The organism is Bacteroides sp. FSHCM14E1, assembly GCF_019633785.1.
In the GTDB taxonomy this organism is placed as follows: domain Bacteria; phylum Bacteroidota; class Bacteroidia; order Bacteroidales; family Bacteroidaceae; genus Bacteroides; species Bacteroides hominis.
In genome coordinates, this window is record NZ_JADKYL010000010.1 from 115,344 (window position 1) to 173,014 (window position 57,671).

Annotated in this window: 42 protein-coding genes (2 of these 42 cut by a window edge); 26 read left to right on the forward strand and 16 right to left on the reverse strand. The window is 45.3% G+C overall.

Going from position 1 to position 57,671, the window contains the following annotated elements; genetic code table 11:
- Together ISX59_RS15470 and ISX59_RS15475 are read right to left on the reverse strand one after the other, a co-directional pair.
- Nucleotides 1-2,044: the 5' portion of a TonB-dependent receptor gene (locus tag ISX59_RS15470; protein ID WP_005780154.1), read on the reverse strand. The gene continues 1,334 nt to the left of window position 1, outside the view; only the first 2,044 of its 3,378 coding nucleotides appear in the window; it begins with the start codon at nucleotides 2,042-2,044; its stop codon lies beyond the left edge, outside the window.
- A gap of 37 nt (nucleotides 2,045-2,081) precedes the next feature.
- Nucleotides 2,082-2,672: a FecR family protein gene (locus ISX59_RS15475; protein WP_005807339.1), complete on the reverse strand. Its 591-nt coding sequence runs from the start codon at nucleotides 2,670-2,672 to the stop codon at nucleotides 2,082-2,084.
- Nucleotides 2,673-3,022: 350 nt separating this feature from the next.
- Between ISX59_RS15475 and ISX59_RS15480 the strand changes: the two genes are divergently transcribed.
- On the forward strand, nucleotides 3,023-3,262 hold the full coding sequence (locus tag ISX59_RS15480; protein ID WP_022012434.1) for a hypothetical protein: 240 nt from the start codon (nucleotides 3,023-3,025) through the stop codon (nucleotides 3,260-3,262).
- Nucleotides 3,263-3,452: 190 nt separating this feature from the next.
- Nucleotides 3,453-4,001, forward strand: a complete 549-nt coding sequence (locus ISX59_RS15485) for an RNA polymerase sigma-70 factor (RefSeq protein WP_005780158.1) — start codon at nucleotides 3,453-3,455, stop codon at nucleotides 3,999-4,001.
- Nucleotides 4,002-4,018: 17 nt separating this feature from the next.
- Here ISX59_RS15485 and ISX59_RS15490 read toward each other — a convergent pair whose 3' ends face one another.
- The 3 genes from ISX59_RS15490 to ISX59_RS15500 all read right to left on the reverse strand — a co-directional run bounded on the left by ISX59_RS15490 (nucleotide 4,019) and on the right by ISX59_RS15500 (nucleotide 9,781).
- The gene (locus tag ISX59_RS15490; RefSeq protein WP_005780160.1) at nucleotides 4,019-5,395 is read right to left on the reverse strand and encodes an efflux transporter outer membrane subunit; all 1,377 of its coding nucleotides are present in this window, start codon (nucleotides 5,393-5,395) and stop codon (nucleotides 4,019-4,021) included.
- A gap of 3 nt (nucleotides 5,396-5,398) precedes the next feature.
- The gene (locus ISX59_RS15495) at nucleotides 5,399-8,545 is read right to left on the reverse strand and encodes an efflux RND transporter permease subunit (protein WP_005780162.1); all 3,147 of its coding nucleotides are present in this window, start codon (nucleotides 8,543-8,545) and stop codon (nucleotides 5,399-5,401) included.
- Nucleotides 8,546-8,617: 72 nt separating this feature from the next.
- Entirely contained in the window at nucleotides 8,618-9,781 is a 1,164-nt protein-coding gene (locus ISX59_RS15500) for an efflux RND transporter periplasmic adaptor subunit (protein WP_022012436.1), read from the reverse strand.
- 322 nt (nucleotides 9,782-10,103) lie between these two features.
- Between ISX59_RS15500 and ISX59_RS15505 the strand changes: the two genes are divergently transcribed.
- The 14 genes from ISX59_RS15505 (at nucleotide 10,104) to ISX59_RS15570 (ending at nucleotide 25,659) form a co-directional block, all read left to right on the forward strand.
- Entirely contained in the window at nucleotides 10,104-12,314 is a 2,211-nt protein-coding gene (locus tag ISX59_RS15505; RefSeq protein ID WP_005807345.1) for a patatin-like phospholipase family protein, read from the forward strand.
- Nucleotides 12,315-12,567: 253 nt separating this feature from the next.
- A complete protein-coding gene (locus ISX59_RS15510; protein WP_005780168.1) occupies nucleotides 12,568-12,837 on the forward strand; it encodes a hypothetical protein in 270 nt (89 codons plus the stop codon).
- A 2-nt stretch (nucleotides 12,838-12,839) separates the two neighbouring features.
- Nucleotides 12,840-13,397, forward strand: coding sequence for a 1-acyl-sn-glycerol-3-phosphate acyltransferase (locus ISX59_RS15515; RefSeq protein WP_005780170.1), 558 nt, complete (start codon nucleotides 12,840-12,842; stop codon nucleotides 13,395-13,397).
- 3 nt (nucleotides 13,398-13,400) lie between these two features.
- Nucleotides 13,401-14,171, forward strand: a complete 771-nt coding sequence (locus ISX59_RS15520; RefSeq protein ID WP_005780174.1) for an amidohydrolase — start codon at nucleotides 13,401-13,403, stop codon at nucleotides 14,169-14,171.
- Between the two features lie 137 nt (nucleotides 14,172-14,308).
- The gene (gene nagA, locus ISX59_RS15525; protein ID WP_005780176.1) at nucleotides 14,309-15,475 is read left to right on the forward strand and encodes an N-acetylglucosamine-6-phosphate deacetylase; all 1,167 of its coding nucleotides are present in this window, start codon (nucleotides 14,309-14,311) and stop codon (nucleotides 15,473-15,475) included.
- A 252-nt stretch (nucleotides 15,476-15,727) separates the two neighbouring features.
- Nucleotides 15,728-17,719 (forward strand): glucosamine-6-phosphate deaminase, encoded by a 1,992-nt coding sequence (locus ISX59_RS15530; RefSeq protein WP_005780179.1) that lies wholly within the window; start codon nucleotides 15,728-15,730, stop codon nucleotides 17,717-17,719.
- A 90-nt stretch (nucleotides 17,720-17,809) separates the two neighbouring features.
- Complete coding sequence (locus tag ISX59_RS15535) at nucleotides 17,810-18,532, forward strand: tyrosine-protein phosphatase (RefSeq protein WP_005823386.1); 723 nt, start codon at nucleotides 17,810-17,812, stop codon at nucleotides 18,530-18,532.
- Between the two features lie 101 nt (nucleotides 18,533-18,633).
- On the forward strand, nucleotides 18,634-21,543 hold the full coding sequence (locus ISX59_RS15540) for a xanthan lyase (protein ID WP_220576045.1): 2,910 nt from the start codon (nucleotides 18,634-18,636) through the stop codon (nucleotides 21,541-21,543).
- Nucleotides 21,544-21,857: 314 nt separating this feature from the next.
- Nucleotides 21,858-22,259 (forward strand): hypothetical protein, encoded by a 402-nt coding sequence (locus tag ISX59_RS15545; RefSeq protein WP_005807355.1) that lies wholly within the window; start codon nucleotides 21,858-21,860, stop codon nucleotides 22,257-22,259.
- Between the two features lie 166 nt (nucleotides 22,260-22,425).
- Nucleotides 22,426-22,746 (forward strand): hypothetical protein, encoded by a 321-nt coding sequence (locus tag ISX59_RS15550; protein ID WP_005780191.1) that lies wholly within the window; start codon nucleotides 22,426-22,428, stop codon nucleotides 22,744-22,746.
- On the forward strand, nucleotides 22,743-22,958 hold the full coding sequence (locus tag ISX59_RS15555; RefSeq protein ID WP_005807358.1) for a sulfurtransferase TusA family protein: 216 nt from the start codon (nucleotides 22,743-22,745) through the stop codon (nucleotides 22,956-22,958). Before ISX59_RS15550 ends, ISX59_RS15555 begins: the two co-directional genes overlap by 4 nt.
- A complete protein-coding gene (locus tag ISX59_RS15560) occupies nucleotides 22,955-23,299 on the forward strand; it encodes a hypothetical protein (RefSeq protein WP_005823389.1) in 345 nt (114 codons plus the stop codon). The genes ISX59_RS15555 and ISX59_RS15560 overlap by 4 nt, the downstream gene beginning before the upstream one ends.
- 4 nt (nucleotides 23,300-23,303) lie before the next feature.
- Entirely contained in the window at nucleotides 23,304-23,780 is a 477-nt protein-coding gene (locus ISX59_RS15565; RefSeq protein ID WP_005780197.1) for a DUF456 domain-containing protein, read from the forward strand.
- Nucleotides 23,781-23,805: 25 nt separating this feature from the next.
- On the forward strand, nucleotides 23,806-25,659 hold the full coding sequence (locus ISX59_RS15570; protein ID WP_220576046.1) for a YgiQ family radical SAM protein: 1,854 nt from the start codon (nucleotides 23,806-23,808) through the stop codon (nucleotides 25,657-25,659).
- 105 nt (nucleotides 25,660-25,764) lie between these two features.
- Here the strand turns inward: ISX59_RS15570 and mfd are convergent, their stop codons facing one another.
- Nucleotides 25,765-29,142 (reverse strand): transcription-repair coupling factor, encoded by a 3,378-nt coding sequence (gene mfd / locus ISX59_RS15575; RefSeq protein ID WP_032535783.1) that lies wholly within the window; start codon nucleotides 29,140-29,142, stop codon nucleotides 25,765-25,767.
- 192 nt (nucleotides 29,143-29,334) lie between these two features.
- Here mfd and ISX59_RS15580 point away from each other — a divergent pair, with 192 nt between their 5' ends.
- From ISX59_RS15580 to ISX59_RS15595, 4 genes are all read left to right on the forward strand, one after another.
- Nucleotides 29,335-30,081: a polyprenol monophosphomannose synthase gene (locus ISX59_RS15580; RefSeq protein WP_005780203.1), complete on the forward strand. Its 747-nt coding sequence runs from the start codon at nucleotides 29,335-29,337 to the stop codon at nucleotides 30,079-30,081.
- A gap of 8 nt (nucleotides 30,082-30,089) precedes the next feature.
- On the forward strand, nucleotides 30,090-31,469 hold the full coding sequence (locus ISX59_RS15585; protein WP_022012441.1) for a dihydroorotase: 1,380 nt from the start codon (nucleotides 30,090-30,092) through the stop codon (nucleotides 31,467-31,469).
- Between the two features lie 260 nt (nucleotides 31,470-31,729).
- Entirely contained in the window at nucleotides 31,730-32,686 is a 957-nt protein-coding gene (locus tag ISX59_RS15590) for a vitamin B12 dependent-methionine synthase activation domain-containing protein (protein ID WP_005807368.1), read from the forward strand.
- Between the two features lie 55 nt (nucleotides 32,687-32,741).
- Nucleotides 32,742-33,662 (forward strand): porin family protein, encoded by a 921-nt coding sequence (locus ISX59_RS15595; RefSeq protein ID WP_005807371.1) that lies wholly within the window; start codon nucleotides 32,742-32,744, stop codon nucleotides 33,660-33,662.
- Between the two features lie 89 nt (nucleotides 33,663-33,751).
- On the opposite strand, the gene ISX59_RS15600 is transcribed toward ISX59_RS15595, so the two are convergent.
- From ISX59_RS15600 to ISX59_RS15615, 4 genes are all read right to left on the reverse strand, one after another.
- The gene (locus ISX59_RS15600; RefSeq protein ID WP_022012443.1) at nucleotides 33,752-34,642 is read right to left on the reverse strand and encodes a porin family protein; all 891 of its coding nucleotides are present in this window, start codon (nucleotides 34,640-34,642) and stop codon (nucleotides 33,752-33,754) included.
- Nucleotides 34,643-34,690: 48 nt separating this feature from the next.
- Entirely contained in the window at nucleotides 34,691-35,557 is an 867-nt protein-coding gene (locus ISX59_RS15605) for a porin family protein (RefSeq protein ID WP_220576047.1), read from the reverse strand.
- 26 nt (nucleotides 35,558-35,583) lie between these two features.
- Nucleotides 35,584-36,720, reverse strand: a complete 1,137-nt coding sequence (locus ISX59_RS15610; RefSeq protein WP_220576048.1) for a fibronectin type III domain-containing protein — start codon at nucleotides 36,718-36,720, stop codon at nucleotides 35,584-35,586.
- Nucleotides 36,721-37,011: 291 nt separating this feature from the next.
- Nucleotides 37,012-37,278 carry a hypothetical protein gene (locus tag ISX59_RS15615; protein ID WP_044301876.1) on the reverse strand — a complete coding sequence of 89 codons (267 nt, stop codon included), beginning with the start codon at nucleotides 37,276-37,278 and terminating at the stop codon, nucleotides 37,012-37,014.
- A 185-nt stretch (nucleotides 37,279-37,463) separates the two neighbouring features.
- Here ISX59_RS15615 and ISX59_RS15620 point away from each other — a divergent pair, with 185 nt between their 5' ends.
- From ISX59_RS15620 to ISX59_RS15640, 5 genes are all read left to right on the forward strand, one after another.
- Complete coding sequence (locus ISX59_RS15620) at nucleotides 37,464-37,979, forward strand: RNA polymerase sigma factor (RefSeq protein ID WP_005780219.1); 516 nt, start codon at nucleotides 37,464-37,466, stop codon at nucleotides 37,977-37,979.
- A gap of 3 nt (nucleotides 37,980-37,982) precedes the next feature.
- Nucleotides 37,983-38,567 (forward strand): hypothetical protein, encoded by a 585-nt coding sequence (locus tag ISX59_RS15625; RefSeq protein ID WP_044301878.1) that lies wholly within the window; start codon nucleotides 37,983-37,985, stop codon nucleotides 38,565-38,567.
- Nucleotides 38,568-38,676: 109 nt separating this feature from the next.
- Nucleotides 38,677-39,843 carry a metallophosphoesterase gene (locus ISX59_RS15630; RefSeq protein ID WP_005823407.1) on the forward strand — a complete coding sequence of 389 codons (1,167 nt, stop codon included), beginning with the start codon at nucleotides 38,677-38,679 and terminating at the stop codon, nucleotides 39,841-39,843.
- Nucleotides 39,840-41,564 carry an ABC transporter ATP-binding protein gene (locus ISX59_RS15635; protein WP_220576049.1) on the forward strand — a complete coding sequence of 575 codons (1,725 nt, stop codon included), beginning with the start codon at nucleotides 39,840-39,842 and terminating at the stop codon, nucleotides 41,562-41,564. Before ISX59_RS15630 ends, ISX59_RS15635 begins: the two co-directional genes overlap by 4 nt.
- Before the next feature lie 2 nt (nucleotides 41,565-41,566).
- A complete protein-coding gene (locus ISX59_RS15640; RefSeq protein ID WP_220576050.1) occupies nucleotides 41,567-43,333 on the forward strand; it encodes an ABC transporter ATP-binding protein in 1,767 nt (588 codons plus the stop codon).
- 614 nt (nucleotides 43,334-43,947) lie between these two features.
- Here ISX59_RS15640 and ISX59_RS15645 read toward each other — a convergent pair.
- Nucleotides 43,948-46,911: an AAA family ATPase gene (locus tag ISX59_RS15645; RefSeq protein ID WP_220576051.1), complete on the reverse strand. Its 2,964-nt coding sequence runs from the start codon at nucleotides 46,909-46,911 to the stop codon at nucleotides 43,948-43,950.
- Nucleotides 46,912-47,058: 147 nt separating this feature from the next.
- The gene (locus ISX59_RS15650) at nucleotides 47,059-48,291 is read right to left on the reverse strand and encodes an exonuclease SbcCD subunit D C-terminal domain-containing protein (protein ID WP_188520575.1); all 1,233 of its coding nucleotides are present in this window, start codon (nucleotides 48,289-48,291) and stop codon (nucleotides 47,059-47,061) included.
- A gap of 88 nt (nucleotides 48,292-48,379) precedes the next feature.
- Between ISX59_RS15650 and ISX59_RS15655 the strand changes: the two genes are divergently transcribed.
- Nucleotides 48,380-49,138 carry a 1-acyl-sn-glycerol-3-phosphate acyltransferase gene (locus ISX59_RS15655; protein WP_005780232.1) on the forward strand — a complete coding sequence of 253 codons (759 nt, stop codon included), beginning with the start codon at nucleotides 48,380-48,382 and terminating at the stop codon, nucleotides 49,136-49,138.
- A gap of 233 nt (nucleotides 49,139-49,371) precedes the next feature.
- On the opposite strand, the gene ISX59_RS15660 is transcribed toward ISX59_RS15655, so the two are convergent.
- The 4 genes in view from ISX59_RS15660 to ISX59_RS15675 are tightly spaced (at most 26 nt apart) and all read right to left on the reverse strand, a layout consistent with a single transcriptional unit that may run on beyond the window.
- Nucleotides 49,372-52,575 (reverse strand): efflux RND transporter permease subunit, encoded by a 3,204-nt coding sequence (locus tag ISX59_RS15660; protein ID WP_032530347.1) that lies wholly within the window; start codon nucleotides 52,573-52,575, stop codon nucleotides 49,372-49,374.
- Nucleotides 52,576-52,595: 20 nt separating this feature from the next.
- Nucleotides 52,596-54,089, reverse strand: coding sequence for a TolC family protein (locus ISX59_RS15665; RefSeq protein WP_005780236.1), 1,494 nt, complete (start codon nucleotides 54,087-54,089; stop codon nucleotides 52,596-52,598).
- Nucleotides 54,090-54,091: 2 nt separating this feature from the next.
- Nucleotides 54,092-57,169, reverse strand: a complete 3,078-nt coding sequence (locus ISX59_RS15670; protein WP_005780238.1) for an efflux RND transporter permease subunit — start codon at nucleotides 57,167-57,169, stop codon at nucleotides 54,092-54,094.
- A gap of 26 nt (nucleotides 57,170-57,195) precedes the next feature.
- Nucleotides 57,196-57,671 carry the end of an efflux RND transporter periplasmic adaptor subunit gene (locus ISX59_RS15675; RefSeq protein WP_005780239.1) on the reverse strand. The gene runs 595 nt beyond the window's last position, so 476 of the gene's 1,071 nt are visible here — the last part of the coding sequence; its start codon lies beyond the right edge, outside the window; its stop codon occupies nucleotides 57,196-57,198.

Consider the following 57,671-nt stretch of genomic DNA (forward strand, 5'->3'; position numbering starts at 1 on the left):
CGGCAACGCCCATCTTACGTTTGGGAAGTGAGCCAATAAGACTGCTGTTTACATTTGTATTATAATCATCCTGGTTATAAAGCAGCATACCGCTTACATTGTGTGAACCGAAGGAACGTTCGTAATTAAGATATCCCTGAATGTAAAACCTGCGGTCGCCGTTAGTACCAAAGAAAGCATCCATCGTATGATTGCTCGGTTCACCGATAGGTGTATTGGTAAAATCATAGGAACCGTCTTCATTTTGTTTATAGTCGGAAAGCTGGTAACTATTGTATCCCTGCAGACGGAACTTCTGATTGTAGCTCCAATTTTTAAATGAGACCAAAGCCCTGAAGCTCAAACCTTTCGTAATAAAATCCAGTTTCTGGTCCCAATTCACATTGGCCACTACCGTGCTCTCGAATGTATCTTTATATCCTGCACTTGAAAGGGCTACCGGGTTGAGCGGTTGATAGTTACCTGCAAGAATACCTCCCCAATGGTACCATGTATCCGATCCTTGCGGAAACATAACCGGGAAATCAACAGGATTGGTTCCCATAATAGCACTGAATATATCTCCTACTCCATTTCCGTCCTTTGTAGTCAAAGGGCCATGCATGTCATTCAACTGCACATTCAGATGCAGCGAAATAGTAGAAGACTTTGACAGATGAAAATCCACGTTGTTCTGAAACGCATATTTCATATAGTCTATATTGTTTTTATAAGAGAAGAAATCACTGGAACGATCCTTCAACATACCGGTTTCATGGTTCATATTGACATTCATAAAATAAGTGATTTTAGAAGTACCCCCACGTACATTAAAATTCGCCTTTTGATTGAATGTTGCATCTTTGAAGACTTCTTTATACCAGTCTACATTAGGATAGATATAGGGATTCAGATTATTGATCGTACCGTTAATTCTTTCATCAGAATAAAGTACGGCTCCTGTTCCCTGATTGGTAACCGCTTCGTTGTACAAACGCATATATGTAGGTCCGTCAACGATCTCCGGTTTCTTGATCGGAGTATTCACATATCCTTCTATACGCACGCCGATGATCGGCCTTTCAAGATCACTACCCGATTTGGTTTTAATAATAAGTACACCGTTGGCTCCACGAGTACCATACATCGCCGATGCCGTAGCATCCTTCAATACAGAGAAACTTTCTATTACTTCAGGATCCAACGAATTCAGGTCTGCTTTAGACACTTCAACTCCGTCTAAAATAATCAAAGGAGAAGTCGCCCCATTCATCGTCGCAACACCACGAATAAAAAAATCGGCAGAATTCTGACCGGGCTCACCACTACGCTGGTAAGCAATCACACCTGACAGGCGTCCGGCAAATGAAGAAGAAAGATTGGCGGAAGGCACCAAAAGGTCTGAAGGACGTACGGACTGAATAGACCCGGTGATAGTCTCCTTCTTTTGTCCTGTACCAAACGCTGTCACCACCACTTCATCCAACTGCTGGGCATCTTCGGATAGGGTGACCGAAATAACCTTTTGGCTACCTACTTTCACTTTCTTGGTAACATATCCTATATATGAAATTTGTATTTCATTTTTAGGAGTTGCCGCAAGTTCAAACTTACCATCCACATCGGTAATAACGCCTGTAGTAGTACCCAGTAGCTGTACAGTTGCTCCAATGATAGGTTCACCGGTTTTAGAATCTGTTACCACACCGATAATTTTGGCTTTTTTTTGTTGTGTGCTTTCCGTTTTCTCTACTTTAAGAATAACCTCATTACCTTTAATGACATAACTGATATTGCTCCCTTTAAATACTTCGTTCAGGACGTCGTTGATGGAACCTTTACAATCGATACTCTTGAGATTTGTGTTTTTCAAATCATTAGCGTTGTAGAAGAAAGTATATGTACTACTTTTCTCTATAAGCCGGATGGCTTGAGGAATGGTGAGAGACTGACCTTTAACCACAATCTGTCCTTGCGCAGCAAGTGCAGACAACGGATAAAGCAGCAGAGCCATGACGATGTATTTAAGACACCGCTTCTGACAAGAAAATAAAAACTTGTTCATGCTTCAATTTTTAGATTTAACATTGGGTTAATAAATATTAGTTGTAAATAAGAATTCCTTCATTCATTTCTTTGCTTCTAAGATTCAGGCTAAAACAGATTTTATCAATAACGTCTTCCAAAGATTCATCATAGCGGATACTTCCGGTGAAAGCACAATTTTTATTCACTTTGTCGCTAATGGTGATATGAGAGCCATACATTTGATTCATAATACGGGTTAAGTGTTCCAAATTAAATTGGGTAAAGTTATAGCGCCCGTTTTGCCATTCTATGTTTTCTATCCGCCTCAGCTGAGTTCTTGCACTAACAGGATTATACACTAATTCCTGGAGTGGTTTCATTGCTATTTTATCATGGGTGGATTCTATATTAAATTCAATACTCCCATTAAATAGTGTAATTTCATTCGCATTAGGGTTATTCTGTTTTATCAGAAAGCAGGTTCCTTTCACTTCGATAAATGCTTTATCAATGTATACTCTGAATTTACTACCCGAATTCTTGCGAACTTCAAAAAGTGAATTGCCTTTCAGCCATACATCCCTGCATTCTTTAAAGTTTTCGGCAAAACGTATGGAGCTCCCCGGCTGCATCCATACTTTCGAACTATCCGGCAATAGATACATTCTGCTTTCTTGTGCCGTAAATTCAATATATTTCTCTATTTGAGTTCTACCCGTATTAGAGTACATCCAAAGTCCACCCACGATCAGAACAAGAGCTACAGAAGCAGCGATATACCATAGTTCTAAAGGAACTAACGTTATTACACATAAAAAAACAAGCAATTATTATTACCGGACAAAAACCACATATATCACTATAAAACAATAAATTAACATCCATAAAAAACCAAGATATGTATGCTATCGATATCATCAGAGACGATTTTCAATTAAAAAGTTATAATTCACATGTGGTGGTAAGCAGGTCTGTTGTGTATTTAGTTTTAGATAACACAAAATAGATTTAAGAAATGGATAAAAACAACAAGGAAATCGATCTGATCAAAAAACTATTATCAGATCGATTAGACAAAAAAGGACGTAAAAAGCTCTATCATTCGAATTTGATAAAGAAACAAATGAGAAAACAATGGAATGAAAACAAAAATAATCCGGTAGATACAGAGATTGGAAATCAGATATGGAATAAGATCGAGAACAGATGCAAAAAAGTTCACAAAAGAATAGTTCCTTTAGAACTTATCCAATAAATATATGTTGCTATTATTTTATTTATATAATAAGTGGATACATTATTCTATTAAGTCCATATAATAAGACAATACAGCTATCATAACATAATATCAATTAAACAAAATATGTTATTTTTTAATATTCTTGTAGAAACTGCATCTATTTAGAACAAAAAGATTACTTTTGCACCTCTAATTACTAAAACAGATGCAAGAGAAAGAAACAGTCAGGAAATTAAAGCATGGCGATCAGGAAGCATTTGCTTTTTTATACAATCATTACTGGAAACAGGTCTATAATTTCACAAAGCTTTATTTCACCGCTTCAATGGACATTGAGGAGATTGTGCAGGAAGTATTTGTGAAAGTATGGGAATCTCACCATTTTTTAGATGAAAACAAAAGTTTTGAGGGCTATCTCTTTATCATAACCCGGAATGTTATATTCAATCATTCACGTAGATACTATAAAGAAACAGCCCTCAAAATAACTGCGATACAAGCAGTCGAGGAATCTTATGATATGGAAGGAGAACTGGATGCCGCTGACTTAAAGAAATACATCGATGAACTTGTCATGCAACTTCCTCCCCGCCAACAAGAAGTATTCCGTATGAGCAGGGAGCTGCACATGAGCAACAAAGAAATAGCAGAACATTTTTCTATTACCGAAAAAGCAATAGAGCGGCATATCAACCTGGCTCTGAGATTTCTAAAAAAGAATCTTAATCTTTTCATGCTGTTCATGGGAGCGTGACTAAAATCGGGATTCCATTATTTTATCTGCCATCCACCTCCCAGTGCCTTATACACCTGTACCACAGCAATCAGTTCATCCCGCATCGCATTGCTAAGTCCGATCTGGGCATCGAAATATCCACGCTGGGCATCGAGTACATCGAGATAATTCGTCACTCCATTGATATATTGCAATTGCGCCAGATCTACGTAACTCTTAGCCGAACGTTCCAATTTGGCACGAAGATCATATACTTCCTTGATTTTATTAAAGTTCACAATCGCGTTCCGAGTCTCTTTGAAAGCGGTCAGGACAGACTTTTCGTAGCTGTGCACTTCAGCCTCGTAAGCAGCTTTCTTAGCTTTGAGGGCAGCACGATTTTTACCCCAGCCAAAAATTGGTGTAAGCAAAGCACCCTCCATTATACTATAAGGCGACTTCAACAGCTCGGAAAGTGCAGTGCTCTCCGATCCTACCCTGCCGGTAAGTGAAATGCGTGGAAACATATTTGTATAGGCCACCCCTACCCGGGCATTGGCGGCAATCAATTTCTGTTCAGCCTGACGAATGTCAGGACGGCGTTCAAGCAGTCCTGAAGGCAAACCGACAGGTAATTCCTGCGGAAAATTGAACTCCTGCAACAAGCGGCTACGTGTAATCTTATTGGGATACTCACCGGCAAGGAAAGCTATATCATTCTCTTTCAACGAGATTTTACGCTCCAGATCGGGTACCAACGTAGCAGTACGTGCCAACTCTACCTGCGACTGGCGATAAGAAGTCTCGGAAGTCAATCCCCCTTCAAAGCGGATACGGGCAAGGCGCATCCCCTCTTCACGTGCCTTCAACGTTTGACGGACAATGTCCAGTTCGGTATCAAGAGCCACCAGTTCATAGTATGCCTGAGCCACTTCAGCTACAATAGTCATCCGAAGAGCGCGTTGTGCCTCAACGGACTGAAGATACTCGGCAATGCTGGCGGAACGTGCCCAACGAAGATTTCCCCAAAGGTCGAGCTCCCAGGAGAAAAGAAGTTGCGCCTCGAAAGTATCGCTACGTTTGAAAGCATCTCCACCATGGTTTTCGTTTTCCCGTTCAGCAGTCACCGTACCTTTAATATCCGGCAACAGATTTGCTGTCGAAATGCGTTTTTGAGCTGCCATTTCCTTGACACGGGCAGCGGCTATCAACATATCTTTGTTATGCTCCAGTGCCCGGTCTATCAGGCTCCGGAGGGTACTGTCAGTATAAATCTGCCACCATTCCCTATCTCCGAAGCTCAGGGTATCCTGATGCTGTGCCAGACTATCGGGCAAGTTAAGGTCGGGACGGACATAACTTTTTCCTATCTTGCAAGAACCCAGGGTAAATGCAGTTAGTAAGAGAGTAATATATAAATAGCTTCTTTTCATAATTCAATCAATTTTCTTTTTAGACTTGAACGGTAACTTCACGTTCACATTCGGCACATTTCTCAGTTTTGCTTTTGTTTTATAGACCAGTACGAAGAAGAACGGAACAAGGATAATGCCCACTACAATGGCAAAAATCATTCCGAAGAATACTCCCGTACCGATGGCCGCACGGCTTGCCGAACCGGGACCGGTTGCCAACACCATCGGAAGCATACCCAGTACAAACGCGAGCGAAGTCATCAAGATGGGGCGGAAACGCAATTGTGCCGCATGGATGGCTGATTGCACCAGATCACCTCCCCGGTCCACCTGTACTTTCGCAAACTCTACAATCAAGATGGCATTCTTGGCCGCCAATCCGACAAGCATCACCAATCCGATCTGGAAATAGACATCATTTTCCAGTCCGCAAATCCATACCCCCAGATAAGCCCCCAAAGCGGCTACCGGCAGCGAAAGCAATACGGCAATGGGCACTGTCCAGCTTTCATACTGTGCAGCCAGGAAGAGAAATACAAAAAGGAACACTAATGCCAGTACCAATCCGGTCTGCCCACCTGCCTTTTTCTCTTGATAAGAGAGACCACTCCATTCCAGGCCGATATTATCAGGCAGATGGTCACGTGCAATCTGCTCCATAATCTCCATAGCCTGACCGGAACTATAGCCCTGCGCCGCCTCACCACGAAAAACAGCAGTGGTAAACATATTAAAACGTTTAATGCTACCCGGGCCGGTGGTATACGATGCATTACCCAGAGAAGTCAGCGGGATCATCGCTCCATTAGAGGCCTTCACAAAAAACAGGTTGATATTGTCTTTATGTTCCCTATAGGGTGCTTCAGCCTGAATGTATACCTTATAAATACGGTTGAACATATTGAAGTCGTTCACATAGACCGATCCCGTATAGGCTTTCATGGTTGAGAAAACATCCGCCAGAGGCACACCAAGCATCTTTACTTTATCACGGTCTACATCGAAGTAGAGTTGTGGGATATCCGACTGAAGTGAAGAGGAAAGTCCTGTCAGTTCCTTGCGTTGGGAAGCGTAATACATCAAAGTATCCGCCGCCTGCACCAAATTATCGAAAGTAGCTTCACCACGCGCTTCGAGTTGCATTTCGAACCCACCCGAGGTTCCCAAACCGGGAATGACAGGAGGAGTGGAGAGATAAACCTTACATTCCGGATACTCACTCAGATCGCGACGAACGTTTGTCATAATCTCGTCTATCGAAGTATTCTTGCGGTCTTCCCACGGCTTCAAAATTACGGTTAACTCACTCCGTGCCTGGTTGCTGCCCACACGGGGACTGCTTCCGGTCACATTCTGTACATACGCTATATACGGATTCTTTTCCAGATAAGTGATGGCACGATCCGTTACCTCCCGGGTACGCTCCAGCGTAGCACCTTCGGGCAACTCCAATTCTATCTTGAAATAGCCTTGGTCTTCCACCGGAAGGAAACTTGTCGGAATCAGACGGTGAATCAACAGAATACCGATCAGCACCACCCCGAAACCGGCCAATACACGACGCGGATTACCAATTACCCGGCGGATAGCGACTACGTACTTATGATTGCCCACGTTCAACCAGTGGTTGATTTTGCGGAAAACAATGTTCTTCTTTTTACCGTTATCCGGTTTCAGAATCAACGAACACATGACCGGACTCAGCGTCAACGCCACTACAGTAGAAATCAGTACGGATACAGCAATAGTAATAGTGAACTGACGGTAAAGCTGCCCCGTAATACCGCTGAGGAAGCTCACCGGAACAAACACCGCACAAAGCACCAGAGAAGTGGCAATCAACGCACCCGCCAATCCGTTCATGGCTTTCTTCGTAGCTTCGTACGGTGAAAGTTTCTCTTCCTCCATAATACGCTCCACGTTTTCCACCACGACAATGGCATCATCCACTACAATACCGATAGCAAGAATCAGCCCCAACAATGTCAATATATTCAGCGAAAAGCCAAAGATCAACATGAAACCGAACGTACCGATCAATGAAATAGGAACGGCAACTATCGGGATCAACGTAGCCCGCCAGCTCTGCAAAGAGAGATAAACGACGAGCACCACAAGAACCAGCGCCTCAAACAGGGTTTTGTATACTTCATGAATGGACTCGGAAATATAAGTCGTCATATCGAATGGCACCTCATAGCTCAACCCCTCCGGGAAGTTCTTGCTGATTTCATCCATCGCTTCCTTGACACTTTTTGCAACTTCCATCGCGTTAGCGCCCGGAAGCATATAAATGCCCAGAACGGCAGCATTCTTGCCATTGATCCCACTCTCCGTACTGTATGAAGAAGCTTCGAGAGAAACCCGTGCCACGTCACGCAAACGGATGATAGAACCATTCGTATTGGCACGGATCACAATGTTCTCAAATTGCTCTACAGTAGAAAGACGTCCTTGTGTAGTGATAGGAATCGTTACATCGAGTCCCTTCACCGGCTGCTGACCAAGTACACCTGCAGCCGACTCACGGTTCTGATCTTTCAGCGCATTCTGTAAATCCTGTACAGTCAGTCCGAAGTTTGCCAGTTTATCCGGTTCCGCCCATATCTGCATGGCATAGTAACGGCTACCGATATTCGAAACACGTCCCACTCCCGGAATACGACGGATTACATCGAGTACATTGATCGTGGCAAAGTTACTCAAATAAATTTCGTCGAACTTCGGATCAGACGACATCAGCGTAAGGGTCATCAACTGGCTGGGTGCCTGCTTCTCTACGGAGATACCGTTCTGAATAACTTCAGCCGGCAAACGGCTTTCCGCCAGTTTCACACGGTTCTGGATTTCTACGGCCGCCAAATCCGGATCGGCAGAAACATCAAAAGTAACCGTTGCCGAAAATCCTCCGGAATTGGAACTGTTCGACTCCATATAAAGCATACCCGGTGTTCCGTTAATCTCCTGCTCGATAGGAGTTGCCACTGCCTGTGAAACCGTCAATGCGCTGGCTCCCGGATAAGAAGCACTGATCTTCACTACCGGAGGAGTGATCTGAGGATACTGGTCGACAGGCAACATGGTCAGACCAATGATGCCGATAATGACAATCAGTATCGAGATAACGATCGAGAAAACAGGTCTATCTATAAAAAAACTAACTTTCATATTCTATAAGGCCTCATCCCACCCCTCTCCCAACGAGAGAGGGAGGAAGAGTTTCTTTTAAATTATACGTTCTTATTTATCCACACTTGCCCTCACCTTCATTCCCGGCGTCAGTTTGTGATATCCTTCTATTACCACTTCTTCGCCTGCGGCCAATCCTCTCTCCACTACAAGTTTATTGCCAAATTCAGGTCCCAGCTCTATAAATCGTTTCTCTACCGTCGAATCTCTGCGCATGGTATAGATATAGGCTCCACCCTTCTCAATAGTTACCGCCTTGTGCGGCACCACAATCGCTCCTTCGCGTACATCCAGCAACAGCTTTACCTTTGTGAACTGTCCCGGAAGCAACACCTGCTTCGGATTCGGCATCTCTGCCCGGACTGAAAAAGTACCTGTCTGGGGATCTACCTGAGGTTCGGCAAAATCCACATATCCCTTGTAAGGATACACCGTATTGTCCGCCAATGTAATAGTGATGTTCGGCTGCCAGGAACGAGAAGAGTCCTGTTGCCCGATATTAATATTGCGTTCTTTGCTCTTCAAATAATCCAGAGCAGTCATACTGAAATCTACCAGTACAGTGTCACTTTTCACAACTGTAGCCAACAGCGATTTACCACCCGGTCCCACCAGAGTTCCCAAGTCCACGTTACGCTCACTGATATGACCCGACAGCGGAGAACGAACCAATGTATAACCCAGTTCCAACTCGGCCTGTGCCAGATCTGCCTCGCTCATAGCGACGGTCGCCACCGCACTTTCATAAGCTGCCTCCGCATTATCCAGATCCAACTGACTGGCCGCATTTTGCGCATACAACGGCTTGATACGTTCCAAATCCCGTTTTGCCTTCAATGCTTGTGCTTCATCTTTTTTCAATTGTGCCCGTGCCTTATCTGCTTTGGCACGATACTGATCCTGATTGATCACAAACAGCACCTGATTTTTATTCACATACGTTCCTTCGGCAAAAAGCATACTTTCCAGATATCCTTCCACCCGCGCCCGAACTTCGACAAACTGTTGTGCACGTATACGCCCCACATACTCTCCGAAAATCTCTACATTGTCCCTTTCTGCCGGTTCTACAATCACAGTAGGTATCTCCGGCTTTGCTTTATGTGGCCGCGTCAGAACCCAGTAAATGCCTACCACCAAAGCCAAACAGACGATGCCCACTATTGTTCTTTTTCTCCTTAGTTTCAGCTCTTTTCTCGTTAAAAATAGTCTCATGCTTGTTTGTATTATTAAAATTAACTTATCCTTTCTTAGCTACTTTACAAATCAGATACCAAACTATGTCCCGAATATATCTTTTTAACTAAAAAGCTCTCTCCAATGCCCTGAAGAAGCTGTTTTAGTGATCTTCCGAACATAACTGCCGTTTATCCAAAGTGTGGAATTGTGTCCCTGATTGGGGAATTATTCCACAAAAGGGTCACAAAGATAATTCTTTTCTGCATAAGTTCCATAACTTGCACTTTTAGTGTCATTCACTACTTACTTACCAAATAATAATATAAATTTGTAGTGCATTCATAAAAATAACACTATAATGAAAAAACATTTGTCACTGATATTAGTTCTGTTACCGGCTTTTTTTCTGGCATTGCCCGCTATGGCACAGCAACGTAAAAAAGTCGGAGTGGTACTCAGCGGAGGAGGTGCGAAAGGGGTAGCACATATCCAGGCTCTGAAAGTCATTGAAGAAGCCGGCATCCCAATCGATTATATAGTAGGCACCAGTATGGGATCCATAATCGGTGGATTATACTCCATCGGATATACTCCGCATCAACTGGACAGTATGGTACGCAAACAAGACTGGATGTTTTTACTCAGTGATCGTGTAAAGCGTAGTGCCATGTCACTCAACGAACGCGAAAAATCAGAAAAATATGTCTTTTCATTCCCCTTTACCAAAAGCCCCAAAGACGCCGTTTCCGGTGGAATCATAAAGGGACAGAATCTGGCCAACCTATTTACGGAACTGACAGTAGGCTATCATGACTCCGTTGATTTCAACAAACTGCCTATCCCCTTTGCGTGCGTATCACAAAACATCGTAAATGGCGAACAGATTGTATTCCACAATGGAGTGCTTGCCACAGCAATGCGAGCCAGCATGGCGATTCCCGGAGTGTTCACACCTGTGCGCAAGGATAGCATGATTCTGATTGACGGCGGCATGATTAATAATTATCCCGTAGATGTAGCCAAATCGATGGGCGCCGATGTTATCATCGGTGTAGATGTGCAAAACAACTTGAAAGGGATCGACAAACTTAACAGTGCTCCGGACATACTCTCCCAAATCATTGACCTGACGACCAAAAACAATCATCAAAAAAATATCAGCCTGACCGATACCTATATAAAGGTGAACGTTGAGGGATATTCTTCGGCCAGTTTTACCCCTTCGGCCATTGATTCTCTGATGCACCGAGGAGAAGAGGCAGCTCGTAAGCAATGGAACTCCCTGCTCGCTCTTAAAAAGAAAATCGGTATTGCAGACACTTTCAAACCCGAGTCACATGGTCCTTATACCTTATTTTCAAGCACCCGGACTTTGCCAGTGAAGGAAATTACTTTCTCTGATGTAGAAGAAAACGACAAGAAGTGGTTAATGAAAAAATGCAAATTGCAAGAAAACAGTGAAATCAGCATGCGACAGATTGAACAAGCACTATTCATTCTGCGCGGGAACCAATCTTACTCAAACGCCAGTTACACGTTAACCAATACCCCTGAAGGCTATAATTTAACCTTCCTGTTAGAGAAAAAGTATGAGAAAACCATCAATGTAGGTCTCCGCTTCGACTCGGAAGAGATAGCTTCGCTATTGATAAATGCCACAGCACAATTAAAGACCCACATTCCTTCCAAAGTTTCTGTCACCGGACGACTGGGCAAACGATACATGGCCCGGGTAGATTATACCCTGGAACCCATGCAACAAAGAAACATCAATTTCTCGTACATGTTCCAGTACAATGACATCAACATTTATGATCATGGCGACCGTGCCTACAACACAACTTATAAATATCATCTGGGTGAATTCGGATTTTCGGATGTGTGGTATAAAAATCTCCGGTTTGGATTCGGCGCACGAATCGAGTATTTCAAATACAAAGATTTCCTTTTCAAGAAACCGGAATTTACAATGGATGTCAACTCCGAATACTTCATCAGTTATTTTGCGCAGTTACGTTACAACACCTTCGACAAAGGATACTTCCCATCCAAAGGCAGCAACTTCTCCGGTGCTTATTCATTGTATACGGACAACTTCGCCCGATATAACGGACATGCCCCCTTCTCCGCACTCAGTGCCTCCTGGGAAAGTGTGTTCTCTGTCAGCAACCGTCTGGCCCTGATCCCGGCTATTTACGGCAGAGTACTGATCGGGCAGGAAATTCCTTATGCCTACGAGAATGCGTTGGGAAGTGACGTGTTCGGACGTTATTTGCCCCAGCAACTCCCGTTCGCCGGAATTTACAATATAGAATTAACGCACAATTCCGTTGCCGTGGCTTCTCTAAAGCTGCGCCAACGCATGGGTAGCAAACATTATATAACGTTAGCCGGAAACTTTGCCTTGAGTGACGATAATTTTTTCAAGATCCTGAAGGGCAACCGGATTTACGGTTGTAGCATCGGATATGGGCTGGACAGCATGTTCGGTCCATTAGAAGCATCATTGGGGTATTCCAACCAATCCAAGGACGTAGGATTTTACGTAAACCTGGGATTTTCTTTCTGACAATACCAACCTCTTTCTTCCGGCAGGGGGTGTAGCCCCACGAGGTAAAGGGTGTAGCCCTCCCGCCAATAGGGTGTAGCCCCGGCATACGGATGGCTACACCCTCTGCTAAAATGCGCCTGTAACCACCAAACAACAAGACAGACATAGCACGGAATTATTTAATTATTTCAAATTTATTACTCAGAACCGAAGAAAGTCGTTATCTTTACCGAAAATATTTTCTATATACTCACATAAAACATTTAGAATTATGGCAAAGAGAAGAGAACTTAAAAAGAACGTAAACTATATCGCAGGTGAATTATTTTCAGAGTGTTTGATCAACAGCATGTTCGTACCGGGTACAGATAAAGCAAAAGCTGACGAACTGATGGCGGAAATCCTGAAAATGCAGGATGAATTTATCAGCCGTATCAGCCACACCGAACCTGGAAATGTGAAAGGATTCTACAAAAAATTCCGTGTAGACTTCAATGCAAAAGTAAACGAAATCATTGATGCCATCGCGAAACTGAACTAAGAATGAAAAAAGCAATATATAGCTTTATTTACTATCGCCTGCTGGGATGGAAGATGAACGTGACAGTACCCAAATATGATAAATGTGTAGTTTGCGCAGCTCCCCATACCACTAATTTAGATTTGTTTATTGGTAAACTATTTTACGGTGCCATGGGAGGAAAGACCAGTTTCATGATGAAAAAAGAATGGTTCTTTTTTCCTTTAGGGCTGCTTTTCAGAGCTGTAGGAGGTATTCCTGTAGATCGTAGTCGCAAGACCTCATTGGTAGAGCAAATGGTTCATCACTTCAATACCAGCAAAAAGTTTCACCTCGCTATTACTCCCGAAGGAACGCGTAAACGCAACCCCAACTGGAAAAAAGGTTTCTATTACATTGCGCTCAAAGCACAGGTACCCATTGTCCTGGTCGGCATCGACTATACAACCAAGACCATTACGTCGACTAAAGCAGTCATGCCAAGTGGAGATATTGACAAGGACATGCGTGAAATAAAACTTTATTTCAAAGATTTCAAAGGGAAACACCCTGAAAACTTCTCCATTGGAGACGTTGAATGATTTATGAAAATCTCGATTGTACAAACAGATATTATCTGGGAAAATAAACAGGAAAATCTCCGTTTGCTCCGCGAAAAGCTACTTCCTCTTCGCGGAACAACGGAGATTGTTGTTTTACCGGAGATGTTCACAACGGGATTCAGCATGAACAGCCGGACATTGGCCGAACCGATTTCCGGTTTCACCATCCGGACCCTCAAAGGGTATGCCGCAGAGTTTCAGTTCGCATTGGTCGGAAGTTTCATCTGCGAAGAAGCAGGTGCTTATTATAACCGGGCCTTTCTGATTACTCCGGACGGTCAGGAATTTTACTATGACAAACGCCATCTCTTCCGCATGGGATGCGAAACTGAACACTTTTCGGCAGGCAACCGGAGGGTGATCGTCCCCTATCGGGGCTGGAATATCTGCCTTCAGGTCTGTTATGATCTTCGCTTTCCTGTCTGGAGCCGGAATATAAACAACGAATACGACCTTCTTATTTACATAGCCAGTTGGCCTACTCCACGCATCCATGCATGGAATACACTACTTTGCGCACGCGCTATCGAGAACCAATGTTACGTATGCGGTGTGAACCGTACAGGACGAGACGGCAACGGACTTCACTATCCGGGATATTCAGCCTTGTATAGTCCTAAAGGCGAGATACTGACAGGGACTCCCGACTCAGAAGAAAAGATACAAACCATCGAACTTGATATAGAAACCCTCACTGCCTTTCGCCATAAATTCCCCAGCTGGAAAGACGCAGACTCTTTTCTCCTTTATTAAATCTACAGGACATAATTTCCACATTTAATAAAAATATCTCTTGAATTATAGTATATAAATGCAAAAAAGTATCTAATTTTGCCAGACAATCAATTTATTGTACCAAAAAACAAACCCTAATTTAACTCATAACACGAATGTTAACCCAATTAATTAACGCACGTATACTCACCCCCCAAGGATGGATGAAAGACGGTTCCGTGCTTATCAGAGACAATAAGATTTTAGAAGTCACAAACTGCGATCTGGCCGTTATCGGAGCTGAACTTATTGACGTCAAAGGTATGTATGTAGTTCCCGGTGGGGTAGAAATCCACGTGCATGGTGGTGGAGGCCGCGACTTTATGGAATGCACGGAAGATGCCTTCCGGGCAGCGGTCCATACTCACATGAAACATGGCACTACAAGTATCTTTCCTACACTTTCATCATCTACAGTCCCCATGATCCAGCAAGCTGCTGAAACCTGCACCAAACTGATGGAAGAGAAAAACAGCCCTATTCTGGGACTGCACCTTGAAGGTCATTACCTGAACATGAAAATGGCAGGAGGACAAATTCCCGAGAACATCAAGAACCCTGATCCGAATGAATATATTCCGATCGTAGAACAGTATCATTGCATCAAGCGCTGGGACGCCGCTCCGGAACTTCCGGGAGCCATGCAGTTCGGAAAATATATTGCTGCCAAAGGCATTCTCCCTTCCGTGGCACATACACAAGCCGAATTTGAAGACATCCGTACGGCATATGAAGCCGGATATACCCATGCCACCCACTTCTACAATGCAATGCCCGGTTTCCACAAGCGCAGAGAATACAAGTATGAAGGTACAGTCGAAAGTATTTATCTGTTGGATGATATGACCGTAGAAGTAGTAGCCGATGGAATCCATGTACCTCCTACTATCCTGAGACTTGTATATAAAATAAAAGGTGTAGAAAGAACCTGCCTGATTACAGATGCCCTTGCTTGCGCCGACAGTGACAGCAAAGAAGCTTTCGACCCGCGTGTTATTATCGAAGACGGAGTATGTAAGTTGGCCGACCATTCTGCTTTGGCAGGAAGTATTGCCACAATGGACCGCCTGATTCGTACCGTCGTACAGAAAGCAGAAATTCCATTGGAAGACGCAGTCCGTATGGCTTCCGAAACCCCGGCACGTATCATGGGTGTATACGACCGTAAGGGTTCCTTGCAAAAAGGCAAAGATGCCGATATCCTGGTACTCGATGAGGACCTCAACGTAAGAGCCGTATGGGCCATGGGTAAGCTGGTGCCTGAAACCAATACGCTGTTTTAATCGAATAGACGTTTTTTGAACATAAACGGTGAACAATGAACAGACCATTATAACGCAGCCTGTTCATTGTCCACCGTTTATCGTTTAACCTTCATCGTTTTATCACTCCCCTCCTCCCCATTTATAGGTAAAAAAAGATTTTAATTTAAATTCCCTGTCAACCTTATCGCATAGTTGATTGTTTTTATATATATTTGTTCAGAGTTTCCGATAACGACAAAGACTCAGTCAAACTTAATTAATAACAAACTTATGAAGACAAATCTTAGTTCTCAGATTACACTCAACAGGGTCTCCCCCAGGTATTATAGACCGGAGAATGCATTCGAGAGATCGGTATTAACCCGATTAGAGAAAATTCCTACAGATATTTATGAGTCTGTGGAAGAAGGTGCAAATCATATCGCTTGCGAAATAGCACAGGTCATTCGCGATAAACAAAAAGCAGGACGTTTCTGCGTACTGGCATTGCCGGGTGGAAATTCACCACGCAGCGTATACACCGAATTGATTCGCATGCACAAAGAAGAGGGACTCAGTTTCCGTAATGTAATCGTATTCAATATGTACGAATACTATCCATTGTCCCAAGACGCTATCAACAGCAATTTCAACGCATTGAAAGAGATGTTCCTCGATCACGTTGATATTGACAAGCAGAATATCTTCACTCCGGATGGTACGATCGCTAAAGATACCATCTTTGAATACTGCCGCCTGTACGAACAGCGCATCGAGAGTTTCGGCGGTATCGATATCGCCTTACTGGGCATCGGCCGCGTAGGTAATATCGCTTTCAACGAACCGGGTTCACGCCTGAATTCTACCACCCGATTGATTTTGCTGGACAGCGGATCACGCAATGAAGCATCCAAAATATTCGGAACCATTGATAATACGCCAATCAGTTCCATTACAATGGGTGTGGCCACTATTCTGGCAGCAAAGAAAATCTATCTGCTGGCATGGGGTGAAGAAAAGGCGCACATGGTGAAAGAGTGTGTGGAAGGTAATGTAACAGATACCATTCCGGCATCTTATTTACAGACTCACAACAATGCACATGTAGCCATCGACTTGTCGGCAGCTTCCAACCTGACACGTATTCAGCGTCCATGGCTGGTCACCTCTTGCGAATGGAACGATAAACTGATCCGCAGTGCTATTGTATGGTTGTGCCAGTTGACCGGAAAACCAATCCTGAAACTGACCAACAAAGACTATAACGAAAACGGACTGAGCGAACTGCTTGCCCTATTCGGATCTGCTTATAACGTAAATATCAAGATATTCAACGATCTGCAGCACACCATCACCGGATGGCCGGGTGGCAAACCGAAGGCAGACGACACCTATCGTCCCGAACGTGCCAAACCGTATCCGAAACGGGTTGTCGTATTTTCTCCACACCCCGATGATGACGTGATCTCCATGGGAGGTACGATTCGCCGTCTGGTAGAACAGAAACATGAAGTCCATGTAGCATATCAGACTTCCGGAAACATTGCCGTAGGTGATGAGGAAGTAGTTCGTTTCATGCATTTCATCAACGGATTCAACCAAATCTTTATAAACAGTGAAGATCAGGTGATCAGTGAAAAATATGCCGAAATCCGTAAATTCCTGAAGGATAAGAAAGACGGTGATATGGATACACGCGATATCCTGACCATCAAAGGCTTGATTCGTCGTGGCGAAGCACGTACAGCTTGTACCTATAATAATATCCCACTGGAACGTTGTCACTTCCTGGATCTGCCTTTCTATGAAACCGGTAAAATCCAGAAAAATCCGATCAGCGAGGCTGACGTAGAAATCGTCCGCAATCTGCTCCGTGAAGTGAAACCTCACCAGATTTTTGTAGCCGGTGACCTCGCTGACCCGCACGGCACACACCGTGTGTGTACAGATGCCGTATTTGCTGCTGTAGACCTTGAAAAAGAAGAAGGAGCCGAATGGTTGAAAGATTGCCGTATCTGGATGTATCGTGGTGCATGGGCCGAATGGGAAATTGAAAACATCGAAATGGCTGTGCCTATCAGTCCGGAAGAATTGCGTGCAAAACGTAACTCCATCCTGAAGCACCAGTCCCAGATGGAAAGTGCTCCGTTCCTGGGTAATGACGAACGCCTGTTCTGGCAACGTAGCGAAGACCGTAACCGGGGTACCGCAGCTCTTTACGACAGCTTGGGATTGGCCTCTTACGAAGCAATGGAAGCATTTGTGGAATACATTCCACTATAATCAGAGCTTATTAGTGAAATAAAAATAAAGAAGAGTGAGGAGTTTGAAACTCTTCACTCTTCTTTTCTTTAATAAAAAGACAAATCATACATGAAACAAGAAGAATATCTCCGTCTTCTCCCTGTCGAGGGAGCATATAATATGCGCGACTTGGGAGGTTATCCCGCAGCAGGCCATAAACACGTAAAGTGGAAAACATTTATCCGTTCGGGCGATCTCAATAAACTGACAGAATCCGACCTGGCCTATCTTGCCTCTTTATCCATCCGTACGGATATTGACTTCAGAAGTATACAGGAAAAGAAAGTGGCAGCAGACAGAATACCGGCAACGGTAACGCAATACATTCCTCTGTCCATCGAAGCCGGTGACATGACCGACATGGCTCACTTCAACCTGAACAACATTCCGAAAATACTTGAACAGGCATACGTCTATATCATCCAAAATGCCCAGGATACTTACCGGGAGTTTTTCCGGATTGTTTCGGAAGAACGGAACACTCCTCTTTTATTTCACTGTTCGGCCGGAAAAGACCGTACCGGTATTGCCGCCGCATTATTATTGGGAGCATTGGGTGTAGACAGAAAAGTGATTATGGAAGATTATATGCTGTCTGCCGAATACCTAAAAGGCAAATACGATGCGATCGTACAGGCCCATCCCGAATTCGCGCCTCTTACCACCGTGCGTAAGGAATATCTGGAAGCAGCCTTCCAGACTATCGATTCCGATTACCAAGGCCTGGAGAACTTCCTGAGAAACCAATTAGGAGCAGATATCGACAGACTAAGGGCATTGTATACCGAATAAACGGTTCATTACCAGTCTGAATTGCTAATGACTTATCGGGATCACCGGTTTTTCATTTATTTCTTCTATTTTTGTACCCGGACTATTACTCAACCGAATATATGAAAAAACTATGTATACTCCTCCTGTTGCTTCTTACGGGCACAGGTATCTTATTTGCGCAAGAAATTGAAAAGAGCGTAAAAGAACGGCTTAGCAATTACTTTGAGACTTACATCCCGGCATCTGCCAATACCGGAAGTAGTAAGTTAAAAAGCGTAGATATTGACTTTGAAGGTAAAAAACTATCCATCTATGCTTCCGAAAGTTTTGCTTATCAGCCCTTTCTACCGGAAACAGTAGATGAAATCTACCATCAGATAGCAGAGTTACTTCCGGGTCCCGTACGCTTTTTCCGAACCACGGTTTATGTCAACGACCAACCCATCGAAGAGTTAGTCCCCAACTTCTTTCGTGGGAAAAAGAAAGATAAGTCGCGACTCTCGAATGCGGAATACAAAGGAGCACCTTGGGTAAAAAATGTTTCCCGCCCCTATGAAGTAACCAAAGGACTGCAAAACCGTCACATCTCCCTCTGGCAAAGCCATGGCAAATATTTCAAAAACGATAAAGGCGAATGGAGTTGGCAACGTCCACGACTGTTCTGTACCACAGAAGACTTATTCACGCAATCTTTCATCCTGCCTTATGTCATTCCCATGCTTGAAAACGCCGGAGGTAATGTTTATACTCCGCGTGAACGGGATACTCAGAAAAATGAAGTGATTGTAGACAATGACACCCGAAACGGTTCCATCTATCTGGAAATGAAAAGCCGCAAGGCCCGTTGGAATCAAACAAACGGTTATGGATTCGCACAAAGAAAATCTGTCTACAAAGATGGAGAAAATCCCTTCCTGACAGGTACCGCACGCTTCACCCGTACAGAAAAGAAAAAGAATAAGGCATTCGCCGAATGGATCCCTACCATTCCCGAAGCGGGAAATTATGCGGTATATGTATCTTACCAAACACTCCCCAATAGCGTTAGTGACGCCAAGTATCTGGTATTTCACAAAGGTGGTGTAACGGAATTCAAAGTCAACCAGAAGATAGGCAGTGGCACATGGGTATACCTTGGTACATTTGAGTTTGACAAAGGCAGCAATGATTACGGCATGGTGGTACTGAGCAATGAAAGCAATGAAAGCGGAGTTGTCTGTGCCGACGCCGTACGTTTCGGCGGAGGAATGGGAAACATTGTCCGGGGTACTACAGTGAGCGGATTACCCCGCTATCTGGAGGGTGCGCGTTATTCCGCCCAATGGGCAGGAATGCCTTATGACGTTTACGGAGGAAAACAGGGAGAAAACGATTATGCAGACGACATCAATGCACGCTCCAACACCATCAATTATCTGTCGGGGGGCTCCGTATTCAATCCCGTACAGAAAGGATTGGGTGTACCGTTAGAAATGAATGTGGCACTGCACAGTGATGCCGGATACAGTAAAACGGGCGATATAGTAGGGTCACTCGGCATCTATACAACCAACTTCAATAACGGACTGCTCAACTCGGGAAATAACCGATATGCTTCGCGGGATCTGGCCGACCTCATGCTTACCCAAATACAAAAGGATATTCGTGCCAACTTTAATATACAATGGACCCGACGCAGCATGTGGGACCGCAATTACAGCGAGACCCGCCTGCCTGCCACCCCATCCACCATCATCGAGTTACTGTCGCACCAGAACTTTGCCGACATGAAACTCGGACACGATCCGAATTTCAAGTTTACCGTAGGACGCGCCATTTATAAAGCCGTACTGCAATTTGTCAGCAGCCAGCACAACAAAGAGTATGTGGTACAACCACTTCCCGTAAGCAACTTTGCCATCGGATTCGGTAAAAAGAAAAATACTCTGGAACTTTCATGGCAGGGAGAGAATGATCCATCGGAACCCACTGCCCGTCCTCGTGAGTATATAGTATACACCCGCATCGGATATGGTGGTTTCGACAACGGGGTACGTGTGGACAAGCCTTCGTACTCTCTAAAAATAGAACCGGGCCTGGTTTATTCATTTAAGGTTACGGCTGTCAACCGGGGAGGAGAAAGTTTCCCGTCTGAAATTCTGGCGGCCTACAAAGCCAAGCGAGAACACGGAAAAGTGCTTATCATTAACGGTTTCAATCGGTTAAGCGGACCGGCAGTTATTGACACACCGGATGAAGCAGGCTTTGATCTGGAACAAGATCCCGGTGTCGCCTACCAATATAATATTTCGTTTTGCGGAGCACAAACAGACTTTGATCGCTCTCAAGCCGGAAAAGAAGGAAAAGGGAGCCTGGGTTATAGCGGCGGCGAACTGGAAGGAATGAAAATTGCCGGGAATACCTTCGACTATCCATTTATACATGGCAAAGCGATTCAGGCTGCCGGAAACTACAGTTTCGTTTCATGCAGTGACGAAGCCGTTGAAAACGGACGTGTCCAACTGGAACACTATCCGATCGTAGATTTCATTCTGGGCCTGGAGAAAGATGATATCCAAAGTGATCCGGCCCGCAAAACGTATTATAAAACATTCTCTTCACCTATGCAGCGCTTACTGACAGCTTATTGCCAGTCAGGAGGAAACCTGCTTGTCAGCGGATCCTATATAGGCAGCGACATGAGTAATTCGCAAGGTAACCGAGAATTCACAGAGACTGTACTGAAATACGGCTATCAGAGTTCATTAAGTGATACCCGTTCCGGACAGATCACGGGCCTGGGACGTACCATACAGATTCCCCGCTTGCTTAACGAAAAGTCTTATGCGGTAACTGCTCCCGACTGCATTGTGCCGGTAGGTTCTGCTTTCCCGGTATTCGCATATCAACCCGGGCAACGCAGTGCCGGAATTGCCTATAAAGGAGATTATCGGGTATTCGCAATGGGATTCCCATTCGAAAGCATTGAAAGCGAAACGGACCGTGCCACAGTAATGGCAGCAATACTAAAATTCTTCGGAGAAAAATAAACTTTCAATAAACATGGTTATGTCCCGGCATTGGGTATTAGTCTTTTGTCTGCAAAGAACTTGTTCTTTGCAGACAAAACTGTCATAATGTCTGTTATTTACGTGAATTTATTTTAAGACTTACTGCCATCTGACATAATGGCTGCTATCGTTTTTGTTCCTGTCATCATTCGGTTGTCCCATTACCATTACTGTTTTTGCCATCTTATCTTTTTCTAATTTCATAATAGAGTCTTCTAATCTGATTATTTATGGTTGGATAATCATTTGTGGCATTTTAGATGAACCAATTTTTTATAATTATGAAAACAAAAATGTTTTTTTTAGTAGTAGTCATGCTACTTTGTAGAGGCGTAGCTTATGCATACAGCCCTTCCGTGAACGTTCCGATTTTAAAGGTGGAAGGAATCGAACAAGATATTCCACCTCCTCATGTTCCGCCTCCCCCACTGCCAAGCCAGGTCTTTCTTCATGTGGGCGAAATAGCTGAAATTCCATATCCCATGTTTGGAGCAATGGTATGGGAATGCGACAACCCGCCGGAAGGCATAGAACAGGAAGCGTCATACGTACTTGGCTCCATGATTATTCTGCGCATCAGAGGAGTTTTGGCAGGAAGATATCAGGTTAATATGAAATGGTACAATCCGCTCAATCCGGGGCAGCCCCCATTAGGACGGCAAACCATTCAGATTATTGTTCAGCCATGGCCTTGACAATTGACGGATAAACAGTCATAAGGTTCCCTCCGTGAGCATGTCTGCTCACGGAGGGAATTCTATGAAAATATGAATTCATCAAAAAAAATCCCTGCTGCATACTCCATTCTTCATTTTAAATTCTATCTTTGCTCCTAATAATAACTATTAAAATAAAAACACTATGTACACAATACAAGCAAATCCGAGCGGTACACGCAGCATGGAAATATCTGAAGAGAATTTGGTAACCATCGAAAAATACTCTCTATTCCAGCATCTGATAGACAGCAATGGCATTGTAGATGAAGCCGTTCTGGAGAAGCTGAAACTGAATATACGTTCGCTGATAGCAAGTCAGGAAGAAGACAGTAAGGACCTGCTCGACCTCTGCATAGACGTGATTTATCACAATAATATGAAAGCATTCGGGTTGCAGCAACTCATCAAACTTTATCTCACCTGGCTATCGAAGCAGGAAGCAGAAGAAGAGGAGGAAGTATGATTACCATTGATACCTGCGGAATGACAAACTATAGCCCATTGATTCCGGCCATAAAAGCGATGTGTAATGCCAGTTCCGGTGACAAGATGGAGATTGTAACGGATCAGGTAGCCGCATTTCAGGATCTTAAGGAATATTTATCAGAACAAGGTATCGGATTCCGCGAAATATATGATGGAGAGCGGATGACTTTACAGTTTACTATCTTATGAGCGAAGTACAAAATCAAATAAAGAAATGGCCGGTAACGGCAATCAAAAAAATAAAAAATACATTCGGTAGCGCAGAAAAGTTCTACGCTACCGTTTATCTTATTGCCCGCAACGAGCATCATTGTCAAATGATGGGAGTAGCCGGAGCCGAACAGCGCTTAAAAACGATTCATGCCTATCAGGGTATGATCCGTTTTATGCTTGATGAAGAAGGACTTAACGGTAAGGAAGTTCTTGAAACCATAGCCAGCGACTATCTGGAGGATTTCGTGAACTATCGTGAGCAAGACTTCGGAATGACCAACGAGGAATTCATTGCTATTATTAAAAGAATCGGCTGAGCGCATGAATTTATTCCTGATTATTTTGGGCAGTATCTGCCTGCTTGTCGGATTGGCCGGATGTATTGTCCCCATGTTGCCGGGACCTCCTGTTGCCTATCTGGCATTGGTATGTCTACACTTCACCGATAAAGTTTCCTTCACTATTCCGCAACTGTTCCTTTGGCTGTTCATTGTGGTACTGATACAAATACTCGACTATTTCATTCCAATGTTTGGAGTGAAAAGGCTCGGAGGTACTTCATGGGGTAAATGGGGATGTATCATCGGTACCTTTGCCGGTATTTTCCTGTTTCCTCCCTGGGGGGTATTCATCGGTCCGTTTGCAGGTGCAGTAGCAGGCGAATTGCTGGGCGGTAAAGAGACCAAATACGCCCTGAAAGCCGGATTCGGAGCATTTGCAGGTTTTCTGTTGGGTACTGTGCTGAAGGTGGCCGTATGTGGTTGGTTCATCTTCTGCTTTATCCGTGCCCTCGTATAGCAAAATTATCCGTATCTTTGCTCCCATGAAAGAATATCGACTTACTGATTGGTTACCCACCACTAAGAAAGAAGTAGAGCTTCGCGGCTGGGACGAACTGGATGTCATCCTTTTTAGCGGTGATGCTTATGTAGACCATCCTTCCTTCGGAGCGGCCGTCATTGGTCGTATCCTTGAAGCCGAAGGTTTACGGGTGGCCATCGTACCTCAGCCCAATTGGCGTGACGACTTGCGCGACTTCCGCAAACTGGGACGTCCCCGCCTTTTTTTCGGCATCAGTGCAGGTTGCATGGACTCCATGGTGAACAAATATACAGCTAATAAACGTTTGCGCAGCGATGACGCCTACACACCGGACGGACGTCCGGATATGCGACCGGAATACCCCTCAATCGTGTACAGTCAGATCCTGAAAAAACTCTATCCCGATGTACCGGTCATTTTAGGAGGTATTGAAGCAAGTATGCGCCGCCTCAGCCATTATGACTATTGGCAAGATCAGCTTAAAAAAAGCATCCTTTGTGAAAGCGGTGCCGACATGCTGATTTATGGTATGGGTGAAAAGCCCATTTGCGAACTGGTCCGCAGATTAACAACACACAATGAATACCGGGACAGTACGACTTCACCGTTTAACATCTGCCGTTCTTCACTGACTACTATTCCGCAGATTGCTTATCTGACCGATGAATATGAGCCTGATGAGCAAGATATTGCCCTCCATTCCCACGAAGAATGCCTCGCTGACAAAAAGAAGCAGTCCGCCAACTTCAGGCACATTGAAGAAGAAAGCAATAAATATGCAGCAGCCCGGATTGTTCAAGCCGTAGACAACAAAGTAGTAGTGGTAAACCCACCCTATCCACCGATGACACAGGAAGAATTGGACCATTCATTCGATCTTCCTTATACACGCTTGCCCCATCCCAAATACAAGGGAAAACGTATTCCGGCTTACGACATGATTAAATTCTCCATCAATATCCATCGGGGATGTTTTGGAGGATGTGCCTTTTGTACGATCTCCGCCCACCAGGGAAAATTTATTGTGAGCCGAAGCAAAGAGAGCATTCTGAAAGAGGTAAAAGAGGTGGTACAACTACCCGACTTCAAAGGAAATCTTAGCGATTTAGGAGGACCTTCTGCCAACATGTATAAAATGGGTGGAAAAGACCTGGCACTTTGCAAACATTGCAAACGTCCTTCGTGTATCCATCCCAAAGTATGCCCGAACCTCAATACAGATCATCGGCCATTGCTGGATATCTACCATGCAGTAGATTCTTTACCGGAAATCAAACGGAGCTTTATCGGCAGCGGAGTACGCTATGATTTACTGCTTCATCAAAGCAAAGACCCTTCCGTCAATAAAAGTACGGCGGAATACACCCGCGAACTAATAGCACGCCACGTCAGTGGCCGCCTGAAAGTAGCACCGGAACACACCAGTGACCGGGTACTGAGTATCATGCGTAAACCTGCCTTCAGCCAATTCGGGGAGTTTAAAAAGATATTTGACAGAATCAACCGGGAACTTGGCTTACGCCAACAATTAATCCCCTATTTCATCTCCAGCCATCCCGGATGTAGAGAAGAGGATATGGCAGAGCTGGCAGTAATTACCAAGCGGCAGGATTTTCATTTGGAACAGGTGCAGGACTTCACTCCCACCCCTATGACCGTAGCTACCGAAGCCTGGTACACCGGCTTCCACCCATACACACTCGAACCGGTATTCAGTGCCAAAACCCAACGGGAAAAATTGGCCCAAAGACAATTCTTTTTTTGGTATAAACCGGAAGAACGACGGAACATCATCAATGAACTGCGCCGCATCGGACGGGCAGACCTGATAGACAAGTTGTACGGAAAAAGATAATTCATGCTTTATTCACTCCGGAGAACACAGAGGACACAAAAGTTTCGCTGTTTGAAGATAAAATTTATCCTCTGTATATACTCTGTGTCCTCCGAGGTGAACTGTCTATTCTTTTTCTCTCACCGGCAATGCCACTATCTCCTGAAGCACACTGACGGCGGTTTCCACATTCGGAATGTCTTTCACCAACATAGACCGACGTCCGTTCTGCTCCCTCAAATCGCATCGGCGGGTATATTTCATCATATAATCGATCATCTTGCCAAAAGCGGCACTCTGATAATACGGGCTATCCGGATTGCTGACAAAGAACAGAGTCATACGCCCCCCTTTCAGGAATACTTTTTCCACTCCCAAACGTGCAGCCAGACGCCTTAGCGGTACAATACGTAACAATTCCTCCGTTTCGGGAGGAACAGGGCCAAAACGATCCTCCAACCGTAAACGGAAAGCATTTACATCTTTATCAAGAGTCAATCCGTCCAATTCACGATACAGTAACATACGTTCGCTGCTGCCTGTCACATAATTGGCCGGTAACAACAATTCCAGATCGCTTTCCACCTGACACTCTTCTACAAACTCTTCACCACTTATGATGCCTTCCCCCTTTAATTCGTCGGCATAGAGCTCTGCAAATTCATCTGTTTTCAGTTCATGTACAGCCTCGGATAATATTTTCTGGTAAGTTTCATAGCCCAGATCAGCAATAAAACCACTTTGTTCGGCTCCCAACATATTTCCTGCACCACGAATATCCAGATCCTGCATGGCAATATGAATGCCACTCCCCAAATCACTGAAATTCTCAATAGCTTGCAGACGACGTTTAGCTTCAGGCGTCAACGACGATAACGGGGGAGCCAGTAAATAACAAAAAGCTTTTTTATTGCTACGTCCTACACGTCCGCGCATCTGATGCAAGTCACTCAGACCAAAGTTCTGAGCCTGATTGATAATAATAGTATTGGCATTCGGTATGTCGATTCCACTCTCAATAATGGTGGTGGCAATCAACACATCATAATCATAATTGACAAAACCGAAGATAATCTGCTCCAATTCCACCGGCTCCATCTGCCCATGCCCGATAGCAATCCGGCAATCCGGAATACGACGGAGAATCATCGCTTTGAGTTCCGGGAGATTGGCTATACGATTATTGACCAGAAAAACCTGCCCATTGCGGCTCATTTCAAAATTAATGGCATCGGCAATCACCTCTTCACTGAACGTATGCACTTCCGTCTGTATCGGATAGCGGTTGGGAGGCGGAGTAGAAATCACACTTAAATCACGTGCTCCCATCAATGAAAACTGCAACGTACGCGGAATCGGAGTTGCCGTCATCGTCAATGTATCCACATTCACTTTCATCTGGCGCAGTTTCTCCTTGACCGACACACCGAATTTCTGCTCTTCATCAATGATCAACAGGCCAAGGTCCTTGAACTTGACATCTTTACCCAGAATACGGTGAGTACCGATCAGAATATTTACATCTCCGGTTTCCAATCCTTTGATAACTGCCTTTGCCTGTGCTGCCGTACGGGCACGACTGAGATATTCTACCCGACAGGGAAGCCCTTTCAGACGGTCACGGAAAGTCTGGAAGTGTTGGTATGCCAATACCGTAGTAGGCACCAGGACGGCTACCTGCTTATTGTCCGCTACAGCTTTAAACGCGGCACGTATGGCCACTTCTGTCTTGCCAAACCCCACATCTCCGCACACCAACCGGTCCATCGGCATATCCCGTTCCATGTCCTGTTTCACATCTGCCGTAGCTTTACTCTGATCGGGGGTATCTTCATAAATGAACGAAGCTTCCAGCTCCCGTTGCAAAAAGCTGTCGGGACTGTATGCAAACCCCTTCTCCTCACGACGTTGTGAGTAAAGTTTAATCAGATCACGGGCTATATCTTTAATCTTTGTCTTGGTACGCTCCTTCAACTTCTCCCAGGCACCGGTGCCCAACTTGTTCAACCGGGGAGCTTCTCCTTCTTTCCCTTTATATTTTGAGACTTTATGCAACGAGTGGATGGAGACAAATACCACATCTTCATTCTGGTAAACCAGTTTCATCACTTCCTGCGTCGTATCTCCGTTAGGAATACGCACCAGACCGGAAAAACGTCCTACTCCATGATCGGTATGTACCACATAATCGCCGGGAGTAAACTGATTCAGTTCTTTCAGTGAAAGGGCAACTTTTCCCGAACGGGCTTTATCACTCTTCAAGTTATATTTATGGAAACGGTCGAATAATTGATGATCTGTAAACAGGCAAAGTTTCAGAGTGTCATCCGCAAACCCCTCATGCAGTGTCCGTTCCACAGCTGTAAACTGAATCCGGTCTCCACGGTCCTCAAAAATAGCCCTGATACGGTCTGTCTGTTTCGTACTGTCACTACAGATATAAAGTGTGTATCCCCGGCTCAGATAATCTTTGAAAGACTCTGCCACCAAATCGAAATTCTTATGGAAAATGGGCTGTGCCGTAGTATGGAAAGTCAACGTGGCATCCGGTGTACCGGTTGGCTTGTTGCCAAACTCCATCCGCCGGAAATCTAAGGCACGGACAGTAAATTCACTACCATCAATCAGTTTGCCTTCCAGAGTGATGCCTCCGTTCTCTTCCGCCTCTTGTGCAGCAAGAGCCTGTGGTGTAAGCGATTCATCGTGAACAGCCTGAATGCGTTCCCGCAACCAGAGAAAATCACGCATTGCCAGAGTCGTGTCTTTCGGAATAAAGTCAAGGAAAGAAGTAGTAACTTTTCCGGTTACGGCAAGGTCGGGTACAATGACAATGCTTTCCTTTTTCTCTTTCGATAGCTGTGACTCTACCTCAAAAGTACGGATACTCTCCACATCATCACCAAAAAAATCGATACGATAGGGATACTCGGACGAAAAAGAAAATACGTCAATAATACTGCCGCGAACAGCATACTGTCCCGGTTCATACACATAGTCGACATACTCAAACCCGTAACTATGTAATACATCCGTGATAAAACCGGTGTCCACCTTCTCGCCCACATGTAACTTCAATGTATTTTCACTCAATTCCTGGCGCGAGACTACCTTTTCGGCCAACGCATCCGGATAAGTGACGATGCACAACCCTTGCTCACCTTTCTGAAGCCGGCTGAGTACCTCGGTACGCAATATCTCGTTGGCCGCATCTTTTTGTCCATACTTCACCGAACGGCGAAACGAAGAAGGAAAAAACAAAATCTGCTCCGTACCCAATACCTGAGTAAGATCATGATAAAAATAACCGGCTTCTTCCAGATCACCCAATATGAAAACAAACGGGCAAGGACTCTTCTCTACCAGTGCCGAAGCGAATAAGGAAGCAGCGGAAGCATACAGGCCACCGCAATAGATATGTCTGACTGCGGGCTCCCCCAACAGTTTGTTCAAGGCTTCCACATTCGGATGCCCGGCATATTGATGTTGCAGTTCAGTAATCGTCATAAATAGCATTTTAGTCCATCACAAACGCACCAACTCACACAGATCGCTCAAAATCAATTTCCAATCTGTGTGAATCCATGTAACCCGTGATGCAAATTCACCGCAAAAGTACTAAATTATCCTTAGTTTTAATGCGCTATCTTTGGTTAGTAGCGGAAAAGCGTTACATTTGTCTTCAAATTTAGACACAATATGCAGACATCGGACAGCATCGTAATCATCCCTACCTACAACGAACGGGAAAACATAGAGAACATTATCCGTGCCGTTTTCGGACTGGAAAAGATTTTTCATATTCTTATCATAGAAGATGGCTCTCCGGATGGAACCGCCACCATCGTAAAAACCTTGCAGCAAGAGTTCCCCGACCGTCTCTTTATGATAGAACGCAAAGGAAAACTGGGATTGGGAACAGCATATATCACTGGGTTCAAGTGGGCACTGGAACATTCATACGAATACATTTTTGAGATGGACGCCGATTTCAGCCACAACCCCAATGACTTGCCACGGCTCTACGATGCTTGTGCCAACCAAGGAGGAGATGTAGCCATCGGTTCCCGCTACGTAAGCGGAGTGAACGTAGTGAATTGGCCGATGGGACGCGTCCTCATGTCTTATTTTGCATCTAAATATGTTCGCATCGTTACCGGACTACCGATACATGACACTACTGCCGGTTTTAAGTGTTATCGTCGTCAGGTACTCGAGACCATCGATCTTGACCACATCCGTTTCAAGGGTTACGCTTTTCAGATAGAAATGAAATTCACCGCTTACAAATGCGGGTTCAAGATTATCGAAGTACCGGTGATCTTCATTAACCGTGAACTGGGCACATCAAAAATGAATAGCAGTATTTTCGGAGAAGCGGTATTTGGAGTTATCAAACTGAAAGTGAATAGCTGGTTCCACAAATTTCCGCAGAAAACAAAATGAATTAAGATATGAAAAGAACATTAATACAAAACGCCATCATAGTAAACGAAGGACGCTCCGCACGCGGTTCGGTAGTCATCGAAGGTGAAAAAATAGCCGAGATACTGGAGAAAGGACAGAAACCGGCCACTCCCTGTGAAGAGACAATCCATGCCAACGGATGCTATCTGCTTCCGGGTGTCATCGACGATCATGTGCATTTTCGCGATCCGGGCCTAACCCATAAGGCCGACATATCTACCGAAAGCCGGGCTGCGGCAGCAGGGGGGATAACCTCTATTATGGACATGCCCAATACCAATCCGCAAACCACCACACTGGACGCACTCAATGCCAAGTTCGATTTGCTTGCCGAGAAATGCAGTGTCAACTATTCATGCTATTTCGGAGCAACAAACAATAACTATACCGAGTTTGACAAACTGGATAAAAGCCGTGTATGCGGAATCAAGCTCTTTATGGGATCGAGTACAGGCAATATGCTGGTAGACAAGATGAACAGCTTGCTGAACATCTTCAATGGAACCGATCTGCTGATTGCCGCCCACTGTGAGAATCATGAAACAATTAAAAAGAATACGGAAAAATACGTAAGAGAATATATTGAAAAATATCCTTATCAGTACTACCATGTTCACCACGAAACCCTTCCGATGGGTTACCATGCAAAGATACGTTCGATAGCAGCCTGCTACGAGTCGTCCGAACTGGCTGTACGCCTGGCACGCATTGCAGACGCTCGTCTGCATATCCTGCATATCTCCACAGCCAAAGAGCTTTCTCTTTTTGATAATGATATTCCATTGGAAGAAAAAAGGATTACGGCAGAAGCTTGTGTTTCGCACCTGTTATTCGACTCTTCGGATTATGCGGAATTAGGTACACGTATCAAATGTAACCCTTCCATCAAAGCTAAAACCAACCGGGATGCACTTCGTCAGGCTGTCAACTCCAACCTGATAGACGTAATTGCCACCGATCATGCACCACACCTGCTCAGTGAAAAAGAAGGAGGCCCGTTAAAGGCAATGTCAGGCATGCCTATGATCCAGTTCTCTCTGATCAGTATGCTTGAACTGGTGAACGAAGGTATCTTCACGATTGAAAAAGTCGTTGAGAAAATGTGCCATGCACCCGCTCAGATATATAATATCCATAACCGCGGTTTCATTCGTCCCGGTTATCAGGCAGACCTGGTACTGGTTCGGCCAGACGCATTATGGACGGTAAGTGCAGAACAAATCTTAAGCAAATGTGGATGGAGTCCGCTCGAAGGACGTACCTTTGACTGGAAAGTAGAAAAGACATTTGCCAACGGACACCTATTGTATACTGACGGACAGGTAGATGAAGCTTATCGCGGACAAGAAATCTATTTTAAACGATGAACAATTTCTGAACGATCAACCATCCAATGATAAACAAGGAGCAGGGGATAAACCGGGAACGATAAATGCAGAAGAATGGGAAATATATTGAAAGATAAAAGCAGGGCCTTCGCGATACGAATCGTAAACCTACATAAGTCTCTGAATGAAAGAATTGTTATTTAAAACCGAATATTTATCTGAAACAGAATATTCAAGCATGTTTGCCAACGCAAACGGATCAATGAAACTTATTATCACCAGCATTAAAACAGTCAAATATGGAAAAGCATAACCCGTCATCATCCCCCGTTCATCGTTCAGAAACAGTTGATCGTTCAGCGTTTGAAAACCGTTTATCGTTCAGTGTCCATGATTTATCCCCCTACATCAACTGGATTTATTTTTTTCACGCCTGGGGGTTTCAGCCGCGTTATGCTGCCATAGCCAATATCCACGGATGTGACGCCTGTCGTGCTTCCTGGCTGACAACCTTTCCGGAAGAAGAACGGGGCAAAGCTTCCGAAGCCATGCAACTCTATAAAGAAGCCAACCGGATGCTGGACGAATTGGACAGGGACTTTGAAGTGAAAAGCGTTTTTAAACTTTGCCCGGCCAATGCCGACGGAGACAACCTGATTATCGACGGTATCACTTTCCCACTGCTCCGGCAGCAAGTCAAGAAAAAAGAGAACGAACCTTTCTTATGCCTCAGCGACTTTGTACGCCCTCTGTCTTCGGGAATCACTGATACAGTAGGAGTTTTTGCCTCTTCTATTGATGCGGATATGGAGGGACTTTACGAACAAGACCCTTATAAACATCTTCTGGTACAAACACTCTCCGACCGTCTGGCCGAAGCTGCCACCGAAAAGATGCACGAATATGTCCGCAAAGAAGTATGGGGGTATGCAAAAGACGAAAATCTCTCTATTCCCGATCTTCTTGTCGAAAAATACCAGGGTATCCGCCCTGCTGTAGGCTACCCATCTTTACCCGATCAGTCTGTGAACTTTATTCTCGACGAAATTCTTGATATGAAACAGATCGGTATCCGCCTGACAGAGAACGGAGCCATGTATCCTCACGCTTCAGTATGCGGATTGATGTTTGCACATCCGGCTTCTCACTATTTCTCGGTGGGGAAGATCGGTGAAGACCAATTGGCGGATTATGCCGCGCGAAGAGGAAAAAGCGTTGGAGAGATGCGTAAATTTCTGGCAGCAAACTTGCAGTAAATCTTTTCTTTCGATATATTTGTAACTGATCCTATACTTTAAAATAGAAAAAGTTATGAAAAAGGTTCTTATTCTGTTATTATGGTTACTTCCCTCCTGTAGCGTAGTGATCCTTGCACAGACTCAGCGGATAGCGGGTACTGTTGTAGTTGGTGACGGCCAACCCGCCGTCGGTGCCGCCATTGTTGTCAAAGGCACTAATATTGGTGCCGTAACCAACGTGGATGGCAAGTTTATAATAGCAGAAGCACCTGCTTCAGCACAGCAGCTTGTCGTCTATCACGTAGGCATGGAACGCAAAGAGGTAGCCGTAGCTCCCAACGTCTATATTCAGCTCCAGCCCGTAGAGAAAGGTTTTTCATGGAATGTGAAAGCCGGAGTCAGCCTGTTCAGTTTCCGCCGCCCGGACGGCTTGGACGAACGTACCGGATTCAGTGCCGGTGTCGGTGCGGAATATAATTTCAGCAGGCATTGGGCTATTCAATCGGGACTGATGGTCACCAGCAAAGGAGCAACTGCCGAGTACGACGGGTATTCTCCGCTGTCCTCGTCTACCGAACCTATCTCTTATAAAGCCAAAATAGCTCCTATTTATCTGGACATCCCTATTCTGGCAGCTTTTAAGATGGATGTGTCAAACCATGTTAAGTTTGTAATCAATATCGGACCTTATTTAGCCGTAGGCATGGGTGGAAAGTATGAACTGACAAACAAAGGCGGCCATAAAGGTGAGTCGCATAACCCTTTCAAATCCTACTCTTCCTTAGCTGAAGCGAAAAATAAAGATGCCTTGTTGAAACGTTTCGACATCGGGGTTCAGGGAGGCATCGGTTTTGAAATATGGAAACATTACCTGGTCAATGCCTCTTTCCAGCACGGATTCATGGAGCCGGTTAAAGGAGGAACACTGTACGCAGGCGATACCGAGAAACATTACCCGATCGGAGGGATTCTGACAGTAGGATACAGATTTTAAATACAATACGTTATCACCACAGATTTCACAGATTATCACAGATCATAATTGCCAATAATCTGTGAAAATCCGTGTAATCTGTGGTGAACTTAGAAACGATATCCTATTTCAAAAGCGACATCCAGAAAACCTTCCGAGTGATTCCATGAAGTACACCCCACTCTTCCGGTTCCTCCTATCAGGAAGTGCCCGTATTCCACTCCGATTCCATAGGCAAATCCTCCGGTAAACCGTTTGCCGAACAATGACTGGCTTTCAGTAACATATTCCACTCTATTATAATTTCCACTACTATCATAAGAACGCTTGCGAAATTCTTTCTTAACGTCTCCACTGATCCCCAAGTCAATATAAGGACCGAAACTGAATACCAGATTCAGATCATTTCCTATTCTATACTTCAGTGCAAACAGTAAAGGAATCTCCAGATAGAATGGATTGTAAGTACCACTCACCTGATCATAAGAAACGGATGAAGAGCCATCACCGTTATTTTCCGTATAATAATCATAGAAATCATGCCCTTTCATTTTACGGGAAACCAACAAAAGTGAGGGTTGGAAAGCCCAGTGTTTCGACATCCGGATATCGGCCCCTACCCCTCCATAGATACTAAGACCGTCTTTCAGTTTCGATTCGGGTCCTTGCATAAACTTACCTGCTCCAATTCCAGCCTTCACGATCAACGAGAAGCGTTGCATCACTTGTGTACGCATTTGTATACGCATCGGGAGATCTACATATCCGCTGCGTTTACCTTTTGTCACCTGTAGTGAGTCGAAATAGACAGGTACTTCCTCCAGTACAAAAACTCCATTTTTATCGGTGACAGCCTGTTGGTTCGTACGTTTCAAGGTAACTACCGCCCCGTCTACCGGATAGTAATCTTCATCCACGATCTTCTCTACCACTTTTTGTTTTTGGGCCATAACGTCTGTCAGTGCCAGGCAGACCAATGCCAATGCTATATATCTTTTCATATCTTTTTATTTTTTACATTCAACATCCGATTATCCATATCCGCTTGATCAGAAACGGTAAGTAACTCCCAAAGTAAGCGCCAGGTTGTGTTCTTTCGCTTCAAAACCTTCATCATCCTGTCCCAAACACATACTCTTTCCAGAAACACCTACCAACCACTTCTTGTATTCCACACCTATGCCATAGGCAACACCAAAGCTGAAAGGATGTAACAAAGAATGTTTCCCGCCATAATAATCATATTCATACTCTTTGCTATAAATGTCATACTCTTCATCGGGTTTACCTGTTTCCGTAGCTTTCACTTTTCCTGCAAAGCCATACGAAAACACAGGTCCCACAGAAAAGGCCAGATTCATTTTACGGGCTACCGGATGACGAAGAATGAACAACATCGGCAGATCCAATGAAACCGGATTCCAAGTTTCCTGATACTTCACACCGTTTCTTTCGGCATTGAACTCTGCTCCACGGTTACAAATTTGCAGAGTAGGCTGGAAAGCCCATCGTTTTGACATGCGTACTTCGATACCTAAACCAAACTCATATCCCACCTTAAAATCGGAACCATATGTAGTATATTTACTCATGCTGATACCGGCATGTGCCACAAACGAAAGCTTCTTACGCTTTCCGGTGAGCTGTACCGGTACATTCAGATCCACTTCCCGAGTCTCCATACCGATGGAAGTAACAATCACCTTTTTGACCGAAAGAGGAACTTCCTGCAAGAAGAACTTACCGTCGACATCGGTTATTGTGCTGATATTGGTTCCTTTGGCTGTGACTAATGCACCCACAATGGGTTGCTGCTTTCTGTCAAATACTACTCCTTTTACATCGTGTGTCTGTACCTGAGCCATCACGGTGATTGCACAAATACAGGCAATCACTCCTATTATTATTCTTTTCATCTGTTTTCGTTCTTTAAATCTATATTTTATTCTGCAGGAGTCTCAAAAGCAAGATATTCACTATAAGTCGTCCCTACTTCATTTTTCACATAAACACGAAACTTATAAATGGTTCCGGGACGCAAATCACTGACAACCTCACTGAGCGTCAATCCATTGTCCTCAGTAAAGGGAATCTCTACGTTTTTTTCGTCCTGCATCATTCCCGTTTCCTGTGAATAAATGCCATAGCTATATCCATAATTTGTAATCAGAAAATCATTTGCATAAAAGGAAGCATACAGTTCAACCGACATATAGCCGGATGGATACAACGTAAAATTGTTAACCTCCGGTTCTGAACCCCGCTCGGTTGTAAATTCAACCACCGGGCCATAGCCGGTTCCCTCTTTAGTAGTCACATAGGGACGTACATAGTAATGGGTATTCGGAAGAAAATCCGTTACCTCTACTACAAAATTCGAATAGTTATAATCCCGAGTTTCCCGTGCCAGTGTCTTCTGGTCGGCAATGGTAGGCTGTGTGTTGGCAGAACTGTAACAAGCACCCTGCTCTATAATTTCAGTCTTAGTATTAGAACGAACCTCTACAGACAAGTAGCAACTAAATCCTGACAGCTGTGTATCGTATACTATCAACCTTGGCAAACCTGAAAGGCGAAACGTTTTCACTGCACTATATTGTTCTTTACTCGCATTTTCTCCCAATACGTGATCCAGTAATCCCGGACGTCCGGTATAGCCATAGTGATAGTCGTTCATGGCACAATAGTAAGTTTCACCCACAGCCAGCATGTTTTGATCCAGGAAAGCATAAAAGGTATTCCCTGCACTGTGACGGATATAAGCTTCCGCAATCACTTCCTCCATTGTTTTGTCTTTGGCAATCACAAACCTGGGATAGTAATACCGACTGGTTTCTCCCCCTGATACTTTTCCTATCATGACAGCGTCTGCCCGATACAGTTCATCAGTATCTATCCCCATGATACGGGATAGCAATTCTATCGAATCTTGCGAAAGCGTAGACACGTCACAAATGCGCTCCAATGTCATTGTGGTTTCAGAGGCTTCCATGGCTCCCCAATAATCCCCCTTATTGTCACAGGAGGTGACCAGCAATGCCATCAGGCAGAGCAAGCCCAGTAATCTTCTCTTGTTCATCTTTGTCTATTTATAGTGTTAATTGCCGGCAAAGTTACAATATTTATTATAAATATAACAAAAGAAAACAGTTTGATTCCAAACAAATCCGAAGTACCTCTGTCCTCTCTTCCAGTGACATACAAGAAGACGTGACAAAACTATATATCCAAAAGAAGTATTACAAAGATACAGAGACAAACTGTTGTGAAGAAAGCATGATTCAGGTATGGATGGGATATTATGGAACGCAATATCCCGGCATCCTCCTGTAGGGAAAAGATCCGGCCATTCCCATTCTGTCCGCCATTATCAGGCAGGACAAAAAGACCAATGGGTATGTATGATTGTCCACTGTTCAGACGAATCCAGTTTATATACTTCCGTACAATGCATCCTGAATGTCCGGTCATCTCTATAAGCTTCATAATCATATGCCAGAACAGCGACATCGGATGACAGTTCTGTAAACCCATCCGGGTTTCCACGATTCCATAACTTCAGAGCTTGTTCTTCCAAAGATAAAATAAAGGCCTTCAGGTCCTCGCTATTTGAAGCCATACTTGTACATCCAGTCATAAAAATACGGATTTATTTAAAACGTTTCATACTTGACAAACTCCGTCACCCACAGATTCTTATTGTTTCCAAATATAATAAATATCCGGAAATAGTCCAAATTCCCACTAATTTCCGCTTTTATTTTGTGATTATTTCCTTTCCTTTGCGACTAACCATACAAAAGTAATCCCGAAAAGAAGACAATGAACCCCACCAGTCCGCCGCAAGCCAACGAACCCGTAGAACAAGAGTTCCTCTCCGTAGTCAGGGAGTACGAGCGGGTGATTTACAAGGTGTGCTATCTTTATACCACCCAGCACGCCACGCTCGGCGATCTTTATCAGGAAGTGATTCTCAATCTGTGGAAGGCTTACCCCAGATTCCGGAAAGAGTGCAAAGTCTCGACCTGGATTTACCGGATCGCACTGAACACTTGCATCAGCTTTATCCGCAAAGAGAAAAACATTCCGGAAATCGTGGCACTCACCCGCGAAGCCGACTGGCTGACGGAAGAAAAAGACGAACTGACCGAAATGCTCCGGCAACTGTACCGGATGATCAATCAACTGGGACAACTGGATAAGTCGATCATATTGCTTTATCTGGAAGAGAAAAGTTACGAGGAAATCTCGGAAATCACCGGACTGACAGTGACCAATGTAGCAACCAAGCTGAGCCGGATTAAAGACAAACTAAAAAAGATGAAAAAGGAGGAATAAGATATGGAACTGGATGATCTGAAGAAATCGTGGAACGCACTGGATGAACACCTCAAAGGCAAGGAGTTCATCAAGGAAGAAGAAATGAAACAATTGTTGGGACGCGCCCGGAACAACATTAACAGCATAGAACGGTTCAACAGAAAGCTGCGTTTTGCCGCAATCGGCATACTGGCATTGGCAGTGATCTTCTGGATATGTGATGATGCACTTACGGACTTTTATTATTGGATCGCCCTCTTCCTTTGCATCCCGGCCCTTTGCTGGGATTTGTATTCCGCCCATTACCTGGGGCGGACCCGGATAGATGAAATGCCTCTGGTCACAGTAATCTCCCGTATCAACCGATATCACAGATGGATGGTTCGCGAATGGATCATAGGCATACTCTACCTGCTTGTGATGGCTACCTTTTTCTCTTTCTACAAACAGGTCTGGCAATACGGTGCTGCAGGAATCATCAGCAGTCTGATCGTGTGGGCCGTCGGACTTGGAATCTGCCTGTCGGTGTATCGCCGGAACCTCAGACATATAAAAGAAATAAAGAAGAACCTAAACGAGTTAAAAGAATTAAATCATACAGCTTAACTTAAACCGTACTTTACAAATTCTCTCTAACTTTGAAGAGGCGTTCGCAAGTCCCCCCGAGACATACCCTACGCCTCTTTTTATTTATTCAACCCATAGCTAAGAAAATATGCTGCAACGAGTTTTAGGCTTTCTGATCGTAATCCTTGTATTGCCGGACATTTACATTTACCGGACATTTATCAAACAAATGACTCTAAGTCTTTTTTGGCGAATCCTTTACTTCTTCCCCACTCTTTTCCTGATGGCGGGAGTAGTATCGTTAGCTTTCTTTGCCAACTATGAATACGCCGAACAACATACATTATGGATAGGACGCTTCGCCGTTGTCTTCTTCTTGTTTGCCTCTCCGAAACTGCTCTTTACGATCTGTTCCATCATCGGACGCCCGTTCAACCGATGGCTGCACTGGCCCCGGACTCCTTTTATAGCAACCGGACTGGTACTGGCCGTGCTCAACGCAGTCCTGATACTTTATGGTTCGATGGTGGGCAAAGACCGTTTTGAAGTAAAGGAGGTCACCTTCCGTTCTTCCCGCCTGCCCGAAGCTTTCAACGGATACCGCATTGTCCAGTTGTCGGACATACACATCGGGAGCTGGCAAGGAAATGCCAAGAGCCTGCAACAGATGGTGGACCTGGTTAACGCGCAAAAGCCGGACTTGATCGTATTCACCGGTGACCTGATAAACAACCGGGCCATAGAATTGGACGGATTTGAAGAGATACTCTCGCAACTACATGCCCGGGACGGCGTATACTCCATCCTGGGAAACCATGACTACGGCCCCTACTATCGATGGAAAAGTAAACGCGACCAGGTAAACAACCTGAACGACCTGAAGAAACGGCAAGCCGACATGGGCTGGGTGTTACTGAACAACGAGCACACTCTACTGCACCGCGGAAACGACAGCATCGCCCTGATCGGGGTAGAAAACGAAGGAGAACCTCCTTTCTCACAGCACGGTGACTTGCCCAAGGCACAGGCAGGAACAAACGGCCTGTTCAAGCTGTTATTAAGTCATAATCCTACACACTGGAGACGTGAAGTGTTGCCCGAATCGGACATCGACCTGATGCTGGCGGGACACACGCATGCCATGCAGCTGGCCATCGGACATCATTCACCTGCTTCCTGGATCTATCCGGAATGGGGAGGCATGTACAAAGAAGGCAACCGGGGACTATACGTAAACGTAGGGATGGGATTCGTCGGACTGCCTTTCCGTTTCGGGGCATGGCCGGAGATTACCGTGATTACACTGGATAAATGAAAAAATACTGGCAAATACTGAAAGGCTACAAAGCAAGTCTGCTGGCATGTCCGCTACTGGTACTCGTGTCTGTAATGTGCGAAACCATTCAGCCGATGTACATGGCGGATATTATAGACAACGGAGTGATGCAGCGGGATCTCTCCGTCATTACTGCCGTAGGCGGAAAGATGGTACTTATCTCCATTGTCGGACTGATATTCAGTATTGCCAATGTATATGTCTCTTCGCAAGCCTCCATCGGTTTCGGGACCGACCTGCGCACCAAGCTGTTCGGCAAGATACAACAACTCTCTTTTTTCGATATAGACCGGTTCAGTACGGCTTCACTGATCACCCGGCTGACAAGTGACATCAGCCGCATTCAGCAAGTTATCCAGGTATCGATGCGTCTGATGCTGCGCTCTCCGCTGATGCTCGTCATGGCAGTGTTCTTCGTGGTACGTATCAACCTGGAACTGGCAGGCGTCCTGCTGGCTGCCATCCCGGTGTTGGGTTTCAGTGTATTCTTCATCCTGCGGAAAGGGTTCCCCTTCTTCTTGAAAGTGCAACAGAAAGTAGACCAACTGAACGAGGTGGTACGCGAAAACCTGATCAACATCCGGGTGGTGAAATCATTTGTGCGGGAGGACTTCGAAGCACGCAAGTTCAAGGACAAGAGCGAAAGCCTGCGCGACACGGTGATTCACGCTTCCAACATCATTGTCGCCATCTTTCCGGTGATGCAACTGGTGATGAACCTGTCGATCATCGCTATCCTTTGGATGGGTGGGCAGAAGGTGATGGCAGGAGAGTTAAAAGTGGGCGAACTGATATCATTTGTCAACTATCTGGCACAAGTGCTGATGTCGTTGATGATGCTGTCCATGATTATCATGACTTATGCCCGTGCCTCAGCCTCATCGAAACGTATCCTGGAGGTATTGGATACACAGCCTTCGCTAACCGATACGCCCGAAGGAATGCGGAGCACCCAGCAGATCGAAAAGGGAGAGATTCGCTTTGAGAAGGTCAGCTTCCGTTATGGCGGAGGCGAGACGGATGTGCTGCGGAACATAAGTTTCCACGTTCGTCCGGGCGAGACAGTGGCCGTGGCAGGTGCTACCGGATCGGCTAAAAGTTCGCTCGTACAACTGATCCCCCGCCTGTATGATGTCAGTTCCGGTGAAATACGGATCGACGGCATCCCCGTACAAGACTACAACCTGCACGAACTTCATGCCCGCATCGGCATGGTGTTGCAGAAAAACGAGCTCTTTACGGGAACCATTGCAGAAAACCTGCGGTGGGGAAAACCCGATGCCACACAGGAAGAACTTGAAGAGGCCGCACGTGCCGCCGAAGCCCATGAGTTCATCCGCTCGCTGCCTGCCGGATATGACACGCAGTTAGGACGGGGCGGAGTAAACCTTTCCGGCGGACAGAAGCAACGCATCTGCATCGCCAGGGCTTTGCTGCGTAAACCCAAGATATTGATACTGGATGACAGCACCAGTGCCGTAGACTCTGAAACAGAACTCCGCATCCGGAACAACCTGAATGCATGGCTGCACGATACCACGGTGCTTATCATCACGCAACGCATATATACCATGCAATCGGCCAACCGGGTCATTCTGCTGGACGACGGAGAGGTAGAATCCATCGGAACACCGGAAGAATTGCTGGAACGCTCGGAGATGTACCGGGAAATCTATCACTCACAACAAATCGTTATCTGACCATGGCACACGGAGATCATCTGAAATACAGCGGAAAGCCTAAGGCGGGAAAGAAAACTTTCCTCCGCCTGGTATCATACGTGGCCTGCGACCGACGGTTGCTGATCGTAATCGGTGTACTGATCGTTGTGAGCATCGCAGCCAATCTCACCGGATCGTACATGCTCCGACCGATTATCAATAACTACATCCTGCCGGGAGACTTCCACGGATTGGTACGCATCCTGCTGGTACTGGCAGGCATTTACCTGACAGGGGTAGCGGCTACTTACATCGAATATATTCTGCTGAATAAGATCGGGCAACGCACCGTAACCCGGATGCGCGAAGAACTGTTCGGAAAGATGGAACGCTTGCCTGTCAAATACTTCGATACCCATCAGCACGGAGATGTCATGAGCCGGTACACCAATGATATAGACCGTATCAGCGACGCACTGACCGACAGCCTGTCCGACATGTTGTCGAGCGCACTGACAGTTGCGGGCATTTTCTGTCTGATGCTCTTCATCAGTCCGATACTGACAGCAGTAACACTGATTACTGTCCCCCTGATGTTCCTCAGCGCCAAAGGAATCGTAAAACGAAGCCGGAAATACTTCAAAGCACAACAGGAGTCATTGGGGATGATGAACGGCTATGTGGAAGAAATGATCAGCGGACAGAAAGTGGTGAAGGTCTTCGGACACGAACAAAAAGTGGAAACGGACTTCGGGATACTGAACCAAAGCCTGAAGGAGAAATCGCTGAAGGCACAATTCTACTCGGGTCTGATGATGCCGGTCATGCAAAACCTGAATACGCTGAACTATGTGATCATCACCATCGTGGGAGCCTTACTGGCCATCTTCCGCGGGTTCGACGTGGGCGGACTGGCGGCTTTCCTGCAATATTCCCGGCAATTCGGACGCCCCATCAATGAACTGGCGAGCCTCTACAACAGCATACAGGCAGCCATTGCCGGAGCCGAACGCATCTTCGAGATCATAGACGAAGCACCGGAGCAGGAGGATGCGCCGGATGCCATCACACTCGAAAAAACAAAAGGAGATGTAGCCTTGAAGAATGTATATTTCGGCTACCGTCCGGAAAAAACCATCCTGAAAGGAGTATCCCTGCATGCGGCTGCCGGAAAGAAGATAGCTTTGGTGGGCGCTACCGGAGCAGGAAAGACAACCATACTGAACCTGCTGCCGCGCTTCTTTGACATTCAGTCCGGAGAGATCACCATCGACAATCATCCCATCGACCGTATCAGGCGTGACAGCCTTCGCCGATCGATGGCCATCGTACTGCAGGATACACATCTTTTCACGGGTACGGTACGGGAGAACATCCGTTTCGGCCGCCTCAACGCGACCGATGAAGAGGTAGTGGCGGCTGCACGGCTGACAGCGGCCCATTCATTCATCAAACGTTTGCCACAGGGCTACGACACGCTACTCGAAAATGACGGGGCAAACCTGAGTCAGGGACAACGGCAGCTACTGAACATCGCCCGCGCGGCAGTGGCCGATCCGGCTATCCTGCTGCTGGACGAGGCAACAAGCAACATCGATACACGCAGTGAAATACTGATTCAAAAAGGACTGGACCAATTGATGCAAGGACGCACCAGCCTGATTATTGCTCACCGCCTGTCTACCATCCGCAATGCTGATACGATTCTGGTGCTGGAACACGGGGAGATTATCGAGCAAGGCAGCCATCAGGAGTTACTCGCACTGAAAGAAAAATACTACTCGCTGAACGAAGAGCAGTTCAAGTAAAGTATCCGCCACAAAGGAGGATACGGAGGAGAACCGGGTTCGATATCCGGGAACAGGGGAAATATCATAAAGAAAGGAATCACGACAGATAGGAATACATTAAGAAAGGAAATAAGCTGTTTTGCAAACAGACTCTCTTTAAAAGAACGGCAAACCAGAGGAAGAAAAGCCGGAAAGCCGGTCTTACGGAGATGAAGAGCCGGGGTTGAAGAGGTGAAGAGCCGGGATTTTCGGCAAAAGCAGTAAGCATTTCCCGGAAAAGAAGTAAGCATTCGGTCCGAAAGAAGTAAGCATTTTCGGAATATGCTTACTTCTTTTTCAAATATCTCCTATTGTTCTTGTTCATTACATCTGTTGTTAGCGTTTTTTTAGCTTATCGGACCTGTTTTTTCTCCAGTTGTGAGTCCTTACAAGAGTTTACCCGAACAATAAAAAGACACGGTTCTTCCTTTCTTACGTACGTTACGGAAGAGATTGCGGAGCCTCACTTACATTCTACCGGCAAACACGAAAATTTTCTTTCCATCCGGTAATCAGAGAAGCTAAAATAAGGCGTTTTTTCCGTTCAGCCCGCCGTCCGCCCTGAAAAAACGCAGCCAAACGATTTCCGATTATCAATTTGTCAAAGTGATAGCACTCTTCCCATTCGCCGCACGATGGAGTTGTACCTGTACGGCAATGCGCTCACTCATCTCCTGCACATGCGAGATAACTCCGATCTTCCGTCCTTGCATCTGCAACTGCTCGAGAGCTTCCATCACAGTGCGTAAACTATCGGCATCGAGCGAACCGAATCCTTCGTCGATGAAAAGTGACTCCACTCTCAGGTTATTGCTCGAAAGAGACGACAGCCCGAGGGCCAGCGCCAGGGAGATAAGAAAAGATTCTCCGCCGGAAAGAGAGTAGACGGTACGCACCTCGTCACACATATCGCAGTCGATCACTTGCAGGGCGAGTGTTCCCGGCACCTGCTGCAAACGGTAACGTTTCGAAAGATAAGACAGATGTTTGTTGGCATGCATCAGCAACAGATTCAACGTATAGCTTTGCGCAATCACCTTAAATTTTGTCCCGTCCGCACTGCCAATCAGTTTATTGAGTTTTCCCCATCGGTTGGCCGTCTCCTGTTTTTCGGTCAGTTCCTGTTCCAGCTGCCTCAGCTTCTTCTGGTTTTGCTCCTGTTGCAAAAGACGTGCCTCTACGGTGGACAGACGACGTTCCGTCTCCTGATTGGTTGCTTGCTGGCGGGCGATCGTCTCCGGCAGATGTTCCGGATCGGCTATCTGTTCTTTCCGAAGCATCAGTTCGTCGATGGAACTGTTCAGTTGCCTGATCTCTCCCTGTATGCCGGAAATACGCGACTGGACTTCTTCTCCCTCCTTGCGCACCTGTTCCAGGGAGTCGTTTAATTGTTTCTCTTTTTTCCGAATGGCGGCTTCCGCATCCTCGACAGATTTGCCTTTCAACAGAGGAGCCCGTTCCTGACGGAGAGTTATCAACCGCTCACTGACCACCCGGAACTGTTCCCGAGCAGTCATCTCCGCCGTTTTCAGTAACGTAAATTGCTCTTTAGCAGCCAGAACTTGCTGCATCAACAGATGGCAGCGGGCTACACCTTCACGCAAAGCCTCACAAGCCGAGCGAAGTGTCCTGATCCGCTCCTCGTGCTGTTGCCATTCCTTATGGAGTTGCTGGTATTGGCGCATTTTCTCTGCGAGCAGATTTAGCTTCCCGTGTACGGTATGCAGTTGTTTCTCAAAATAGTCCGGATTTTGCTCCTCTTCCGATGAAGGACGTTTCTGCTCAACCTCCTGGAGCAACGCCTGCAACTGTACGGTTATCTGTCCGGACAGTTCCGTCTGATGGAGCAAATCCTGTTTCAAGGCGATATTCCGGTTATTTAGTTGCTGATACTCACCAGATGCGGTTTGATACTCCAATTCGATGTTGTGATACAGGGTATGGACTACCTGCTCCTCGTTTCTATAAGGATGATCAGTGCTCCCACATACCGGACACGGTTCATTCTCACGCAAATTCTGCCGCAATGTCCGAACGTCCTTTCCCATCGCGATACGGGCATTCTCAAAAAGGCGTTGCAGCACTTTCAGTTCAGTCTCCTTCTCCGCCAACCGGGTGGTCAGAGCGGCCATTTCTTTCCGCATCTGTTCTTGTGTGTGCACCACCTCTTCCTGCTGTACTTTCAGACGTTGGGCTTCTGTCCTCGCCTTTCCCCATTCCAACATTTGCTGGCGGGCATTCTGCAAACGGGTTTGTTCCTGCATCCATCGGGCTTGCTCGTCGGTCACCGCTTCAACCCCAAAAGCGTTCAGACGGTTCACACGCTCTTCGTTCTCTTTCTGAAGAATGGCAAGGTGGTCTTCCTGCTCTTTCAGCCTATTCCGAACAGATTCAAGAAACAGCCCCGTCTCTTCCGTAACCGGCAGATCGATCTCTCCCGTCAGGTTCTTCAACGCATGGCAGGAAGTATGCAGAGTTCCCTGCACAGATTGCAATTTATCGGCTTGTGCAGTCGCTGCCTTTTCAGCACCTTGCAGTATCTCCTCCGCCTGCTTAGATTGGCTGACCAGTGATTGGATCTGAACATCCAGTTCACGTGCCCGGCTAAGATCGGGTTGCACGGCTTCGCACTGTTCCCTGAAGTGAATAAGATAGTCGGACTGGCGTGTGTGTTCTTCCCGGAGCTTCTTACTTTTTTCTTCATCCAGCCGCATGTCCTGCACTTTCTTATCACGCTGCTCCTGTTGCAACTTCAAAGTATGCAGCACCGATAGTTGCGCATTCAATTCTACCAAGGTTTTACTTCCCTGTTCACGAAGGTTGGTCAGACTCTCTTTTTCGGTCCGTAGAAGACTGATTTCCTCTTCGGAAAGCAGTTCGATCAGGGCGGCATTGCTTTTCAACAGATTCAGTTCTGCATCAGCTGTTTTGCTACGCAGATAGATTTCACTGGAAATGCGGGAGTATATCTCCGTTCCGGTCAGCTTCTCGAGCAACTCGGCTTTGGCGGACTCACGGGATTTCAAGAAAGTAGCAAAGTCATTCTGGGCAAGCAGCACCGTACGGGTGAACTGTTCATAAGTCAAACCAACCAAAGTCACCAATTGTGCCAACAACTCTTTCCTTGTTCCCTGCAGTTCCTGATTGGCAGTCAGATCGGTCACTTGTATCGTCTGCGACCGCAGAGAACCGTTAGCCCGGCTTCCTGTCCGGCGTACCGACCAACGAGAACGATAACAGTGTCCGGACGCTCCTAAAAAATCAACCTCGGCAAATCCCTCTCCCGTCCCTCTCCGAAGGATATTCTTCACATCGGCCTGATTCACCCGACTTTCACCGATATCTGACATATAAAGACTCTCGACCGAAGCGGAAAAGCGAGGTGTCTTATCATACAGTGCCAGACAGAGTGCATCCAGTATTGTCGATTTTCCGGCTCCCGTAGGACCGGATATCGCAAAAATCCCGGCAGAACGTAAAGGCTCGGCTTGGAAATCAATTTCAAAGGTTCCTTCTATGGAAGCCAGGTTCTTTAATCGTATGGTTAGTATCTTCATGGTTATTCGGTTTGCTTTCACCACAGATTACACGGATTAACACAGATCAATAGATGATCTCGTTGATAGTAAAGATTAAAAGATCTGTGTGAATCCTAATGGTGATCTGTGTAATCTCTGGTAATCTGTGGTGAATTCCTATTTGATTCATTCTAAATTGATGGTCCGGCAAGCCTCCTGGAACAAATTTACCAGTTCTTCCGGCATCTCCGCCTGGTAACTGTTCTCAAAGGTTGCTTTCACAATCTGTAAGGGATTCATCTCCTGCAATCCGGCAGCCAGTACTTCTTCTTCCACGCTCCCCTCTGCCGCCTGCCTGTAAGAAGAAACAATACGGGCCAGCCGGACCGGCTTGCCTTCCAGTATTTCTTCTATTTGCTGCCGCAACATCGGCTCCGGTTCACTTAGTTTCACCTTGACTTCCAGATAGGGCTTCGGTCCATTCTCCGGAAGTTCCAGTCTGCACAATTCATCCAGTACCTCGTCCGGAGCCGCTGGCTCTTTGGCGGGTATACTCAGCAAACGTACCAAAGGTGTATATTCAAGTTTCTCTATTTCGACTGCCCACCCTTCATCCAGAATCACTTTTACTACTCCGTGGTGATAATGCTTCTCGGCAAACGACATAGGTAAGGGACTGCCGGCATAACGGATATTCTCCCTTCCCGATACGCGCTGAGCCTTATGGATATGCCCTAAAGCCGTATAAACAATTTGTTCGGAAAAAGACTCGGGCGATACACTCTCCAAACCACCGATGATGATGCGCTCACTATGATCTTTTTCGGCAATCTCCGAACCGGTTGCCAGCAAATGTCCGACGGCCACCAATGCCTGCCCGTCCGTCCGCTTCTTCAAAGCATATTCCACCAAACGGGCATACAGTTCCTTTACTCCTTCCGCATACGGATTGCCTTCAGTCTCCACCACCGGATAATCTCCCTGCCGCAAGAAAGGTACTGCCAGGCAAAGAGCTTCTACCCTCCCCGATTCATTCTTCAGTTCTACCAGTAAATGACTGTAATCTATCTCTCCGTCCTGCTTACGGACAATCCCCTTAATCTCTGTCCTCATCTCCTGCAACAACGGCAGAGGTGACTCCAACCGGGCAGCCGAATCATGGTTTCCGGCTACAATGATCAACTGCAATCCCGGGTTCTCGGTTGTCACCCGGTGAATGAAACGATAGAACATTCGCTGCGAGGCGGCAGACGGATTGGAAACATCGAAAACGTCTCCGGCAACAATCAGTACATCAATTTTGTTCTTAGTCAGGACACCGGCCAGCCAGTCCAGAAAGTGTTCATGTTCCTGTGTCCGGTCATATCCGAAAAAGGTTTGTCCCAAATGCCAATCGGCTGTATGTAGTATACGTATCATGCTATTGAAATTTGAAACAAAGTTAGCAATTATTCAGGACAGCAATATTATTTTGTTTATTTTTGCACAAGCTAAAACCAAAATCATTATGAAGATACTATACTATATTTATCAAATCTGCATTGCATTGCCCATTTTGTTAGTATTGACTATCCTCACGGCGATTGTCACCATCATTGGTTCATTATTGGGAGGTGCCCACATCTGGGGATATTATCCGGGGAAAATCTGGTCACAGTTGATCTGCCTTTTCCTGTTGATTCCGGTAAAAGTGCGTGGACGCGAAAAGCTACATGGAAGAACCTCTTACATCTTCGTACCCAATCATCAAGGCTCGTTCGACATCTTCCTCATTTACGGCTTTTTAGGACGTAACTTTAAATGGATGATGAAGAAAAGTCTACGTAAAATACCTTTTGTAGGAAAAGCATGCGAAAGTGCCGGACATATTTTCGTAGACCGGTCGGGTCCGAAGAAGGTACTTGAAACCATTCGCCAGGCCAAAGACTCTCTGAAGGACGGTGTGTCATTAGTGGTCTTCCCGGAAGGGGCACGGTCTTTCACCGGGCATATGGGATATTTTAAGAAAGGAGCTTTTCAACTGGCGGACGACCTCCAACTTGCCGTAGTTCCTGTGACCATAGACGGATCTTTTGAAATCCTGCCACGAACCGGCAAATGGATTCACCGCCACCGCATGATTCTGACCATACATGACCCTATCCCCCCGAAAGGTCAGGGAGCGGATAACATTAAAGCTACCATGGCAGAAGCCTATACTGCTGTAGAAAGTGCACTCCCCGATAAATTCAAAGGGATGGTGAAGAATGAAGATCAAGACTTATAAACGGTTTTGAACGATGAACAGGATTCACCACAGAGAGCACAGAGTAACACAAAGTTTTTTTATTGATAAGCAGGGATATTCAGTAAATGTCCCTGCTTAAAGACACAAAAAAGGCAACTAACCCGCAATGAATCAGTTGCCTTTAATTTTCTTATTTTAGGAATATCCCCAATCAATAACTTCATTTCTTCTCTGTGTTACTCTGTGCCCTCTGTGGTGGAAAGAGTATTTGTTCATCGTTTCCCCACTCTCTTCTTCAGCACAAATACCGGAAGGAAGAAGAAGATTCCGATGATTGACATAACTAACCCACCGATGGTTCCTGCGGCCAATGGAAACCAGAACGCTTCCTTATCTGTACCTACCATGAAAGGAATAAAGCCAAGGATCGTAGAGACAACTGTCAGGAAGATAGGAATGATCTTCGCATTCCAAGCCTTGGTATAGGCCCTCAAGGCCGACATTCGGGGAGAACGTCTACGAATAGCGTTATACTCGTTAAGAATATAGATACTGGCGTTCACCGTAATACCACACAATAAAACAAACGAAGCAAAACCTCCCTGGTCAAAGTTCAGCTTAAACCAATAGAACGTCAGGAATACACCGATATATGACACCGGAATAATAAATATGATAGCCAAAGGCTGTTTCAATGAATTAAACAAGATACTTGTCGTGAAAAAGATAATGGCAATCACTACCAGCAAAAGCAGATATTGCTTATTATCTTTCTTTCCCCATCCCCAGCTATCCCGCTCCGATTGAGCCGTATACCCCATCGGGAGTTCTTTGTTAAACTCCTCCAGGTCACGTTTCAGAATTTTATTTCCTTGTTCCCCCGAACCGATATATTCGTATTGCAGGCACAACCTGTATTGCTGATTCTCTTTGGCAACCTGTTGCGGCATTTGTCCCTTTTCCATAGTAGCCAGTTCAGACAGTTTATACTGTTTGTCATCCGTTCCGTACGGAAAATATTGCATGGCCCAAATGTCATACTCCTGAGACTGTTTGGAGGAAAGCTTTATTTTTTCCGAACCATTATCCGCCACTACCGATCCGATCTCCATATTCTTACCATAAATAGGCCGGATCGTAGAGAACAGAATATTGGCATTGATGTTCTCCTGTGCCATACGTTCCCGGTTGAGGTCAAAGTAGAACTCTTGATAATCGTCTTTCCAATAAGAGAAATAAGAGTTTATTATAACTTCCTTGATCCGTCGGTGAGTCAGCAATTTGGCTTTCAACTTCTCAGCCCATTCATACAATTCATCGTAATTGTATCCATACATCTTCACCTGGAAGGAACCGGCTCCCTCACGCACATCATTACTGAACCCCTGATCCTGCAAACCGTATACCCCCCAACTGCCTCCACCCAATTGCAAGGCTTTGCTGATAATATTTGCTTTCAGTGTATAGGGGAAACCGCTATTCTGATGCTCTTTGGTAAAATAGACATTAATATTACCACGACGGGCACTGTACACCGAAGTCTGGAACTGTTTGATTTCCTTAAACTGACTCAGATAAATCTCCATCTTTTTAATCAGTTCATTCATCTGCTCCAACGTACTGCCGTTCGGAAGATTGGCATAAACATACAATACTACTTCTTCGTTCCGGGTGAAATAACTGCCTTCGTATACCTTCTGGATAAACAGGCGCAAACTGCCTCCCAGTGCTTTGTCCATAACCGGTTTCACTTTTTCTTTGTAAGTAGATGATCCTAAGGTCTTGTTATACCATTCCACGGCACGCCCTTCACCTTCCATCTTTTCCGGCAGCATAAATACCGGAAGTCCGAACAACAGTACCAACAAGATGCAGACAACCACACGCCAACGGCATAATTTACGTATCATCCAGCCATAGAAACGGGTAAAGTAAACTGTTATTCTCCGCGGAAGAGAAGCACGAAGAAGGAAGAAACGGGATTTGGTCTGACGGCGCTTTCTCTTTCTTAACCCGATCTTTTCGATCAGAGCCGGTACGAAGAAAAGAGCTACGAACAGAGATACAGCCAGATTGATAATCACTACGGCTGCAAAATCTTGCAGATTCAACCGTATCTTCTCGTCAAGGAAGAAAATGATGACCAAAGCTCCCATTGTAGTCAGGGTCGCAGCCAGAATGGACATAAAGGCTTTCAGGTTACGCCGGTGCAGGATATGGTCGGTCATCACAATCGTATTGTCTATCACCAGATTGAGCGAAACCGTAATACCGGCGAGCGAGTAGAGCTGCATTTCCAGTCCGAAAAGGTAATAGAAAATCACCGCCACGGCTATATTGATACTCAGACTGACCACGATCAAAAACAAATAGCGTGGATTCAACGTGATAAGCAGCACAAAAAACAGCAGAATCAGGACCGTAAGCCCGGTACGCAAATAAATCTTATTCAGCTCTTCGTGAATAAATTCCGTAGCATCGTAGCTTGTGTGGATCTCATATCCGGCAGGCAACACTTTCTGTATCGCCTCCATCTCTTCTTTAACCTGTGTACTCAGTTGCAACTGGTTGGCAGTTTCCTCGGCTGTAATCGACAAATAAATGGAGTTAAGTCCGTTGATACGATAATAGCTCTGAGGAGCTTCCTCCATGTGGCTCACCGTCACAAGCTCGTTCAGACTGATCAATTTTCCTTCTGTACTTTTCACCCGGATACGGGAAGCATCGAATCCTTCCTCTTTATACTCGGGCATCAGGGCCAGCCGGATCCACTCTTTACCACCTGAAGCCGACTCGATATTATAAGTACCCAGAAACTCTTTTTGATAATAGCGGGCAACAGCCTGCTGGATATCGCTCAAAGAAATACCCAATCGTCTCAGTTGTTCGCTATCATACTCCAACACCCACTCCATGGGTGTGGCTCCGCTCAAGTCTATCTTATAGATACCCTGAATCTGTGCCAGCCTCGTCTTGATATGTTCATCGGCATATTGCTGAATCAAGATGGGAGTAGAAGGTGCATTAAGTGTAAACGACATGAAAGGACGTGAGGCATTATCGTCCGGACGCTTCATCCTGATATAGGGATAGCTCACTCCGTCGGGAAGCTGAGGCCAGGTCTGCCGGATAATGGTTGATGCCTCAAAACGTACCGCATCTATATCCGCATACTTGTCCAATTCAATGGTGATGCTCCCCGAACCGTTATCGGAGGTAGAATAGATGTTCTTTATACCTTTAATACGTGCCAACATGGCCTCCAGTTTACTGGTTGCCTCTATCTCCACTACCCTCGACGAAGTGCCGGGCATACTGAACTGTACCGTAAAACCCGGTAAAGTTCTTGAAGGATTCAGTTTTACAGGGAGCAGGGGAATCAAGGCCAGACCAATCAACGCCACGCATATAAAGGCGACAATCAGCGTGAAAGAAGAGGCTTTCGTCTGCGCTTTTATTTTAGAAGGATTATCCATCGTTTCAATGTTAGGTAGCACTATCTCACCAATTGTCCCCCCGCATAGTCAAACTTTTCAGTCAGCGGGATTCCGGTAGCAAAGTCATGCAACGTCAGTTTACGTATCTTATAATAGTTCAGCCAATAGTTCTGTAAAGCGGAAATATAGTTCTGCTGTGCTTCCTGCTGACGGTTCAGGGACAGAGTCAGACTGTTGATGTCCGCTTTCCCGATGATAAACCGCTGGCGGGTTTCGTTATAAGCCAGAATGGAAAGATCAAGTGCTTCTTCGGCACTGGTTATCAGGTTTTGCTGGATATTGAAATCGTTTACAGTCATAATCACTTCTTCATCCAGACTGATTTCATCCTGACGGGCAGAAGTCTTCACCACATTCAGGTTATTGCGGGCCATGTTATACTTACCCTTTCTTACCCCCCAGTCCACCAATGGAATGCTGACACTGACCGACACCAAATCCTGCTGCATGGGTTTATGATACACATCCCCAAAGTTATCAGCTACCTGGTTGAAACCGATACTGGCGTTCACACTCGCATTAAAACGTGATTCTTTTTTGGTTTTATCCACATTGCGTTCGGCTTCAAGTACATTCTGCTTCAATCCCAGTAACTGAGGATTGTTTTCATGTGCCATCTGCAAAGCCTTATCCACAGGTATCACCAATTCCTGCGGACGTACGGGCAAATCGATATCAATAACCGTATTCTTATCCAAATTCAGGAAAGAAACCAAAGAAAACATAGCACGTTTCAGGGCACTCGCTTTATTTTGCAATGTATTGCGTGCATTTACCACGTCCAGTTTCAATGTCAACAGGTCCGCCTTCGAAATGGCTGCTATCTTCTGACGCTGTACTCCAATGCTGTATAACGTATCCGACGACACCATATTCTCTTTGGCCAGATTATATTCAGCCTGCGCCATTGCCAGGTTAAAGAAATAGGTAGTAGCCTGCACGGATACAGCCTCCACATTATATACAAACTCCTTCTTTACTTTCTCGTATTTAAGGGGTTCTATTTTTCTTTCCCACTTGAACGAATTATATCCTACCAGACTTTGTGAATATCCCAGTCGGATGGGCACACTGGTAAACTGTGTCGACTTACTTCCGCCAAAACTGCGCATATATCCCAATTGAGATTGCAGATAGAAAGTACCACCCGTCAAGTCGAAATTCTGCTGGATAGCCAGATTACCGGAAGCATAAAACGACTGTTGACTACGATAAACATCCAAGTCATTTTCCGAATCGTATCGCTTGGTAATATCCCGGTTATATTCGGCGGGAGTCATATTCAAAGTAAGGCTCGGCAGACGGTTGGCCTTGTAAGTCCGGTACTCCCAGTAACCGGAAAGATACATATTCTGTGTGCGGAATGCTTCCAGTGAACTATCATTGGCCAATTGTATCGTTTTCTGCAAATCAAGTTTTATATGATCCTGAGACTTCGCTACAGAAACTCCAAGCAGCAAGGTTGCCATTACTATATAATATCTTTTCTTCATATCTATCGTTTTACTTTATTTCTATAAATAAACCAGTACAGTAAAGGGATGATAAACAAACTCACCAGTGTACCGATCGTCATGGTGCCAATCATGGCAATGGAAAGCGGCTTCTGAAGCTCGGATCCAAGGTCGTACGAGAACAGCAACGGGACCATTGCGAAGATGGTGGTCAATGATGTCATAATGATCGGACGTAACCTTCTGCGCCCGGCTTCGTGAATGGCTTCCAGCAAAGGTACCCCTTCTTTACGCAATTCATTAATAGCATCCAACTTCAGGATAGAGTCATTGATCACGATACCGCAAGTCACAATCAACCCGATGGCCGACATCAGATTCAATGTATGTCCGCATATCCAGAGCAGTACCAATGCAAATGCCACGTCAATCGGTATTTCCATCAATACCAGCAAGGGTTGCATAAAGCTCTCGAACTGGGCTGCCAAAATAAAATACATCAGCAACAATGAAATGAACAGAATCACGACCAACTCGTCCAGCATCTTCTGATTGGAAAAGAAACTACCGGAAAAGCCGATGTCCCAATCTCCTGTTTCATTAGTCACTTCTTTCACCTCAGTCATTAGTTGTTCGGCATCCTCCACTCCATAGAATTTATAAGGAATATACTCTCCGTTTCTTCCGGCCGTGATGCTCTTTAAATCTTCGGCGGGAGTTACCTTTATCAACTCACGCAAGGGGATGAAGTTCACCTCTCCCGTCTTACTATCCGGCTGGGTCTGAATCAATGTTTCCTGCAAAACCTGATTGACCGTTTTTTCGTCTCCTGCAATGCTGATAGGCAGATATTGTTGATAAGAATGCAACATAGCTACACTGTTCTCTTTGAAAGCAGTTCTCAGCACCCGGTACAGTTCATTATAAGAGATTTGATACAACAATAACTTTTCCTGGTTAATGCTAAGGTTCAACTGATTTTCGAAAGCAATACCCGTCGGAGGTATTCCCGTTTTTTGCCTGAACGTCTGTTCCAGTCCGCGTAAGGTACCAGGTTCGGGTGCCTTGTCTTTATTACGGGCATACAACTCGGCCACAATATCAGCCTCCCCTGTCACAAACAGTTTTTCAAAAACAGTCTCCGGTGGAGAAAACGAAATTACCGCCAAGGGATAGCGCTCTTTCAGCCTTTTATAAATCTCTGACTGCAACGGAGCAATCTCCTTCGAAGTTTCTGTCTTAAAATACAGTTCTGCCTCTGATGACGACAACTCCTGCTCACGATTCAAGATGTAATCCTGCAGTCCGATGGAGGCCGTCTGCTCTACAGATTGCCCCTGCAACTCACGGAACAACTCGTCTACACGACGCTGATTTTCGTCCACATGGATGTTCTCGTTCCATTCGATACGGGTGATCAATTCATTTTCATCGATGTCCGGCATTCTCTCCTTATCAATAAAGAAGAAAAAGAAAATACATAGCGGGAAAGAAATAACGCAGAACAGTACACTCAGCGTTTTATGGCTAAATACCCAATCGACTCCTTTATCATAGAAACGATCCAAGGTATGTTCTTTCAACGGATTGTTAATCTTCAGCCTCAGCCACTTCGGCCCTCCTTTTATTCCGGTACGATAGACCAACATATACAAAACAGGAAGCAACATGATACCTGTAAAATATGAAACCATCAGTCCTACCGTTACGGCAAAGGCCTGATCGTAAAAAATAGCACCTGCGATACCGCTCATAAATACCAAAGGCACAAATACGGCAATTGTCGTAAAAGAAGAACTAAGCATAGGAGTTACCACCTCGCTTGTTCCTGCCACACAGGCTCTCCTCAACGAATAGCCCTTTTCCCGGTATTGTGATATATTTTCAGTTACAATAATCGAACTGTCGATCATCATACCCAATGCAAGGATCAATCCGGACAGGGAGATGATGTTGAGAGACATCTTACACAAGTAGAAAAACAAGAAACTGATGACAATGGATACCACCATACTCAGTCCAATAATAAAAGGAGATTTGATATCGCCCAGGAACAGTACGGCAACAATACAAATAAAGAAGAAACCAAGTGAAAGATTCTGCTGGAGATTGGATATCGTATAATCCAGCAGTTCAGTTTGATTTCGACTCACACTAAACTCGATATCCGGATAGATCTTTTTGAAATAGTCCATCGTTTCCGACAGTGCCTCCTTCATTTTATCCATGTTTTCGTCAGCTTGCTTAATGATGGCAAGAGTCACCGCTCTCTTTCCGTTCGAAACGGATACTCCTTTTTCTTTAACCGGCACCACCGCTATGCGACAGAATTCTTTCAACTGTATGATACGGTCTCCCTTCCGGATATAAATGTTCTCCACATCTTCCGAGGTACGAAGTAAAGTAGAAAATTTAATGTTGTATTCATAGTATCCATCCCGCACAGTCATACTCCCCGGCTCCACATTGTTTTGTGCCAAAGCCGTTTCAATATCTTCAATAGACAATTCGAGCATAGCCAGTTTGTCCATATCAGGCACAATCTGCAACTGTCTTTCCAATAATCCGGTAACGTCTACCATTGCCACTTCGGGCAATTGTTCGATACGGCGCTTGATGACCGATTCGGAAAACTCACATAAATTCAGAAATGCCCTTTGATCTGTCTCTTCATAAGCACTGTCCGTCTTCAGGGTCAGGTTCAGATAGAACACCGGAATATCGGTTGCACTTGCCTTAATCACCTTCGGACGGTCTGTATCTTTTGGCAGATAATTCATAGCCGCATCAATTTTTTCATTGACCTCTATGAACGCCAAATCCGTATTGGTACCAAAATCAAAATTAAGCCGGATAATACCTGCACCATCACGTGTTTCGCTGGACATGTCTTTCAAAGCAGCCACTTGAATCAATTGCTGGCGGATAGGCTTCACTACTGTGTTTTCCAATTCACGTGCCGAAGTATTCTTCGCTGCTACCTGTACGGTAATCTCTGGGATAGAGATATCCGGCAGCAACGATACCGGCAACGTGAAATACGTCACCAACCCCACTATGAAGCAAGCCGTAAAAGCCATCAATACGGCAATGGGACGTTGTATCAGGAATTTAATCATAATTGTTTTGTGTTAGTGATTCATCCTTATTCAATGATAGTGACCGGAGCTTCGTGTGCCAGATTGATGTTTCCGGTTACAATTACAGTATCTCCTTCTGTCAGTCCATCGGCAACACTATAGCTGTCAGCATTTTCCAGAGCGGTATGAATATAGTTCCACTGAGCCATCTTTCCATCTTTCAAAGTAAACACAACCTGTTTGCCCGACCGAAGCACCACTGCACTTTTAGGAATCACCAACTGCTCTCCCAACGAACGGTGCACACTGACACGCACATTCATTCCGCTAAACAGTCTGCCTGCCCCGTTCACCCGGGCTTTCACCTTCACCATTCCTTTATCGTCCACCAATGGATTGATTTCCGATATATTTCCTTCATGTACTGTCGCCGCATCAGAATAAGGTTTAATCACCACCTTATCTCCATTCTTTATTAAAGGCAACTCACTTTCCAGCACGGTAAAGTCTACTTCCATTCCCTGCATATCGATCACCGTAC

Bases quoted from the DNA above. Each gene is read 5' to 3' on its own strand.
- ISX59_RS15475 (WP_005807339.1), bottom strand. From the start codon at position 2,672: ATGTATCTATTGCCGGATAGTTCGAAAGTATGGATGCAGCCGGGGAGC.
- ISX59_RS15480 (WP_022012434.1), top strand. From the start codon at position 3,023: ATGGATAAAAACAACAAGGAAATCGATCTGATCAAAAAACTATTATCA.
- ISX59_RS15485 (WP_005780158.1), top strand. From the start codon at position 3,453: ATGCAAGAGAAAGAAACAGTCAGGAAATTAAAGCATGGCGATCAGGAA.
- ISX59_RS15490 (WP_005780160.1), bottom strand. From the start codon at position 5,395: ATGAAAAGAAGCTATTTATATATTACTCTCTTACTAACTGCATTTACC.
- ISX59_RS15495 (WP_005780162.1), bottom strand. From the start codon at position 8,545: ATGAAAGTTAGTTTTTTTATAGATAGACCTGTTTTCTCGATCGTTATC.
- ISX59_RS15500 (WP_022012436.1), bottom strand. From the start codon at position 9,781: ATGAGACTATTTTTAACGAGAAAAGAGCTGAAACTAAGGAGAAAAAGA.
- ISX59_RS15505 (WP_005807345.1), top strand. From the start codon at position 10,104: ATGAAAAAACATTTGTCACTGATATTAGTTCTGTTACCGGCTTTTTTT.
- ISX59_RS15510 (WP_005780168.1), top strand. From the start codon at position 12,568: ATGGCAAAGAGAAGAGAACTTAAAAAGAACGTAAACTATATCGCAGGT.
- ISX59_RS15515 (WP_005780170.1), top strand. From the start codon at position 12,840: ATGAAAAAAGCAATATATAGCTTTATTTACTATCGCCTGCTGGGATGG.
- ISX59_RS15520 (WP_005780174.1), top strand. From the start codon at position 13,401: ATGAAAATCTCGATTGTACAAACAGATATTATCTGGGAAAATAAACAG.
- nagA (WP_005780176.1), top strand. From the start codon at position 14,309: ATGTTAACCCAATTAATTAACGCACGTATACTCACCCCCCAAGGATGG.
- ISX59_RS15530 (WP_005780179.1), top strand. From the start codon at position 15,728: ATGAAGACAAATCTTAGTTCTCAGATTACACTCAACAGGGTCTCCCCC.
- ISX59_RS15535 (WP_005823386.1), top strand. From the start codon at position 17,810: ATGAAACAAGAAGAATATCTCCGTCTTCTCCCTGTCGAGGGAGCATAT.
- ISX59_RS15540 (WP_220576045.1), top strand. From the start codon at position 18,634: ATGAAAAAACTATGTATACTCCTCCTGTTGCTTCTTACGGGCACAGGT.
- ISX59_RS15545 (WP_005807355.1), top strand. From the start codon at position 21,858: ATGTTTTTTTTAGTAGTAGTCATGCTACTTTGTAGAGGCGTAGCTTAT.
- ISX59_RS15550 (WP_005780191.1), top strand. From the start codon at position 22,426: ATGTACACAATACAAGCAAATCCGAGCGGTACACGCAGCATGGAAATA.
- ISX59_RS15555 (WP_005807358.1), top strand. From the start codon at position 22,743: ATGATTACCATTGATACCTGCGGAATGACAAACTATAGCCCATTGATT.
- ISX59_RS15560 (WP_005823389.1), top strand. From the start codon at position 22,955: ATGAGCGAAGTACAAAATCAAATAAAGAAATGGCCGGTAACGGCAATC.
- ISX59_RS15565 (WP_005780197.1), top strand. From the start codon at position 23,304: ATGAATTTATTCCTGATTATTTTGGGCAGTATCTGCCTGCTTGTCGGA.
- ISX59_RS15570 (WP_220576046.1), top strand. From the start codon at position 23,806: ATGAAAGAATATCGACTTACTGATTGGTTACCCACCACTAAGAAAGAA.
- mfd (WP_032535783.1), bottom strand. From the start codon at position 29,142: ATGACGATTACTGAACTGCAACATCAATATGCCGGGCATCCGAATGTG.
- ISX59_RS15580 (WP_005780203.1), top strand. From the start codon at position 29,335: ATGCAGACATCGGACAGCATCGTAATCATCCCTACCTACAACGAACGG.
- ISX59_RS15585 (WP_022012441.1), top strand. From the start codon at position 30,090: ATGAAAAGAACATTAATACAAAACGCCATCATAGTAAACGAAGGACGC.
- ISX59_RS15590 (WP_005807368.1), top strand. From the start codon at position 31,730: ATGGAAAAGCATAACCCGTCATCATCCCCCGTTCATCGTTCAGAAACA.
- ISX59_RS15595 (WP_005807371.1), top strand. From the start codon at position 32,742: ATGAAAAAGGTTCTTATTCTGTTATTATGGTTACTTCCCTCCTGTAGC.
- ISX59_RS15600 (WP_022012443.1), bottom strand. From the start codon at position 34,642: ATGAAAAGATATATAGCATTGGCATTGGTCTGCCTGGCACTGACAGAC.
- ISX59_RS15605 (WP_220576047.1), bottom strand. From the start codon at position 35,557: ATGAAAAGAATAATAATAGGAGTGATTGCCTGTATTTGTGCAATCACC.
- ISX59_RS15610 (WP_220576048.1), bottom strand. From the start codon at position 36,720: ATGAACAAGAGAAGATTACTGGGCTTGCTCTGCCTGATGGCATTGCTG.
- ISX59_RS15615 (WP_044301876.1), bottom strand. From the start codon at position 37,278: ATGACTGGATGTACAAGTATGGCTTCAAATAGCGAGGACCTGAAGGCC.
- ISX59_RS15620 (WP_005780219.1), top strand. From the start codon at position 37,464: ATGAACCCCACCAGTCCGCCGCAAGCCAACGAACCCGTAGAACAAGAG.
- ISX59_RS15625 (WP_044301878.1), top strand. From the start codon at position 37,983: ATGGAACTGGATGATCTGAAGAAATCGTGGAACGCACTGGATGAACAC.
- ISX59_RS15630 (WP_005823407.1), top strand. From the start codon at position 38,677: ATGCTGCAACGAGTTTTAGGCTTTCTGATCGTAATCCTTGTATTGCCG.
- ISX59_RS15635 (WP_220576049.1), top strand. From the start codon at position 39,840: ATGAAAAAATACTGGCAAATACTGAAAGGCTACAAAGCAAGTCTGCTG.
- ISX59_RS15640 (WP_220576050.1), top strand. From the start codon at position 41,567: ATGGCACACGGAGATCATCTGAAATACAGCGGAAAGCCTAAGGCGGGA.
- ISX59_RS15645 (WP_220576051.1), bottom strand. From the start codon at position 46,911: ATGAAGATACTAACCATACGATTAAAGAACCTGGCTTCCATAGAAGGA.
- ISX59_RS15650 (WP_188520575.1), bottom strand. From the start codon at position 48,291: ATGATACGTATACTACATACAGCCGATTGGCATTTGGGACAAACCTTT.
- ISX59_RS15655 (WP_005780232.1), top strand. From the start codon at position 48,380: ATGAAGATACTATACTATATTTATCAAATCTGCATTGCATTGCCCATT.
- ISX59_RS15660 (WP_032530347.1), bottom strand. From the start codon at position 52,575: ATGGATAATCCTTCTAAAATAAAAGCGCAGACGAAAGCCTCTTCTTTC.
- ISX59_RS15665 (WP_005780236.1), bottom strand. From the start codon at position 54,089: ATGAAGAAAAGATATTATATAGTAATGGCAACCTTGCTGCTTGGAGTT.
- ISX59_RS15670 (WP_005780238.1), bottom strand. From the start codon at position 57,169: ATGATTAAATTCCTGATACAACGTCCCATTGCCGTATTGATGGCTTTT.